This window comes from Pseudomonas sp. SH10-3B, assembly GCF_019891415.1.
Taxonomy (GTDB): Bacteria; Pseudomonadota; Gammaproteobacteria; order Pseudomonadales; family Pseudomonadaceae; genus Aquipseudomonas.
Genome location: NZ_JAFLXD010000023.1, coordinates 56,701 through 102,177, shown reverse-complemented (window position 1 = coordinate 102,177; position 45,477 = coordinate 56,701). Strand labels below are relative to the sequence as shown.

The following is a 45,477-nucleotide window of genomic DNA, read 5'->3' as shown; positions in this document are numbered from 1 at the left end:
TCGAATAAGATTTACGCATAACCAAACACCTCAGATTTGGGCGCTATCATAGCGCCCGATTGAAGTGTCCAAAATCATTAGGCCAGTTCAGACAGCTTACTTACTTCACCCCATAACGCCCGATCAGCCTGGTTGCTGATCGGGCGTTTCTATTTCCGCAAGGTGAACGCTATGACAGCAACTCCGTTGAGCAGCACCAGCAAGTCGCGCCCAGCGCTGCGCTTAATCAGTACCAAAGAACTACCGCGTGAAGATTGGTTGGCGGTGCGTAAGCAGGGTATCGGCAGCTCGGACGCTGGCGCTGCAGTGGGCCTTAATCCCTATAAATCGCAGCTAGAACTATGGTTGGAGAAAACCGGTCGCGATACTGCATTGCCCAAGGCTGATCCGCACGACGAGGAAAGCCCAATGTACTGGGGCAATATGCTGGAACCGGTCGTGGCCTGGCATTACAGCAAACGCACGAAGAACAAGGTGCGGCGCATCAACGCAGTGCTGCAGCACCCTGATCCTGAGCTGCCCTGGATGCTGGCCAACATCGACCGCGAAGTAATCGGGGCTGACGATGTGCAGATTCTCGCATGCAAGACAGCCGGCATAAACGGCGCACGTCTCTGGAAAGAAGGCGTGCCCGAGTATGTGCAGCTGCAGGTGATGCACCAGCTCGCTGTCACTGGCAAGCAGGCGGCAGATGTCGCGGTGCTGCTGGGCGGCCAGACGCTGGAGATCCACCGCATCGAACGGGACGAGCAGATGATTGCTCGCCTGATCGAGCTGGAGCGTAAGTTCTGGCACTACGTGGAGACCGGCACACCACCGCCTGCGGATGGCTCAGCCTCGGCTGAAATGGCACTGCGCGCGCTATATCCGGAAGACAACGGCCAGACAGTCGATTTCAGTGGCCGAGCGGGTTTGGCAGCGGCCTACCTGGAACTCAAGGCGGTGCGCCAATCCATCAGCGAGAAGGAAACCCGCGAGGCCCAGCTCAAGCAGATGCTGCAACAGGCCATGGGTGATGCCACCCGCGCAGAGTTCAGCCACGGCTTTATCAGCTGGAAGAAATCCAAGGACAGCAACGTGCTCGACGTGGATCGAATGCTCCAAGAAAAGCCCTACCTGCTGGTTCGCTACACCAAGCTCAAGCAAGGCAGTCGACGCTTCCTGGTTGGCTAATAGCTGCCCTTCGACCATTCCCTCCCTTTGGCCAGTCCAAGCAGTTAGCGCTGTGTGGCTGGCCTTTTTTCGTTTGCAGGAGAACCACCATGCTCAAAGGTCTAGCAATCACCCCGCCGGTTCTCGGACGGATTTCTATCGGCAAGGTCATCGAGAGAAACGGCAAACGCCTGCCGGAAAAAGATGATCAATTCACCATCACCTCACAGGTGCAAGGCAAGCACGGCTGGCTGCTGCACCCACTGAATGACGAGCTGCGTAAAGGTCAGGAAGACAAGCTGCGCAGTATCCCGGTACGCCTGTTATTCAACGAACCGGAGCTGAACTTTCGCGCCGACTACACGCTGTTCGACCGCCAATCCGGACGACCGCTATGCGCGGGCAATGGCGAGACCTGCAAGCGGGTCACTCAAGACGGGATGCAATCGTTGCCATGCCCGTCGCCGGATGCATGTCCACTGGCCAAGGGCGGTGCCTGCAAACCTTATGGTCGGCTGAATGTGCTGATCGGTGATGACGATCCGCTGGGCAGTTTTGTATTCCGCACCACCGGCTTTAACAGTATCCGAACCCTGGCCGCTCGCCTGCACTACTTCCAGGCTATTTCCGGCAATCGGCTGGCCTGCCTGCCGCTGGAGCTGCGCCTGCGTGGCAAGTCCACTCGGCAAAGCCACGGCACGCCAATCTTCTACGTCGACCTGACCGTACGCGGTGGCATGAACATGGTCGAGGCGCTGCAGGCTGCCAACAATCTCGATGAACAGCGGCTAAGCACCGGCTTCGATCAGAACGCACTGGATGATGCAGCGCGACGTGGCTTTGCCAACGGTGCATTCGAGGACAGCGAAGAAGATAGAGGCGCTTTGATTGAAGAGTTCTTTACCGCTGAAAGCACTGAACCGCCTGCGTCTACACCAAACCTAGTCACCATCAACAAAGTTAGCTTGGCTCAGAAGCTCGAAGCGCAGCATCAATCACTCAACCACTAACCCCGCCTAGCAGCCAACGGAGCTGAAGATGAGATTACACAAACTCAAAGCCAGCGAAACGGCTGGAGCGTATGAAGTTGAATCCCCTGTAACCGAAGACGACATTCTGCTGATGGCCAGGCAACTGGCCAATCTGCGTTTACGTCGTGGGCGTGCTCTGACCTCACCCCAAGAGGTATTCAGCCACCTGCAAACACTCCTCGCCGATTACGAGCATGAGGTCTTTGCCTTACTCATGCTAGACAGCAAGCACAGGGTGTTGGGCTTTCACGAACTGTTCAGAGGCACGCTGGATGGTGCCAGCGTTTACCCAAGAGAGGTGGTGAAGATCGCGCTGCAGTACAACTCCGCCGCAATGATCTTGGTTCACAACCACCCTTCCGGCGACCCAGAGCCTAGTCAGGCAGATCGTGTGCTTACCCAAAAGTTAAAGGAAGCCTTGAGCCTTGTGGGGATACGTACGCTCGACCATATCGTGGTTGGGCGTGAGGGTTGCATGTCAATGGCAGAACTTGGGGTTCTGTAAGGAGGCTCAAATGAAGCAACTACTACGAACCATGGCGGCAGTATTCGTATTTGCAGGCATCCTTGCGGGCTGCTTTGCAGTGCTGCTGCTGGTGATTCTGATAGTGCGGTTTCCGCCACTCGTTCTGGTCGTGGTTGTGGCGTGTTGGATTTACTGCAAAGTACGCATGCCGGCTCCTCTATAAACAGCAAAAAAGGGTAGCCTAAGCTACCTTTTTTTGCGTCGTTCACCTATGCCTGAAGAGCTACATTCAGTTCGTTAGATAGCTCATAGCGAGTCAAAAGCTCAGTATCTGCTTGGCGCGTGTATTTTGCGGCAAGACCTGCCAACGTAGAGTTTGCGACCACCTCCGTATGTGGCACTAATAAATAAGACCACGGCTTACCGCCGGTTTTCTTCGCATGGAACTCAGTGGCGATATGTGCCCAAAGCGCTGCGGTTTCTGCTTTGCGCAATACCACCGCATCGTTAATTTCATCCGCGCGTTTGGTTTCAATAATCAAAATTCGGTCTTGCATTTCAACCACAAAATCCGGCTGGTAAGGCAAGCCATCTGAGTCATACAGTTTGAATTGGTTGGGGCCGGGTTTCATCCACAGCTTAACGCCATTTTCCTTTTCTAAAATTTCGCTCAGTCTACGTTCCGTATCTGAATCAAACTTAGCCAGCGGATAGCAGGACTTACTGAAACCGCTAAAAATATAACGCTTGATCTCGTTTAGCTTTGGCGGTGCTTGGCGGAAGTCCAATGAATATGAGCTGCCTGCATTCTCGAAAGTTTGTGGACGCAAGTCTTGGAAGGCCGCACTCACGGTAACGCGGTAATTTGTTTTCCCGCGCCACATATTTTTCTTCATGTCCGCAAAGATGGCCTCGGCCATTTGCCGAGAGTGGCCTTGCAGCACACTACGAACCTCTTCGAGTTTATCGTATTTGGCTTGATAGTGAGCAACAACTTGGCCAGCCAGCTGGTAAAGCACCTCAGCGTGCGAGTCGTAATCAATCTCAGGAAAATCCATGAGTTTGGCAACGATGTAGTTTTCTAGGCACTCTTGCTGCTCATCATGGGCATCGCCGGTAATAGACTGCGTTTTCTCTGTGCGTAAGACCTGAATCAATAACTCGTTCGAGAGCGGTTGATGGTTCCAGTGTTTAAGATCCAGCGCGAACGATTTAAAACCAAAAGACACATTTTGGGTCGGTGTGATAGTCAATGCCGGAATGGCAATAATCCGCTCAACGAACTGACTGCAAATCGTCTTCACGATTGCTTCAATTTTCAGCGTTTCAACCGGGAAGATCTCGGCTTGTGGTGTTTGCGCGGCTTGAATGGCCTGCACAATAGCGGCTTGCACTTCCGGCTTGTTGAGATCCGCAAGGCTTGCTACTTGCTTAGCGGCCTGCTGAACCACAATCTGAAGGGTCTTCTCGGCCACTTCCACTTCTTGCGCTGTTTGCAAAATAAAAGGCGCTGGTGCCTCTGCCACACCGACAGGGTTCGAGGGTGCAGGAATTTGGTAGGCAGTATTTTTTTCACTACCTTCTGCTTTCGGCAACATGGATTGCACCAAGTGCTGCACCACATTTGGCGAAGTGACGACCTCTGGTTTCGTTGCGGCAACGTCACCGTCCTCGCCAATAAATACTTGCTTGAGCTTCTTGGTGACGCCGTTTTCGGTTTTGGCTAACTCAATAAGTGCGTTGAAGCGGTCATGGGCGATCACCGTCAGTTGATCGATCTCAGCCACGCCAGTGCGCTTGCCGTAAGGCAGACGCAGGCCACGCCCCAAGGTCTGCTCGGTCAGAATGTCTGAAGCTGAAGCCCGCAGTGGCACGATGGTGAAGAGGTTGGTTACGTCCCAGCCTTCCTTCAACTTGTTGACGTGGATGACAATGTCCGTATCGCCGCTTTTTTCGATGTTAAGCAGGCGCTGAGCATTCTCGTCGGTCTCTTCGCCCGAGGTCTTTGAGTGAATTTCAATCACCCGGCCCCGATAGCGGCCAGCAAAAAAGTCATCTGACTCGACGAACTGCTTCACCTCAGAGGCATGGGCCGTGTCTTTAGTCACCACCAACATAAAAGGCCGCACGATCGGCTTGTCGTGGTTTTTAGCGTAGGTCTCAAGGACAACCTTTACGTGCTCATGGTAGTTAATCCCGTCCTCGAGCATGATGCGCTCTAGCGTTTCGGCATCCACCGATCTGGGATCAAAATTCGCCCTGGTCCCGATAGCAGGCTCTTTGACGTAGCCATCCTCCATAGCATCCGGTAGATCATAGCGGTACACGACATTCTTAAACTGCTGGGGTTTGCTACCGGTGGTTTTCGGCGTCGCCGTCACCTCAAGGCCCATAATGGGCTGCAACTCGGCAATGGCCTTGAATCCGGCAGTACCGCGATAACGGTGCGCTTCATCCATCACCAATACCAAGTCATCAAGCTCAGACAGGTACGAAAAATAGCTGTCGCCTATGTACTCCTGCAGGCGCTTGATACGAGGAGCAGCCCCGCCTCGTACCTCGGAGTTGATCTTCGAAATATTGAAGATGTTGATGATCACACTTTCGCGGCCGAATAGATCCGCACCCCGCACGCCACGGCCTTCTTCATAGTTTTCAGCGTTAACAATCAAAGGCGGGGTATGGGCAAAGGCTTCAATACCCTTGAACACATATTTAGGGCTGCGCGGATCAAAATCGAACAGCAACTTCTCATAGATCGTCAGGTTTGGTGCCAGAATGAAGAAGTTCCGGCTCTTGCCGATCATGTGCAAATAGCTGATGAACGCGCCCATTAAGCGGGTCTTGCCGACGCCGGTGGCAACGGAGAAACAAACCGATGGAAAGGCACGTTCGAAATCTGCAAAGTCCGCATCAGCGACCTCACTGAATGCCTGACGTACCTGCTCCCGAGCGGCCTCTACATCAGTGCCCTTTTTCGGATCAATGAGCCCTACGATGGTATCGAGGCGCCGAAGCGCCTCTGCCTGAGGCTTGCGTAACGAGAGACGCTGGCTAATTTGGGCAACAACACGATCCTTGTTGAGCTCAGTCATCTCAATTTTCCTCAGTACCGTCGAACAGGTTAGCCTGTGCTACCGATGCTTTATTTTTTTTAGGTTTAGCCGCTGTGATTTCAACTGCTTCAAGCTCTTCGTCTTGCATAGGTAAGGCGTCGATTTTTAAGGAATAATCGTCTTTACCCCACTCGCAACGATCCAGCACCACACGGGGGATTTTCTTGATGGTTAGATTCGTCAAGTTATCACCAGCGGCCTCATAGGCCATGCAGCAAACCAAAAGACTGCGCTCTTCCCCTACCTCATCAGACAGGGCCTTGAGCTGATCAAAGGTCAAACTGTTGGTCGTGACATAGATAAACGCGTTTTCTGTGGCCTTGCCGTGCATCCAATAGTGTTCGGTGGATGGCGCGTAGGTGTAATTGAAATGCTTACACATGGCCTCGGCTAGCATCTCCGGTTGGTAATCTTTGTTGATTACCAGATTGCCCCATTTGTCCTTTTGCAACAGTGACGACGCAAGCTTGAAGAAACGGTAGCCACCGCCACCCTTCCAATTTACAGCCTCCGTAACGCCGCCTTCATCAGTGCCGTCGATGACCTTTTTCAAGCGAGGCACAATATGGGTTTTAGCGTGCTCGCCCAGCTCAACCATAATCCATCGACGGCCCATTTTGTGGGCTACAGCACCGGTTGTGCCTGAACCTGCGAAGGAGTCGAGCACGAGGTCACCGGGGTTAGATGCCAACAGAACCACCCGCTCAAGTAACTTTTCAGGTTTCGGAGTAGAGAATGGCTTTTCTGGGACGAGCGCGATTTGCTCTTTTCTGGCCTCTTGAGTGTGCCCTACTTCGTCCCACATCCAAACGGTAAGAGACTTAATCCCTGAATTTTTAAGGCTTGAAGCGAATCGCTTAAGAGCAGGAACCTTCCCTCGTCCGTCTTTTCCCCACCAAACACGTCCTTCCTGCTCGTTCTTGTCGTGTGCCTCTTTACCATATCCCCAAACCCTTGAACGCTTAGGCCATATTTCCTCACCGGTATTAGGATTGGTTATTGCGTAATAAAGATTAGGCCGTTCATCAGCGGACTTGGCACATGTGTAATTATCGGAACGCCAGGCTCCCCTCGGATCATTATCGGGATTTTTATACACGGATAATGATTTTTCATCACGCGGGAGGTTATTAGGACGCCAAACCTTGCTATTTTTCGCATAGATTAAGATGTGATCGTGATTGGCGCTAAGCCAAAGGGCATCATTTGCGGGCGCGTATTTCTTTTGCCAAATGGCATTTGCAATAAAATTGGAACGCCCGAATACCTCATCGCACAACACTTTCAGATAATGGCTTTCATTGTCGTCGACCGTGATCCAAATTGAACCATCCTCGCGAAGTAGTTCACGCAGATGCACCAACCGATCTCGCATCATGTTGAGCCAAAGCGAATGCTCTATTCCATCGTCATAATGTTCAAAGGCCGATCCCGTGTTATACGGCGGATCGATAAAGATACATTTCACCTTACCGCGTACATTTGGATCAGTCTCCAACGCTTTTAGCGCGAGCAAATTGTCCCCATGGATCAGCATATTGTCGAAGTGATCACCCTCACGCCGCTTTTCTGCGTGATAGGAAAACTCGGGCTCTTCAATCAGAATGCGTGGTTCAAGGCGCGGACACTCGTCTTTACCAATCCAGGTCAGTTCAAGTTTGGTTTTACCGGCCATTAGATCAGGCTCCATCGAATCGTAAACAGGTGATCCACCTGTGGCGTCAAGTTAAGTTGTACGGCAATGGCATCTAACATGGCGTCGCGTTCATTATCGATCTCACGCAGCCGGGTATAGAGTTGATGTTGCAGCTCATCCACCTGGCGCTTTAAGGCTTTTGCCTCGTGCTGCAGCTCCAGCTTGGCGGCCAAATTAGCGGTTGCACGGGCGAGCTTGTTCTTTTCGTTGGCCTGCTTAGTCAGCTCTTTGATTTGCTGGTCGTAGGCCACACGGGCGTCATTACGCCACGCATCAAGGCGGTCTTCTTCCTCGTTGAGAAACTCGCCCAAACGCTCTTGCGCATGCCCGACAAGAGCCGTTTGCCTCGCCTCAGTAACGCCCGCCAATTCAGCCTCAGGAGACTGCCCCATAGGTGCGCCAAGCTCTCGGGCAGGAATGTGCAGCAAGCGTTCGGCGGTACTCGGGTCAAGCATGCTGCCGTCATCGGTGAAGGCCGCGCAGATCAGCTCATCCCAAATACGAGCGGGGGTTTGCAGCGACAGACGCGAGAGTTGCATCCAACCTGACTGGCCACGCAAGCTGGCCACATCCCCCAGATTGCCAGCATAGGCGCTGTAGTCAAACTCAAGCGCGGCCATGGGAGTTGATCGCCCTTTGGCCTGCGTCAACAGTTGGTCGGCCATCCCTCCATCGCCCAAGCGGAAGAAGCGCCAGCCATTATCCTCTGCCTCAGGCCATTCGGTAGACCAGGTGTTGCCTTGATAATCAAAGCGCTCGGCATGATCAGCGTGAAAACGGGCCTCGGGCAATTCGGCGCGGGCAAGACTCAAAAGAGCGCGACGGAAGTCACCTAGGGTGGCATGGACACCATCCTTGCGACTCATCAAGCGCTCAATAACCTTTTCGTCCATCTCTGCCAAGATTTTGTTGCGTGCATCCTGTTTCGCCGCATCAATCTCGACACTGAACTCTTCTTGCAGACGATCAAAGGCATGATTAATTTCATCGTTCGAGCGGCATGTCTGGACGATCTCCAAAATACGCCGTTCGATATCTACACCAGACTCAATAGCACCTAATACTTCATCAGATGAACCAAAAACGCCCTCGAAGAGCTTGAATTTCTGCTCTAAGAGCTGGTGAATGCGCTCCTCAGCCTGATTCTTTCGGTTTAGGAAGTTTATGACGGTGACGTCGATCTTTTGCCCGTAGCGGTGGCAGCGGCCAATACGCTGTTCAACCCGCTGGGGATTCCAGGGCAAGTCATAGTTGACTAGCAGCGAGCAGAACTGGAGGTTGATACCCTCAGCACCGGATTCCGTAGAAATGAGGATTGAGCGATCATGTTTGAAAGCATCGACGACGGCCGCTTTCATATCGGCAGTTTTAGAGCCCGAGACAACCTCAGAGCCTTTATTTTTCGCAAGCCATGCCTTGTAGAGGGCTGCGCTGTCTTTGTCGGAGTTTGAGCCGTTCAGGATCACGGTCTGACCAGCACAGCCGTTTTGCTCCAAAAGATCACGTAAATAGGCTTGGGTGCGCACGGACTCGGTAAATACCACGGCCTTCCGCTGACCGCCTTTGGCTTCCATCTCGGCCATAACGATGGGCAAGCACTCCAAAAGCGCTCGCCCTTTGGCGTTGTCGTTAATTGAGGTGGCGATATCCCGGTAATGCGTCAGCTCGGCGATCTCGGCCAGCAGTTTTTTCGGATCAATCTCATCAAGATCATCATCCGTATGGTCTTCGACAGCATCAGCTTCGGTTGCAGCGAGAGAACCTGCATCACGCCAATCTTCTGCGTCTTCAGCAAAGCCATCGAGATCATCCAGGGTATCGTCATCAACGATTAGCTTGGCTTGCAAGCGGTTGACCATCTTGTCCAAGGTTTTGGCAATGGCAAATGAGGATGAACCCAGGATCTTGCGCAGGGACAAGGTCACCAGGTGACGGCCATTTCTACCTAGGGCAAGGGTGTCTGGGTTTTGCAGGTACGCCGATACTGACTCGTACAGATCCAGCTCAAGCTTGCTGGGGGTAAAATCAAACGTTTTCGGCAAGCGGTTGGTGTAGTTGATCAATCCGGCCTTTTGGACCTGACGGCGCAAGGTGCGTTTGCAGATGGGCTCCAAACGATGCTGCAGCAAGGTCATAGCGGCAAGATTGCCCTTGCCGCCGAACTCGGCCTTAAAGGCCTGCTCAGAACCAAAGTAAGCCTCATCAATGATCGTAACAAGGCCGTAGAGCTCCATCAGGTTGTTCTGCAACGGCGTTGCCGTCAGCAAAAGTTTCTGACAACCCTGCAAGGCATCGCGCAGGACCGCTGCTCGGGAGTTGCTAGCAGCCTTAAAGACATTACGCAGCTTGTGCGCTTCATCAAACACAACCAGATCCCAAGCAACCTTTTGCAGCTGATGGGCGATACGAGCTGCATATTCGTAAGAAACAATGATGATGCCTTCTTTACGACCAATCGGATTGGCTTGCCCGCTGGCCGCTAGATCTTTAAGGCGTTTGGCATCAAGGATGACCGAGGGCAGTGAGAACTTTTCACGGAGCTCCGTGGCCCATTGCTTGCGAAGAGAGGCCGGCACAATCAACAGCAGGTTTCGGCGCTGCTCCCACCAACGCTGGCTGAGCACTAACGCCGCCTCGATGGTTTTGCCAAGCCCTACCTCATCGGCCAGCAGCACGCCCTTGGATAAGGGCGAACGCAAGGCAAACATAGCCGCATCAACCTGATGTGGGTTCAGATCCACACGTGCCGAAGACAAGGACTGGGTCAAAGACTCGTCGGCTCCGATACCTTCACGCGTTAAGAAGTGAGCAAAATACTTGGCTTGGTACGGGCTGTAGATCATTGGAAAAATAACCCTTTTAACTTGAGGCCTTCCTGCAATAGCAGGCTAAGAGAACCTAACAACCTTACCCCTGCCATAAGAGGCAACGGAGCCAAGGGTGATTTATCACTGTTTGCGTGTAATTACTTGCTCACCCTGCACTGTAACCTGGAGCCAGCAACGCCGTTTCAACCCCATAGAGTAATAGAGGGTCTTTCAGCCAAAGGCGGTATTCCGGATCACGCAGCCGATGATCCGGCGAGCAGTCGACGCTCCATTTGCGCAGTACATAACCGGCGGTGGCGCCGCGCAGACGTAGACGCAATACCCCGCCGCTCATGCCATAGTCCATCTCGGTGATGTCCGGATGCGGTTGATCCGGGTGAGGCACCAGATCGACCTCCAGGATCCGACTCCACTGGACATCCTGCTCCGGACGCTCGTGTTCAGCGACAGGAAACTCCATCAGCAGTTTTGGTCGCCTGATGCGGGTGATCACAAAGTCCCGAAATGCACCGCGCTTGCGGTCGTAGCCACGCACATGCCAACGCAGACCCGTATCAATAAGGGCAAATGGAACAATTTCTCTCTGGGTCTTGCCGCTAGCCAGGGAGTAGTACTCTACTCGCAGAGGGCAGCGATGATAGATAGCGCGCGTCACCATACCCAGCGTGTCCATATCAAGCTGGGTAAGCCGCCCAGACGTCACGCAGGAGATCCCCGGTGCACTGTTTGCCGGCTCGCCATCCCCAAACCCCTCTGCCAACCAGGCCAGTACCCGGTCAGCAGAGAAGGTAAAGATCGGCCGAAACTCGTTGGTCGGCGTATAGATTTTGCTGCTGCGGTCATACGCCAGGTTGTTGCCTGCCAGCTCACGATAAGTAGCAAGATCGCGAGTGGCGGCAGCCGTTTGAATACCGAAACGCTCAATCAAGTCGTGCCGACCAATCTTCCCAATGAATCGCAGACGTAACTCCAGATAGGCCAAGCGGTCGCGTTGGGCTTGTGTTAGCTGCGATAGAGCTTCAGTGGTCATGATTGGGCTAGTCGTGGTGAAAGCGAGAACAGCATAAATTGCGATCACAACAGCCGCAATTAAAAATCATTAAAGCATCATTTACAGATCTTTTTGATTCGTAATAGCCTAGAGCAATCTTCGAGCAACACGCTCCTCGACTCACCACCAGGGAGGGATAGCAACATGTGGCTATTTACCAATTTCAGCTTCTTTTCGGTCGCGCGAAAAGGCTCGAGCGATGACTTGATCATTCGCAGTCGTACACGTAAGGCGAGAACACGATGAATAGCATCCCAAAGGAATACGCCCTGTGGGATGAGTTCCTAACGGTCTGGCCCGCCTCCAGACTGTCCACTATGACGCTGGACGAGTACAGCCAAGCTGGTTCGAAGGACAGCTTCACCTTCTGGATTGAATCGCGGCTCGACGAACTTGGCAGTATCTGGGGCGGTTCGTCGTTCAAATTCGGCGTGTACTCGCGCAAAGACATCGAAGACAAGAGCTCCGACGTAAAACTGTCTTACTCGACAACGCACGGCTGGTACTCATCGCTGGGCACATCGGCGGAAGCCGCCTTCGAAAAAGTCCGCGGCTTCGTAGCGCAGGTATCGGTCTGGGCCGCCAAAGGGGATCTGGACGCCATTGAGGCCTTCGAGCATTTAGGTGAGGCCTTCAAGTGGAAGATCGCTTTTCACTACCAAAATCGGCAGGCGCCTATGATCGTGGACATTTTCAAACGGGCGCCACTGGCGATGTTCGTTGGCGGCACCGCCAGCCAGAACATGGCCTCGCTGCAGGAAATGACACTAGCCAAACGTCCTGAAGGCATTGGGATCCTGGAGTTCGGGCGCCAGGTATGGGAGGCATGGAGTCAGAAGAATCTGGCAATCTGGAAGCTATCACACGGGCTAAACGACTTTTCCCCCAAAGAACGCAAGCAGTACCTGCTGGAAGAATTAGGCGTGATGCACAGTGATACCGCTAAGGGTCAGGGCGAGAGTTTCCAGGAAGCGCCAATCGGCAGCCTATTCTACTTGTGCCACGGTAATGAAAGTCTTCCTCTGGTCGGCCAGTTCATCTCTGATCCGGCCCCCTGCGCCAAGGGTGAAGGCTGGCTTCAGCGCCGCTACAGAGTATTGAAGCGGAGCATCAAGCTCGGTGGCTACCAAGGCGGCCAGAAAGGCTGGACGCCCAACTACCGCTCGACCTTCAAGCAAGTGCCTGCTCACGACCTGCCGGAGTTCGAGAGCACTTTGCTCAAGCCGTTCTTCGGCACAGATTTAGCCGAATTGGCAGCATTGGCTGGTGACCCCATCGAAGATGTTATCAGCCCCTCCGCAACTCAGTCATTGCCTCCAATTTCTCAGGTACAGCATGTGGCCAGCAAACCCGTCGCAATCTGCTCCAACCGCATTTACTACGGGCCGCCTGGCACTGGAAAAACCTACACACTGATGCAGTTGCTAAAGCGCGACTATCAGGAGCAGGTAACCTCGATCAGCACAGAGGAATGGCGCAGCCAGATTATTGCTGAAAAGATTGCTGCTCTGACCTGGTGGGAAGGTGCTGCCGCCGCACTATATGACCTGGGAGGCAAAGCCAAAGTACCCGAACTGGCTGGACATCCATTCATTCAAGCCATCGCAGATGCTAAAGGGCGCACCAGCGGCATAAAGCAGACCCTCTGGGGCACCCTTCAACACCACACCATCATTGAGTCGACAACTGTCAACACGAGGCTCCGCCTTGGATCAGCCATTTTTGAAAAGTCAGCGAGCTCGGTGTGGCAGTTTGCGGGCGATTGGCAAGAGGCGTGCTCGGATCTATTTGCACTTGTCGATAAGCTCAATCAAGGGCCAGAGGCTAGCGACTCCGTTCAGCGCTACAGCTTCATTACCTTCCACCAATCCTACGGCTATGAAGAATTTGTTGAGGGCTTGCGGCCAGTTTTGGCCGACGAAGCCAAAGAAGACGATGCCGAAGCAAGTCAGGTGGCCTACATAATCAAGGACGGAGCCTTCAAGGAGCTCTGCCGCCGGGCACGTAACACACCAGACAAGCGTTTTGCGATGGTCATTGATGAGATCAACCGAGGCAATATCAGCAAGATATTTGGTGAGCTGATCATGCTGATTGAAGCCGATAAGCGCGACCAACTTGATGGTACTCCACCTCTGGCTGAGGTCATCCTTGCATACTCCGGAAAACCATTTTCAGTTCCCGCCAACGTGGACATCATCGGCACAATGAACACAGCTGATCGCTCGCTGGCATTACTAGATACAGCTCTTCGTCGCCGATTCGACTTCGTACCACTGCTGCCCGACACCCGTGCAGAGAAAGAGCCTAGCGAACCCCACAGTGCCCCCCTGGCTGGACTTTTAGTTCCCACCGACGCCGGCGACATCGACGTGCGCTTGATGCTGGAGCGCATTAATGAACGTATTGAGGCGTTGTACGACCGAGACCACTGCATCGGCCACGCGTATTTCACTCCACTGATCGACGTAACCGACGAGGCTGCCCGATTCAATAAACTGGCCGAAATATTCAAGAACCGCATCATCCCTTTGCTGGAAGAATACTTCTTCGAGGATTGGCGCAAGATTCGGCTAGCGCTTGGCGACAACCAGAAACCTGAAGCGGCCCAATTCATTACGGAAAGCGATTCGCACGAGCAGGATCTAAGCACCCTTTTCGGCAACGATCATGGTCTTGACAGCTACGCCACCAAGCGTCGTTACCAAGCGCAGCCCTCGGCATATAGCGAGCCTGCCGCCTATCTAGGCATTTACTCAGCCTCAACCTGACAGGTAACGAAATGGCGGGCATAACGATCTTTGAGTTCGACACTCTGGCGGCTTTCCCATCCAACTCGCCCGATATACTCGGGCTGCGCAAGGTCTCTGCCGAAGTTTTTGCCTGGCTGGAGGCCCAAGCATTACGCAGCACCGAAGCAGGTGAAGCGGCCTGGCTGCGCCTTACCCAAAGGCACGGCCGAAAGGCCATTCAGGTGAAAAGCTTTGTTGGAGTCATACGCTGCCCCAACGGTTTCCAGATTGAAGTGCTGCCCAAGTTAGGCAAAGCGAATGGCGAAGACAATGCACGGCATCTACTAATCGAGATGCTGCGTTGCTTAGGCTGCTTCCGCCACATTCAGACCAGCAGCGCCCAATTGCTCGCCCGCCGCATGCCTCTGTTGGAGGTGTTTATCGGCGAGTTCCTGCGAGCAGTGGATCACACCGTAAAGCGCGGCCTACGCAGCGATTACCTTGCGCAACAAGACAACCTGTTTGCCCTACGCGGCAAGCTAAACATGGCACAACACCTGCGCCTCAACCTATGCCGCCGTGACCGGTTCTATACCGAGTTCGACGAGTTCTCCCTCAACCGACCGGAAAACCGCCTACTGCACGCAGCCCTCAGACGCGCATTGACATGGACTGCCTCACAGGCAAACCAGCAACTGGCACGGGAGCTGTGTTTCGTGTTCGCTGACGTACCTACATCTGACCAAAGCAACACGGATTTTGCGCGGGTACGGCCAGATCGCGGGATGGCGCATTACGATGCAGCATTAGCCTGGGCGCGCCTGATTCTTCAGGACGAGTCACCGCTCACTGGCACGGGACAACATCACGCACCCTCACTGATCTTCCCGATGGAGGCGGTCTTTGAAGCCTTTGTCGCCAAACATCTTGCCCGACAACTCAACTCAGGCTTCGACCTGCGCCTTCAAACACGCAGCCTAAGGCTTGTCCGGCATAAGGAGCAGGACTGGTTTCAGCTCAAGCCTGACCTACTTGTACAGGCAGCCAAAACCAACCGCTTGGTACTCGACACCAAGTGGAAGCTGATCGACGCAAAGAAAGCCAATAGCAAGGAAAAGTACGGACTAGATCAAAGCGACTTCTACCAATTGCAAGCTTACGGCCAGAGCTATCTCGACGGAGACGGCGATGTGATCCTGATCTACCCTAAGACAGAAACCTTCAGCCAGCCCTTGGCAATATTTGACCTTCCCAAGTCACCTGGCCTGCGCTTGTGGGTACTGCCATTTTGCCTAGACACCAAGCAAATGCTATTACCGCCTTGCGGCGGCCTCGCCTCGTTTTTCTCACAAGGCACCTAAATAGCCAATGCTCAGGCCACCGGGAGAGGCGCACTCAATCATCAACCGCTACCTTTTAAGCTGCTGTCTGGCCTCACGTCAGCAGCAGAGCTTAAACCATCGGTCGACCAGGGCTCCACAGGCACCATGCTAGCACCCTGCGCGCTGGCAACCCTTCGGATCACCAGCGCGAACTTGAGCCATCAACCTCAACCTACCTGATCAGTTACGCTCGCCGGGGAATGGACCGATTAGTCCTCCCGGAAACCTTCCTTACCAGCCCCTTACGCAAGCAACGAGCGCCTACTGGCTTGAGCCGCAGATGTTGATCATTCTTGACCAGGTAACGCATGGCGTAATGCACGTTACCCCGCGCGCTCAGGTCACGCCTGTGGATCAGGCCAATCCCTAGCCTGTCTTGATGTTTATCTTTTTCGAGGTTGCAGTTGTTGAAGCAGCCCTGACCACGGGTGATGCGCTGCCACAGCTCTCCGATCCGCTGTGCCCTGTAGATGTCGGCACTCACTTCAGCGCCGTTGAAGAAGAAAGCAGCATGGATGTGATACCCACGATCCTCGCCTTGTTCAACGCTGCAGATGTAGCCGGTTTCATGATCGAAAATCAGGTTACGTTCACGCTCAGCAATCAAGCGGTTCAGGTCGTCGAATACGTGCTCCACACGCAACCTAGCCTGGGCCTCAGTTCGGTAATACAGATCAACCCTGACCACGCAGGTACGGGCGTAGCGATCAAGCACGGCATCAACGTAGCGGCCGACCTCGATCTCTTGCTGAATCGCTTGGTAGCGCTGGTCGTGTTCCCTGCGTTTGAATCTCTTTTGGGTGAGGAGAGCTCGGATGCTCTTGGTCAGCTCGTTCAGCGCCTCGCTGATGCTTAGATAGCGCGTTTCACTCTCGTTCAAGCAGGTAATGCCAAAGGGACTGCGCTCAACCCCAACGGCCTGGCAGGCTTCCTGGAAAAGGCTTAATTGCCAGCTGCGCTGATACTCCGCATCACAATCGAACAGCGCGACCATCTGCACGATCCCATCGAAGTATTTTGACAGCCTAGTTTCACTGACCTGCTCATCACCATGCTTCGAGTATGTGATTCGGAAGGCTTGGCTATCTGTACGCTGAATGGAGTTTATGAGGCGCTCAATCCGGATAGCGGTATCAGATTGAGATCGAACGGTGCTGGTGTTTCGCTTGGTCATTGTTGTGTACCTGATTGGGGGTTCGCATACCAGGTACGTGTTTTGTATTTTTTAACTGGTGACCTAACCCATAGGCCGGGTAATAGATCTCGTGTTGCCATTAGAGCTAAGGCTATTGTGTTGTTATAAATTGATAGCCTAGAGCTATATAACTAGATCCCGACCCAATCCACAGCGGCCATCCCAGGCTGGCCAGGCAATGGGGAGCAACATTGCCGAGCCTGCCGAGTGATTCACCGAGTTTCCTCCTGGGAGAGTTAGCTGAGAGCGCAGGGCTTTTCAGCGGCATAAGCGCCATGACCAGCCTTAGCCGGTCATGGCGCAGATGGTCATTTTAGCTAGCCACGCTTAAGTGGTTGGTCGGGCGCAACGCACTCCCGTCAGCCAAGTCCCGCTCCTGGATCCTTGCCAGGATCCAGTCATGCACTTCGCTGTCGACCCAGCCGACGCAGCGGTCGCCCAGCGACACCGGTTTCGGGAAGGTGCCTTCCGCGATGTATTTGTAGATGGTCGACCGGGCAAGGCCTGTCGAGTCTATGACTTCTTTCAGACGGATGATCCTCATGAACGGGGCTCCTCATAATCGTTCAGAGGATTGGCAGAGCCGGTAAAAAAACACTGAAGAACTGATCCGCAGGCGCTCCTACGGTGCACCTTCAAGTTGTGTACGTACATACGTACAGCGCTCTGGTCCCGAGCGCTGACTCAGACCCTAGCCCACCTTGTGACTACCCGTCCTCACTCAGAAACCGCCCGGACTCACGCCACGCCCAGCAGAACATCCGGCTTGAGTTTGTACATCAGATCAGTTTCCCCCAGATGCACTTTCGCCCGCCTGAGCGTGGCTAGCAAAGCCATGCTTCCAGTAGCGGCGTCCCGTCCTGAGCTCTCCTATTGCACAAGGGAAAGCTAAAAAAAGACTCTGTAGCCTGCAATAACCTCAACAAACCCCAATGAAATCTGGAGATAACTAGAAAATATGATTCTAGAATCGCTGTAGAATACTTATAGAAATCAACAAGAATCCATCTAGAACAACCATAGAATCAATGTAGAATCATCTAGATTTTGCCCCCATAGCCGCCCCTTGATCCGGATGAGATGAAATGGAAATCAACAATCGCACACGCAATAAGGATGCGGACAGGCTGAGCGAGCTCCTCCAAGAGCCTCATCAAAACCATCGCCACGACATCTGGTTGTGGCTGTTCCTCTACTACTACAAAGAGGCCAGGCTTGATCTCAGAACCTGCAACGGCCTCACCATGCGTGACGAGATAGCCAGGGCCCTGAGGAGCCAGAGGTTCTTCCAGTCCCGCATCCCTAGACAGAAGGACCGATTCCTACTTCCAAACGAAAAGCTGGACTGGATCGAAGAGGATGAACGGCAGCACCGGTGGCTGATCCGCGAGATCGAACAGATGACTAACCTGCGCCTGCATCGCGACCTAATCCACCTCACTGGCAGGGATCGCCTCATCGCCATGGTCGACCTTTGGGATGTCGATATTGCTGAGAAGGCATCCCAGATCGATGACCTTCACCGGGACTGGCGTAGGCACAAGTCGAAGGACATCGAGTTCGAGTGGTTTGCCGATAAAAAGGAGAGCGAAAGGCGCTGTGTTTGCGCCTGGGAATGGCTTGAGAAGAAGCATCTGTCCCCGCTATCCAGGCAAGCGCCAATCAGCAACCACCAAGAGCTGCTGATGTTCTTCGACCAGGCTGATGTAGGCCGTTACGAACGGGCGGCGATGATTCGAGAGATCAAGAAGCGATGGAGCCGTAAGCAGTTCGACGAACGCGCCGCAGACAAGAAGCAGGTCAACGTCATGCTCTCGAAAGCAGTGATCGCTCAGCTTGATGCGCTAGCTGAGACGCGTGGCGTGAAACGCGCTCAAATCATTGAGAACCTGGTGAGGATGGAGGCTGAGTCTGGCTTATACCTCGCCGATGTTTGAATACCGCTCCACCGGCAGAGACCACGAGATCAGCCACAATGAGCGCCACGGCCCCCTGAGCTCAAATCCAGTCACTCGGTATTCCAAAATGTATTCCAATCAAATATCAAACCGAATTTTTAACTTATATTTCAATTAGATAGATAATCCTTTCAGATTACCCCGGCCCACCAATTCGCATTCCCACGAAGGCCAAAAAAAGCCGTAAATCCTAGATAAATCAAAGTTTTACGGCTTTTTCATTGCCAAAATCCACCCTCCCCCCACTATAACGCCCGCAATCGCTTGCGGCATAACACGCGCGCAACGACCAAACCAAACTCAGCGATAAACCGGAAAACGACGGCACAGCGCAACAGCCTGTTCGCGCACGTGGTGTCCGACCTTGTCGCTGTCACCGTTTTCCAAGGCGTCCAGTACGTCGCACAACCAGCCGGCCACTTGCTGGCAGGCCTCCACACCCAACCCGCGGGTGGTCACCGCTGGGGTGCCGATGCGAAGGCCGGAGGTCACAAACGGTGAGCGTGGGTCATTTGGCACCGAGTTTTTGTTGGCGGTGATGTAGGCACTGCTCAGGGCGGCGTCGGCTTCTTTGCCGGTGTAGGGCTTGTCGGACAGGTCGATCAGCATCATGTGGTTGTCGGTGCCGCCCGAGACGATTTTGTACCCGCGCTCTTGCAACACCCCGGCCATGGCCCGGGCGTTGATGACCACCTGGGCCTGGTAGAGGCTGAACTCCGGCGCGAGCGCTTCCTTGAACGCCACGGCCTTGGCCGCGATCTGGTGCATCAACGGCCCGCCCTGCACGCCCGGAAATACAGCGGAATCGAGCTTCTTGTAGAAGGCTTCATCCTGTCCCTTGGACAAAATCAAACCGCCGCGTGGCCCGCGCAGGGTTTTGTGCGTGGTGCTGGTGACCACATGGGCATGGGGAAGCGGGTCCGGGTATTGTCCCGCGGCGACCAGCCCGGCGACGTGGGCCATATCGACCCAGAAGATAGCCCCGACCTTGTCGGCAATGCTGCGCATGCGTGCCCAGTCCTTGTAGCGCGAATACGCGGAAAAACCACCGATCAACATTTTGGGGCGTGTCTGCAGGGCGATGCGCTCCATCTCGTCGTAGTCAAGAAAGCCGGTTTTGGGGTCCAGTCCGTAAGGCACGATGGTGTAGTGACGCCCCGAAAAGTTGGCCGGGTTGCCGTGGGTCAGGTGACCGCCCTGGGCCAGGTTCATGCCCATCACCGTGTCACCGGGGTTGATCAGTGCCAGGAAGACCGCCGCGTTGGCCTGTGCGCCAGCATGGGGTTGCACGTTGGCGTAGTCGCAGTCGAACAGGGCCTTGACCCGCTTGATGGCCATCCGCTCAGCCACATCGACGTATTCGCAGCCGCTGTAATAGCGCTTGCCGGGGTAGCCTTCGGCGTACTTGTTGGTGAGCACCGTGCTCTGGGTTTTCATCACCAGCGGGCTGGCATAGTTTTCCGAGGCGATCAGCTCGATATGGTCTTCCTGGCGATGCTCTTCGTTGTGAATCGATTCATACAGCTCAGGGTCGAAAGCGTTGAGGGTCAGCGTCGAGTCGTACATGGGCAAAGTGTCCTTGGTCAAGAATTCAAGCGGCGGATGACAGGGGCAAGCATCAGCGGTCGGCCTGTGGCACAGCCGTCTTTTCCCGACGCGGCCACTGCCCATTGAGCACCGAGTAGGCCGCAAGGCCGATGACCAGGCCCCAGAACGCTCCGCCGATGCCCAGCAGGGTGATATTGGCCGCGCAGGCCAGAAAGGTAATCAGCGACGCTTCCCGCGATCTCACGTCCGCCATCGCGTTGGCCACACTCATGCCGAGTGTGCCCAGCAGGGCCAGCCCGGCCAGGGTGGTGATGAAGGTCGCCGGGAAGGCCATGAACACCGCCGCCAGGGTCACGCCGAAGATCCCCACGAGGATGTAGAAGATGCCCGCGGCCACGCCTGCGATCCAGCGCTTGGACGGGTCTTCAGACGCTTCCTTGCCCGTGCAGATGGCGGCCGTGATTGCCGCGAGGTTGAAGGCATGGGAACCGAACGGCGCCATCAGCAAAGAACCCAGCCCGGTCACACTGAGGATCGGGTTGGCACTGGTGTTGAAGCCATCATTGCGCAGCACCAGCATGCCCGGCATGTACTGCCCCGTGAGGGTGATCAGAAACAGCGGCAACGCCACGCTCAACAACGCATTGACCGAGAACTCAGGGCGTGTGAACACCGGGGCCGCAAACTCCAGCGCCAGCCCCGTGAAGTCCACGCGCCCCTGCATCAGCAGAAAACCAAGCCCCAGCACCAGTATGCCGACCACCGCGTAGCGCGCACTCAAGCGCTTGAACAGGATGTAGGCGCCGATCAACACCCCGACCAATAGCGGGTCGACGCTCATGCTGGCGAACGCACCGATGCCGAACTGCAGCAGGATGCCGCCCAACAAGCCCGCAGCCACACCCGGCGGGATCAGGCGAACGGCTTTTTCAAAGTAACCGGACACCCCCAGCAGCACGAACGCTGCCGCCGAAATCATGTATGCCCCAATGGCCTCGGCGTAGGGTGTGGTCGCCAAAGCGACGATCAAAAACGCCGCCGCCGGGGTCGACCAGGCGGTGATGATCGGCTCGCGGCTCACCCAGCTGAGGAACAACCCGGTCACACCGACCCCGATCGACACAGACCACACCCACGACGCCGTCAATTCAGGGCTGAGTCCTGCGACCTTGGCGGCCTGAAACACCAGGATGAAGGTGCCGCCGTAATTGACGATCACCGAGATCAGTCCGGCAACCACCGGATGCAGCAGGTCCCGCAGCCCAACGGACGAAGGGGATCGAGTAGATGACATAGGTCTTGGCTCCTTGCGGGACGTCGCATCCGTCCATGGGTAAGCGGTCATTTATAGCCGTTGAATGGCAGGCTTTACCCCCGACGCTGCACCGTAGAAGACCAGACCACGTTGCGCGGTCGGCTCAGCGATGCTCGCGCGCAAACAAGCCTGATCAACGAGGTAAAGCCTGGGGTGGCGAGGGCCAGAGTCTACGGATAAGCTGGCCTGCCCTTACCTGCCATTTCATGGAAAGAGAGCAGACCACATGGCAAAGGCCTTCGAGCTGGAAACCCTGAAGATGCGCCTCAACGACGCGGAGTTTCAGTTGCTGGATCTGCACCAGCGGATCCAACGTGCGTTGCGTGCCCTGATTCTCGACGGCGCCCTCGGCCCCGGCCTGAAACTGCCCGCCACGCGGGTGCTGTCCAAGTCACTGGGCTGCGCCCGCGACACTGTTGAGAACGCCTATGTGCAGTTGCATCGGGACGGGTTTATCGTGCGCCGCGAAGGGGCTGGCAGTTATGTCTGCGACACGCTGGGCGTCGAATTGCGCGGTGCCGGTCGTCGACGTCTGAGGGCTCAGGAAGTCAGGAGCAGTGTCGCCGCACCGGGCGCTGCACTCAGCCAACGCGGACGGATGATCTTCGACACCGGCGGCGTGCGCGATCAGCAAGTCATCAAGGCATTCGCCACCGGCCTGCCGGAAACCCGCAGCTTCCCGATGGATGTCTGGGAGCGCTTGCAGCGCCAGGTCATGAAAGACTATCGCGCCAGCGTGCTGCTGCATGGCGACCCACAAGGGGTCGAGCCCCTGCGCAAGGCGATTGCCACCTACCTGAACCTCGAACGCGGCGCCAAATGCTCCCCCGACCAGGTACTGGTCTTGAGCAGTACGCGTCAGGCCTTGTACTTGTGCGCGCAGTTGCTGGTGGACGCCGGCAAGCCGATTCTGCTGGAAAACCCCGGCTATTACGGCGCCCGCAAGGCCTTCGAAATCGCCGAAACCAAGGTGCTGCCCATTGATGTCGATGAACGCGGCATCCGCACCGACCTGCTGTACGCCGACCGCAGCGGCGCCAATTGCGTGTATGTCACGCCCTCGCACCAATACCCCACCGGCGTGACGTTGCCGCTGGAGCGGCGTCTTGAGTTGATCAATTGGGCGGCACAGAAAGGCAAGTGGATCATCGAAGATGACTACGACAGCGAGTTCCATTACGACGGGCAACCCACGGCGTGTGTGCAAGGCCTGGACAAGTATCAGCGCACGCTCTACATCGGCACATTCAGCAAGACGCTCTACCCCGGCCTGCGCATGGGGTACATGGTGCTGCCCCCCGAACTGGTCAAGCCCTTTGCCTATGCGCGCAGCATGATGGACGGCCACACGCCGCAAACGCTGCAACTGACGCTGGCGCGTTTTATGGAGGACGGCCATTACAACGCGCATGTCCGGGCCATGCGCAAGCTCTATGCCGGACGCCGGTCGAGCATGCACGACGCGATCGGCAAGTACTTGAGCACGGTGGTCACCGCCGAACTGCCGCCGGGCGGATTGCAAATCCCCTGCTTGCTGAAGGCCGGATGGTCCGAGGAAAAAACCATCCGCCAGGCCGCCGCTGCTGGCGTACAACTGTCCGGCCTCAGCGGCTTGTACGTGGGCGACCCGAAGCAACAGGGCTGGCTGCTGGGCTACTCCTCCCTGACCGCACATGAAATCGAAGCCGCCACGTTGCGCCTGGCCAACGCCCTGAAAATCTAATCGCCCAGCGCATGGTTCGTCAGCAACTGCCGGGCCTGGGCGGCCATCCGCGCAACATATCCCCCGAAACTCTGCTGATCCAGGCCAGCGAAACCCTCGCCTCACTCAACGCCATGACCACCGATCTGGCCTTCGAGCTCGAAGGCGCCAACCGTCACAAGCTACTGGCCACCCAACACTTGATCGTGCTGGGTGAACGGTTGGTCGAGCGAGTGATGGTACTCACCCAGGGCACGCAAACGGGCTTCCAATCTTAATCATTCTCAACACTTAAAGTAGCAAGTTAGCCAACTAACGACTTTCAACCATCCACTTGAATAGCTCATCATCCGCATCGCTATCGCTTTAACGATAAACCCTGCGATTATTTTTATTTCACATATATTTTACATCCCCTTACATATGCTAGTGTCATTAAGGCATCAATGCTATTCCAACCAGAATCAAGGGGTGTGTATGGCAGGAGTAATGGCATCCGTTAACAGCCGTACGCAATTGGTCGGCCAGAACAGGCTGGAATTATTGCTATTCCGCTTCAACGATCAACAGCTATACGGGATCAACGTCTTTAAAGTGCGGGAAGTTATCCGCTGCCCCAAGTTATCCATACTACCAAAGTCTAATAACAACATTTGTGGCGTTGCCAATATACGCGGCGCTTGTATCCCTATTCTAGACCTCGCGATGGCAACAGGACTGCCCGGCATCACCGATAAAGAAAGCGCTTTTATTATACTTACGGAGTACAACAACCGCGTTCAAGGTTTCCTCGTCCATGCGGTTGAACACATCGTCAATTTGAACTGGGAAGACATTCATCCGCCCCCCAAGGGCAGCGGTGACAACAATTACCTGACGGCCGTTACCCGTGCCGATGATCGTCTGGTCGAAATCATTGATGTGGAAAAGGTACTGACGGAAATCTCGCCCTCGTCCGAAGAAATATCCATTGGCGTGGTGGACGACGCGGTCACCCAACAGGCCAGGCACCTGCGTGTGCTGACCGTGGATGACTCGATGGTGGCGCGTAAACAGGTGACCCGCTGCCTGGAGACGGTGGGCGTCGAGGTGGTCGCGTTGAACGATGGGCGCCAGGCGCTGGATTACCTTCGGGCCATGCTCGACGAGGGGCGCAATCCCGACGAGGAGTTCCTGATGATGATTTCAGACATCGAAATGCCGGAAATGGACGGCTATACCCTGACCGCCGAAATACGCAGCGACCCGCGCATGGCCAAGTTGCATATCGTGCTGCACACCTCCCTGTCGGGCGGTTTCAACCAGGCCATGGTCAAGAAGGTCGGAGCCGATGACTTCCTGGCGAAGTTTCGCCCGGATGACCTGGCAGGCCGCGTAGTCGCACGTATCAAGGCCGCAAACACTGTCTGAAAGGCAAAACGAACTTGCTCAAGCCAAGGAGGCTGATAAGAAACGCATAAAAAGAACATCAACAGAGGGCATACCATGTTGAAGTGCAATGAACTCAACCTTCAGGCGCCTCACGGCGAGGCAAAGCCATTCTGGCGGGACAGCGCACCGTCAGAGGGGCCGTGCGCCTTGGGCTGCGGCGCTCAGCCGCCCGCCCCCGCACCAACGGCTGTGCCAGCCATCCCCACATCCATGCAGGACGAGTTGCTCGCCGCACAGGAAATCTGTAGCCGCGCCAAGACCGCCGTTATCGAAATGTTCGGCCATGCCCGTATGGGCCGGGCCCTGGAGCTTGAACACATCAGTGCCCTGGTGGACGACATTTCGAGCTCGATCGCCCGCCATCCCAATGCCTTTATCAGCCTGGCACGCCTGAAAAGCGTCGACGACTACACCTACATGCATTCGGTCGCCGTGTGTGCGCTGATGATTGCCTTGGGTAATCAATTGGGCCTGTCCACCGCACTGATTCGACGCGTCGGGATGGCCGGACTGCTGCACGACATCGGCAAAATGACCATACCGGGCGCCATCCTCAACAAGCCTGGACGGTTGAGCAGTGACGAATGGCAACTGGTGCGCACCCACCCACTGGAGGGGGAAAAAACCCTGCTGGCAGCCTCGCAGATGTGCGAGATGGTGGTGGATGTGTGCCTGCATCACCACGAAAAAGTCGACGGCAGCGGATACCCCCATCAATTGGCGGGGGACCAGATCAGCCTCGCGGCCCGAATGGCTGCGGTGTGCGATGTCTACGACGCAATCACCTCGGACCGTCCCTACAACCAGGGCTGGGACCCCGCCGTCGCCATCCAGCAAATGTCCACATGGGCCGGGCATTTTGATGACGAGGTGTTCCGCGCGTTTTTAAAGTCCGTGGGTATTTACCCAGTCGGCTCTATCGTTCAATTGAAAAGTGGCAGTATCGGTGTAGTGATAGAACAACATCCCGACTCATTATTGACGCCAAAAATAAAAGTGTTTTTCCTGCCCGTTCTAAATATCTATGTAACGCCGAAAACAATTGACCTGAGTGATCCCGCACAACCCGACCGAATTGTTGCGCGAGTACCACCCCAGCGTTACGGTTTTAAAAATACCGAACGTTTATGGCTCGATGAAGATATGCCCGAAAAGCGTTAAGTAATGCCCAGTGCTGTACAGCATGCCTATGCCTAAACAGCCGACGACCAAACAATAAGCCTCGCGTGCAAAAAGACATTGGAATGCCAACATCCGTTTATGTTGGTAACTATTAGCGTGGGCAGGAAATATCATGAAATTCAACTCATTGCAGACTCGAATTTGCTTCACCGCCGGACTCTGCCTGTTTATCTCATGTGCGAGTTTGGTGTCATATGGCTTGTACTCCTCGAACGCCAACCAGGCCTATGTAGGCACTGAAGTTTCAACCCTGATTGAAAGCGCCACCATCCGCGAAGTGCAAAACCTGGCCGAGTCGCGTGCCAATGCCATCCAGGCAAAACTGCAGAACGCCTTGGACTCGGCACGCACAATGGCCAATACGCTGGGCGCGAGTAAAAGTGCCCAGAGCCCGCTGACCCTGGGCCGTGAGCAGATCAACACGATGCTGCTCAGCGTGCTCAAGGACAACCCCGACTTCAACGGCACGTATTCATGCTGGGAGCCGGATGCGCTCGACGGCCAGGATCAAGCTTTTCGTATCAATGAGGGCGGTAACAACCCGTTGACGGGCCGCTTCACCCCCTACTGGACACGCAGCTCAGATGGCCATATCGCCGTGCAACCGCTGGTTGAGTACGACTCCGATGCCCGCCACCCCAATGGCGTGCTGAAGGGCGGCTGGTACTCCGGCCCTCGGGACACCCAGAAAGAAAGCGTACTGGACCCACTTCCCTATGTGGTGCAAGGCAAAAATGTATGGCTGACCACGCTGTCGGTACCTATCACCGCCAATGGCAAGTTCTACGGCGTCGTCGGTGCTGACTTCGACATCTCGTTTATCCAGAAGCTCAGCGAACAAATGTCCGCCGACCTGTATGGCGGCAAAGGCTCCGTGGCGATCCTGAGCAATCAAGGGCTGGTGGTGGCCGACAGCAAACGCCCGGAACTCATCGGTCAGTCACTGAAAGCCTTGTTGCCCGGCACATGGGAAAAAGTGCTGGCCAATGTGCAGAAGGGCCAGGGAGACAGCCGGTTCAACCAGGACTCCCAGGAAATCGAAGTGCAGATGCCGATCAACCTGGGTCGCACCGGCAAGCCCTGGGCGATCGTGATCCATCTGCCCAAGGCCGTGGTCATGAGCCAGGCCATGGCCCTGGAGCAGGAACTGCAGTCACGTGGCGTCAGGAGCAGCATCTGGCAGGTCTCGGTCGGCGTGGGCATCTCGTTGCTGGCATTGCTGGCGTTGTGGTTTGCCACAGCGAAAATCGTCGGCCCGATTCGTGAAGCCGCCGCCCTGGCCGCCAACATCAGCCTGGGTGATTTCTCTCGTCGGCTGGTGCAAAAGTCTGAAGATGAAGTCGGCCAATTGTCCTTTGCCTTGAACGATATGTCGGAAAGCCTGCAACGCCAGGTACGCGTGGCCGAGCGCATTTCCGAAGGGGACCTGGATCTGGAAGTACGCCTGTCCTCGCCCAACGACACCCTGGGCAAGTCGTTGGAAAAAATGGTCGGCAACCTCAACACCCTGATTTCCCAGGTGCAGGCCAGCGCCACGCAAATCACCGGCAGCTCTGCGCAGGTCACCGAGTTGAGCCAGTCGCTGTCCGACGGCGCGTCGAACTCTGCATCCTCCATCACCGAAATCAGCGCGGTGATGACCCAGATGGCAGCCCAGACTACCGACAACGCCGCCAATGCGAAAAAGGCCGACGAGCAATCCCAGGCTTCGCGCGCCGACGCCGGGGAAAGTGACAAGTTGATGAGCGAATTGATCGCGGCCATGGCGGAAATCGACAACTCCGGCAAAGACATCACGGCCATTATCACCACCATCGACAATATCGCCGCTCAAACCAACCTGCTGGCGCTGAACGCGGCCATCGAGGCGGCACGTGCCGGCGAACTGGGTCGTGGTTTTGCGGTGGTCGCCGACGAAGTCAGGAGCCTCGCCGCCCGCAGCGCCGAAGCCGCTCAGCAAACCGCCGCGCTGATTGCCGATTCTTCGACCAAGACGCAACGCGGCATGATCATCGCCGGCCGTACAGCCGACTCGTTGAGAAATATCGTCACCGGCACCAGCACGGTTTCCAGCCTGGTGTCGTTGATCTACCAAGCCTCCAGTGAGCAGGCTTCCGGCCTGCAACAGGCAAGCATCGGCCTGGAGCAGATCGACGAAGTCACCCAGCAGAATCAAGCAAACTCCCAACAATGCGCGGAGGCGGCCAAGAACCTGTCGGAACGGGCCAACTCCATGCAACAGGGCCTGAGCCGCTTCAAAGTCAAAGCCTCGTAATGCCTCACGCGAAGCCAGGGGGACGTCAACCTCCTGGCCCAACGACATAACCCCACTCTCATTCATGAAATATTAAGAATCGTCTCCCTATACTCACCGATTGCGTGCCGTTCCCCCGAACGGCCTCCTGTCTCGGTAGCCAGACTCCATGACGCGTCCCGTTCCCCTGCTGCTCCTGCTTGCTGGTCTGTTGTTCTTCTTTGCCCTGGGAAACCATGAACTGCAAGGCTCCACCGAGGCCCGCGTGGCGGGGATCGCCATGGCCATGCACTTGGACAATAACTGGGTCGTGCCGCAGCTGTTTCGTGAACCCTTCCTGGAAAAACCGCCCCTGAGCCTGTGGCTGGACGCCGGAGCGATTCGCCTGTTTGGCGGCACGCCTGGGGCCGTACGCCTGGCCTCGGCATTTGCCGGTCTGTTCAGCGTGATGCTGCTCTACGCAATGCTGCGCAGGTTCGGGCGCCCGAAGACACTGGCCTTCAGCGCGGCACTGATCCTGGCGACCATGGCCAGCTACTGGAGCAATGTGCGCGGCGTGGGGGAAGACTCACTGCTCAGCCTGGGCGTGACCACTGCACTGCTGGCGTTCTACCAGGCGATGCGGCCTGAGTCCGAGCGCCAAGGCTCCACAACGTGGGCCTGGGCGTTGTTTACCGCCGGCATGGTGATCGCCACCTTGAGCAAAGGCGTGCTGGGCCTGGCGATGCCGGGCATCGTGATCTTTGTGTACCTGGCCAGCACCAGCCTGATGGACAAGCGCCTGCGCCTGGCCGACTGGCTCAAGCCGGCGCTGTTCACCCTGCTGGCATTGGTGCCGCTGATGATCTGGCTGGGCTTCCTGTTCCAGCGCGGCGGGATGCAGGCCGTGGGCGAAGTGCTGTGGACCAACAGCGTCGGGCGCTTCAGCGGCTCGTTTGTCGAGGCTGGGCATTACGAACCGTTCTACTACTACATCGCCAAACTGCCCGAGGCTTTCCTGCCGTGGAACATCCTGGTGTACCTGGGCCTGTGGCATTTCCGTAAAAGCCTGGTGCGTAACCGCTATCGCCTGTTTTTCAGCGTATGGCTGGTGGCGCAGTTCACCCTGCTGACGCTGGCCTCAAGCAAGCGCACGGTTTACTTGATGGCCCTGACCCCAGCCGCCGCCGTACTGGCCGCAGAATATGTGCGGGTGCTGCTGGAATGGCTGAAGGATCACAAGCCGGCCTTGTACACCTATCACCGCCGCGTGATTGGCGGCGTTTTCACCCTGGCAGTGGCGTGCTACCTGATCGCTGCTTTCTGGTTCGCGCCCAAAGCCGACGTGCGCCAGTCATTTGTGCCGCTGATCAGTCAGATCCAGGCACTGCAAGCCGAAGGCAGGGAAGTGGTGTTATTTCAGCCTAACGAGAGAATCGCCGGGGCCAGCGTGTTCTACACCCAGGCCTACCTGCCAATCCTGCAGACAGAAACCGAACTGCACAGCTACCTCGCGGCCAAGCCCGGCAACATTGCGCTGCTGGACCATACCAACGAGTTGACCACCAAGGTCACGGTGATCAAGGAGATGGCAATCAACCGCCAGCCCTACTACTTCATCGAGCAGTAAGGCCGGCGTGGGGCATCAGTGCTTGGTGACCTTGTCCAGGTAACCCATGGCGAACGCCGAGATCACGAAGGTCATGTGGATGATCACGTACCACATCAAGTGTTGTGGATCGACGTTCTTGGCGTCCATGAAGATGCGCAGCAAGTGGATGGAGGAAATCGCCACGATGGAGGCCGCCACTTTCATCTTCAACGACGAAGAGTCCATGGTGCCCAGCCAGTTGAGCTTTTCCTTGCTTTCATCGATATCCAGCTGCGAGACGAAGTTCTCGTAGCCGGAAATCATCACCATCACCAGCAAGCCGCCGACCAGGGCCATGTCGATCAACGACAGCAGCACCAGGATCAGTTCCGACTCGGCCATCGAGAACACGCTCGGCAGCAGGTGAATCACTTCCTGGAAGAATTTCAGCGCCAGCGCCAGCAACCCGAGGGACAAGCCGAAATAGATCGGCGCCAGCAGCCAGCGCGAGGCGTACATAGCATTTTCGATAAAGCGTTCCATTGGATCTCACACAGCATGGCTAGAAATGGCGGCGAGTATACCAGCCGCTATAAGACACCTGTAACCACGAGAAAACTGACCCAGGCGGCTTCTGTAAGAGAATTTTTCTGCTAGTGTCGAGCCCATCAACTCGGCTCAATGACGTCGGACAGGAAGAAACTCAGATGATGGATGTGCGATCCCCTTTGGCCAGCCTCGGCCTGTGCGCGGCATTGCTGCTGGCCGGCGGCTGTTCCCCAAGCGATGAGCAGAAACACACCACCCTCGAAGAGAAAACCGCAACGTTCGAACAATCCCTCGACAGCATCCAGGACCCCAAGCTGCGGGATGCGGTGGCCGACCTCGGCGGTTCGCTGCTGTTGCTGGAACGGGCGCGGGTCAAGCTCGCCACCAAGCCCGTCGAAGCCGAATACGGCGAAGATACCCTCGCCCTGCTCAAGCATTACCCTACACCCCAGGGGCTGGTGGACACCTACATCAATGGCTTATTCGTACTGCGCAAAAACTCACACTCCGACTACCTGACGGACTTGCAGCCGGTATTCCCGTTCAACTTCAACATCCCGGACCAATTCCCCTTCCCCCATGGCCTGGAGTGGCAGTCCGTCACCTTGAGCAACAACAAGGTCGTGCCGTTCCAGCCGGAATGGTCGGAAACCGATCCCGGCATCCAGTTGAGCCCCAGCAGCTCCAACCTGACCAACCCGGATGACCTGACGGTGACTTACCCGTTCATCGATGGCATCGAGACGGAAAACAAAAGCCAACCGCAGCCCATCAGCCTCAAAGGCACAGTGGAAGTGATCGCGCCGGGCAAAGTGCTGACCTTCGATCTGTCGAAAAAGGACGTGGGCCATAAGCGCACCGACGGCAACATCACCGTCAACCTGCTGCTTCTGGAAAAGAACTACGCCGAAATCGAGCTGACCAACAGCCAGCCGCTGGCACCTGAAGTCGGTGACGAATCGCCTAACCCCTTGCTGGTGCAGGCGCGGGACAGCACCGGGCAATTCCTCACGCGTTCGGGCTCGATCAACGAAAGTGCTGCGCAAGTCGAGTTCTACGAGAAGCAACTGGCGGAGATGCAAAAACAGAAAGCCTGGTCAGATGCCTTTGAAAAGCAGTTGACCGATGAGCAGAAAGCCTTCGAACACAAGCAGAGCAGCCATTACGCCAAGGTCTATTTCAATGGCGTGATCGACACCCTGCAGATCAACGTGCTGGATTTTTCCACGGCCACGGTCACCCGCAAGGATCTCGACCTGCCGGTGCTGCGCTTCGACAAGAACAGCCTGGAAAAGACCGTACAAGCCTTGCCCATGCCGGTCACCGTGTATGACGACGGCGCCGCCAGCTGGCTCAAGGACGCGACGATGACTGAGGAGCAACTGAAGAACAGCGTCACCATCAGCCAGTCCGTCGAAGACGCCAGCGCCGCCCATATCGTGTTCGACCACCCGTTCACCTTCAATGACGACCTGGTGGGCAGCGAGCGCAACAGCAGCGAATCGCCGGTGACGTTCTTCACCGCCGACGAAAAAGGTGAACGTGGCGAGCCCATCGAGTTGCCCACCGAGGCGTATGAATTGAACCCGGCGCGCGGCACCCTCACCTACGACCTCAACCTGTTCCCGGAAAACCCGGCATTTGTGGTGGGTTCGATCCCGCTGTTCCTGGCGACTATCGAGAAAGGCGACATCGATGCGGCCAAGCTGCCCAAGGGTTTGTCACTCAAGGACAACGCGCTGATCGTCGACCAAAAGGAATTCCCCGCCGACAGCTGGCGCTTCTACGCCAAGGACGCCAGCGGCAACTACCTCAAGGAAATCCTCGGCGTCAGCCACCGCGCCGAGGAATACGGCACGGCATTGTTTGACGTGCATTATTTCTACGGCCGGCCAACGGCGTTTGAAAGCTACCAGCGCACCGACCTGAGCACCGTGCAGTACGGTTTCGAGGTCAAGCTGGACAAGCCTGAGAACAAATGACCGGTCGTCACAGGGCGAGCCGTTCATGTCCACCATTGAGCTGCCGCAGATGGGCCTGCATATGCAGGCACCAGATCTGCGGGTCAGCCGCCACCTCATAGCCGTACAAAGTCAGGCTATCGACGATCGACTGCAGAATGGTTTCTGCCACAAAAGGCCCATGAAACGGGCCTTGGGACTTAATGGTGGAAGGCTGCTCGCCAGTCATTCCGGCGGCAAACAACAAGGTCCACATTCCGTTATCCCCCGCGAGCGGGCGAATGGAACATTCAATACGGGTGACCAGGCCGAAGCACTGGCGGGTGAGGCAGAGGTTGCGCGGCATGGCGGCGACCCTCGGTAGATCGGCGTTCAACCTCAGCCTGAAGCGAGGCTGTTTCTATCCAGCGACTCCTGTGGATATCCCTACGCTCAGAATAGAAGAAAAACACGACAAACCAAGGCTGTAGGGACCAACGGACATTAGTCCCTCAGAAAGAAGTCAATTTAGTGACGCAACCAGATCCAAATGTGGGAGGGCGCTCGCTCCCGATGCAGTGTGTCAGTCGACATCTACATGACTGACCTATCGCAATCGGGAGCAAGCCCCCTCCCACAGGTTTGATCGGGCCTGGCCTCAGAACTCAGGTGGGCTTGGCTTCGGCCAGCGCCTGCTGTGCCAACTCCTTCTCGGCTTCCTTCAGGTCTTCCTCGCTGATCATCTCGGCAATCGCGCGCAAGCGCTCGACCACCCGGGCATTGACGGTGCCTTCCGGGAACTGCCCCTCGGCGTCCGGCTCACCGGCATCCTCGCCCACCAGCAGGCTCAACGCCTCATCCGCCTGGCGCACCGCATAGATGTGGAATTGCCCAGCACGCACGGCCTGCAACACCTTCTCATCCAGCATCAGAGTGGCGACGTTGGCCTGGGGAATGATCGCCCCTTGCTCACCGGTCAAACCACGGGCTTCACACAGGCGGAAGAAACCTTCGATCTTCTCGTTGACCCCGCCCACGGCCTGCACTTCACCAAACTGGTTGATCGAACCGGTGATGGCAAAACACTGTTTGAGCGGCGTCTTCGACAAGGCCGAAATCAAGGTGCACGCCTCGCCCAAGGACGCGCTGTCACCGTCCACGTAACCGTAGGACTGTTCCAACGCGATGCTCGCCGAGATCGCCAGCGGGAATTCCTGTGCATAGCGGCTGCCCAGGTAACCGGTGAGGATCATCACGCCCTTGGAGTGAATCGGCTGACCGAGGTTAACTTCGCGCTCGATGTCGACAATGCCGCTGCCGCCCGGATACACCGTGGCGGAAATCCGTGCCGGCACACCGAACGCCGAATCACCGACCTCCAGCACCGTCAGCCCGTTGCACTTGCCGACCGCCGCGCCAGCGGTGTCGATCAGGATGACTCCGGCGAGCATGTCGTCGAGAATCCGCGCCGACACACGCCCGGTACGCGTAGCCTTGGCCTTCAGTGCACGCTCGATATGGCCAGCATCGGTCATCTCGTCGCCCGCCAAGTGGCGAATGAAATCCGCCTCGCTGACCAACTGGAACAAATCGCCAATACGCGCCGACAAACGCCCTTGGTGTTCGGCCAGGCGTGCGCTGTAAGTGGCCAGCCGCGCGACCGCGTCCGAGGTCAGCGGCGCCATGCCTTCTTCCGAGGTCCGGGTTTTGAGCAACTGGGCGAACTGCTCCAGGCTCTCATCCACCATCGGGATGTCTTCGTCGAAGTCCACCAGCACCCGGAACATCTCCTGGAAGTCCGGATCGGCGTCCTGCAACGCGTAATACAACTGGCGCGAACCGATGATGATGACCTTGACCTGCAACGGGATCATCTGCGGGTTGAGAGTCACAGTGGCCAGGCGGCCCAGTTCGCCCAGGGGCGATTCCATCTTCAGCTTGCGCGACTGCAAGGAACGCTTGAGGGCGTCCCACACAAACGGCTCGCTGAGCATCTTCTCGGCTTCAAGAATCAGGAACCCGCCGTTGGCACGGTGCAAAGCGCCCGGTCGCAACTGGCGATAGGTGGTATACAGCGCGCCCTGGTCGGTGCTGTATTCGATACGGCCGAACAGGTTGTCGTAGGTCGGGTGCGGTTCAAACACCACCGGCGCGCCACCGTTGACCGGATGGCCCACCACCAGGCTCGGGCAGTATTGCTCTTCGAGCAGCTTGCGGGCCTGGGCGTCGGTCTTGGCGTCGTCCACCAATTGTTCCACCACGGTTTTCAGCAGGTACACCTGCATGGCCTGCAGGTAACCGCAGACGCCGGCGTTCTCGGCGTATTTTTCCGACAGCGGCGCTAGCAATGGTTGCAGGGCCAGGGTGATGGTTTCTTCGTTGAACTGACGCAGTTGGTTGTTGGACTCGCGCTTCCACTGAGGGAGGCTGGCCAACTCCTCGTTGAGGCGTTCTTCCAGCTCGGAAATATCCGTATGGAAACGCTCGCGATCCACTTCCGGCAGCTGCGAGAACTCGGCTTCATCCAGCGCCTTACCGTCGAGCATCGGCGTGAAGGCGATGTTGGAGCTGTCGCGGTACAGCGCCACGTCCTTTTCCAGGGCCAGACGTTCGATCACGTCCAGCGCCTTGTCGTAACGCTGGTTGAAGGCGCGGTCGATGGCACTTTTACGCTGTTGATAAGTCGGGTGCTCGAACACCGCCGGGAAGGTCGCGACGAGGTTGTCGACCAGGCCATTGATGTCAGCAATGAACGCCGCTGCCGCACCGCCGGGCAATTCCAAGGCGCGGGGTTCGCGAGGCTCGTCAAAGTTATTCACATAGACCCAGTCCGCCGGGGTCTGCAGGCGCTTGCCTTCAGCCTTCAGGTAACGTTTGACGAACGAAAAGCGGCCGGTACCCGGCTCGCCCATGACAAACACGTTGTAACCGGGGCGTGGCATGGCCACACCGAACTGCAACGCTTCAACCGCGCGTTCCTGGCCAAGCACACCGCGAAAGGGCTCCAGATCATTGGTGGTCGAGAAGCTGAACTGTTCAGCGGAGAAAGGGCGAGTCAGCGCTTCGGGCGCTAGACGCAAGCTGGCAGCAACAGGATCAGGCATCGGGCTTCCTTACATCAGGCGGGGCAGATGACGGCATTCTGGCTCTCCGTTGCGCGCTCTGGCAAGGCGAGCCGTAGGGAAAGCATAGACACGGAACATACCCTACAAAAAAAACGCGACATTGCTGATTGTTTTATAAAAACACACGGAACCCTTGGAACATGCCTAAACTCCAAACTGCGCGGGTTGGACTAATAACCGATCCCAGGGGCGCTATGAAGTGCCTGAACCCTTGTCCATTGGTTTGCACACAAAGAGAACAAAGCTATGAAACGGATCCTTCTCGGTACTCTCTTCACCGTCGTCTCCCTCAATGCAATGGCTGAAGCACCAGGCGGCCCTAACTGCGGTTGGGGCAACATGTTGTTCGAAGGCCAGCGCGGTACTCCGGCTCACTTCCTGGCTTCCACCACCAACGGTACTTCGGGTAACGCCACCTTCGGCATGACCTCGGGCACCAACGGTTGCAGCACCAACAGCGCGCTGACCTACGGCGGCAAGTCCTGGATTGCCATGAATGGCATGATGAACGAGCTGTCCGAAGACATGGCCAAGGGTAATGGTGAAGCACTGACCACCTATGCCGTGGTACTGGGCGTTGCGCCGGAAGATCGCGAGCACTTCGCTGCCGTGGCTCACGAACACTTCCAGCAAATCTTCAGCAAGGCCGATGTAACCGCTGAAGACGTGCACAACAACACCCTGGCTGTACTGAAAGGCGATGCCCGTCTGGCGAAATACGCTACCCAGGCTTAAGCTCGACCTGCCCGCGCCTCCCCAGGCGCGGGTTTTATTTTTGGACCCGCCTCCCTTTGGGTCTCTCTAATTTCCGACTTAAGTTGCCCCTATGCTCAAACGCTTTGCCTGGATGGCACTCCTCGCCTGCGCCCCGCTGTACGCGGCACCGCACCTTGATGATCAACGTTTGCAGCAATTGGCCAATGATCCGTTCTGGCTTTCTTTAGGCCATTACGAAGCCGGCAAAATCAGTGGCTGGCGCAGTTATGTCAGTGAAAAGAAATTTTTCCTCGCAGCCGATGGCGCACACCACCCGGATGCAGAACTCAAGGCCACCGTCGATGCGCTTTACGCTCCGGCCAGCCTGGGTGAAAAACACGCCCAATGCGTTTACCCCGCACGTACCCGCTGGCTCAAGGATCAGTTGCACCTCACTGACCTGCCTGCCGTGGACTGCAAAGAATTCAAGCAATGGTTCAAGGACGTCGCGCCCCATAGCGCGGTGATGATCTTCCCGGCGGCCTACCTCAACAGCCCGTCGTCGATGTTCGGCCACACCCTGCTGCGTATCGACCAGGCCGACGTGCAGAGCAACAAGACTGCGCTGCTCAGCTACGCGATCAACTTCGGCGCCTACATCGAAGGCTCGGACAACAGCATCCTTTATGCCTGGAAAGGTCTGATGGGCGGCTACCCCGGCCTGTTCGCCCTGGTGCCCTACCAGGAAAAACTCTCCGAGTACCGCAGCCTCGAAAACCGTGACCTGTGGGAATACCGCCTCAACCTCACTCAGGTCGAGACCGAGCGCATGGTCGAGCACGTGTGGGAACTCAAGCAGATCCAGTTCGACTACTTCTTCTTCGATGAAAACTGCTCCTACCGCCTGCTGGAACTGCTGCAAGTGGCCCGTCCCGGCCTGCGCCTGACCGAGCAATTCCCGCTCACCGCCATCCCCACCGACACCGTCAAGGCGGTGAAGGATGCAGGTTTGGTAGAGAAAATCGACTACCGCCCCTCCCGCGAGCGCGAGTTGCTGGAGCGCGCCAAGCCGCTGAACAGCGACGAACAACAATGGGTGCTGAAGGTCAGCGACGACCAGCAGCAATTGCAGGCGCCGGCCTTCAAAGCGTTGCCTCGCGACCGCCAGGCCCTGATCATCGACGCGGCTTACCGCCTCGGTCGTTATCGCGCCAATGGCCTGGAACGCGACACCGCACGCTCCCAACGCAGCTTCGAGCTGCTGCGCGCGATCAACCAGAACCCAGCGCCCGACCTGAAGATCACGCCCCCCGGCCTGCCCGAAAACGGCCATGAATCGCGCACCTGGCAAGCCGGTATCGGCACCCGTGGTGACAAGGCCTTCGGCGAATATGGCCTGCGCATGGCCTACCACGACCTCAACGACAACGCCGAAGGCTTCCCCCTCGGCGCGCAGATCGAAATCCTGCAGATGAAGCTGCGCCAGTACGAAGGTAACCACTGGCAACTGCAGCAACTGGACTTAGCCACCATCCGCTCCCTGACCCCGCGCAACGCCTTGCTGCAGCCGTGGTCCTGGCAAGTCACCGGCGGCCTGGAGCGGGTGCCCGGTAAACACGACGACGAAACCCTGGTCGCTCACGTCAACGGCGGCGCCGGTGGCACCTGGCAACTGAACGACGACATGCTCGGCTTCGCCCTCGGCACCGTGCGCGTGGAACACAACAACGACTTCAACGAAGCCATCTCCCCCGCTGCCGGTTTCAATACCGGCGTGCTGTGGAAAAACCCCCTGGGCAACTTGAGCCTGGAGGCTAAAGGAGACTTCTTCACCAATGGCGAAGTACGGCGCAGCCTCAGCCTGAACCAACAGTGGGAACTGTCCCGCAACCTCGGCCTACGCCTGAGTGCACAGCGCGAGTACAGCCACTTCTCGACGCCGGTGAATGAAGTGATGCTTGAGGTGAAGTGGTATCACTACTGACTAACATCTTTTGTCAGCATTGCCCGCACCATCAGGAGTTCACTCGACATGGCCGTTACCTGCACCACCCTTGAAGAAGTCCGAAACAACATCGACCGCCTCGACCAGCAAATCGTCACCCTGCTGGCCGAACGCGGCCGCTACGTCTCCCAGGCGGCACGCTTCAAAAAAGACAGCGATGGCGTCAAGGCCCCACAGCGGGTTGAGCAGGTGATCACCAAGGTGCGGGATCTGGCGCAGACCGTGGGCGCCAACCCCGAGGTGACCGAGCAGGTCTATCGCGCCATGATTGCGGCGTTTATCCAGCAGGAATTGGCGGAACATGCGGCTCTGGCGAGAGCTGAAAAGCCACAAACCTAATCCATCAAACTGATCCACTCAGAATTTTCAGACTTTTGCATGCAAGTACAAATTACTACTCGGCTTCCAACCTATTGATAAATAGGCAAGAAATTTCCGACAAATTTTTAGCTTTTTTCAGTCAAAACAAACTCCCTCTCACTCCATTCTCTTTGTGAAGATTTGTGTCTAGTATCGAATGGCAGTCAATTTGCCATCACGTCTATACACGGATTCGAATAGGGTAAGAGGCTTATATGGAATTTTTTGAAAAGCTCACCAGTCTGGCAGCAAAAGTTCGTTTGCAAGGCCCTGCCATCCAAACAGAAGAAGCAACAAAGAACGCTTTTGTAATGCCTTTTATCAACACGGTTTTGGGTTACGACGTGTTTGATCCACAGGAGGTAACGCCTGAGTTTGTCTGCGATATAGGGACAAAAAAAGGCGAAAAAATCGACTACGCAATTATGAAAAACGGTGAGGTTCAAATACTCATCGAATGCAAAAAAATCGGCGAGTCATTGAGCATTAATCACGCATCGCAGTTGTTTCGATACTTTCACGTCACAAGCGCAAGAATCTCAATTCTCACGAACGGCCAGGTCTACAGGTTTTTCACTGACCTGGATGCACCTAATAAAATGGACGAAAAGCCATTTTTAGAATTGGATCTACTGGACATCGATGAGTACTCCGTACCTGAGCTGATAAAGCTTACAAAGTCGGCCTTCGACGTCGACTCGATCATCAACGCTGCCGGAGAGTTGAAATACGTCAGCCAGCTAAAGAAGCTTATTGGCGCCCAAGTCAGCAAACCAGAAGACGACTTCGTGAAATTCTTCGCTTCCCGCGTTTACGAGGGCGCAATCACGCAGAAAGTCCGTGAGCAATTTTTCGAACTGACACGGAAAGCGTTAGCTCAGTTTCTGAATGACCAAATCAATGATCGGCTCAAGTCGGCTATGAGCGGCGCTATTCAGCCGACGATAGCGTCACTGACTGTCGCGAACAGCAGGAATACTGAGACTCAGGATCGAGACGAGTCAGAAGATAAAATCCTGACAACGCTTGAAGAGCTTGAGGGCTATCACATCGTCCGGGCTGTCGTCCGCTCCGTTGTCGATGCCAAAAGAATCGTTCAGCGAGATACCCAAAGTTATTTTGGCATCTTGCTGGACGACAACAATCGTAAACCGATTTGTCGCCTTCACTTCAACAGAAGTCAGAAATACCTCGGAATATTCGACGAGGAGAAAAATGAGACTCGGCACGCTATCTCATCCATTGATGAGATTTACGAGTACGCCGATCAGTTGAAAAGGACCGTGGGCTATTACGCCTGAAGGCCAGATTGCATCAGGCAACACTTATTCAAGATGAGTGAAATCTGTTGCTAGGGAGGTGCCACTACCTCTTCGATGTAGCGCTGTCGCTCAGCAAACGGGGACCTCTGTGGCGAGCGGGCTTGTCCCGCGTTGGGGTGCGAAGCGCCCCTGATGAAGACCAATGTGGTGTATCAGACGCTCCTCTGCGCCTGGTTTTGGGGCTGCCGCGCAGCCCAACGCGGGACAAGCCCGCTCGCCACAAGAATGCAGTCGCCTGAAATTATTTATGCAAAACTCAAAACTTTTTTAACCCTTTAAAATCAGCGAGTTATTTTAATTTTGATAAGAGTTTGCTTCCGCTGGGCTGCGCAGCAGCCACCGAACCGGGCGAAGCGTTCCTACCGAGAAAATATCCACCGTCAGCATTGGGCTGCTTTGCAGCCTTACGGAAGCCAGCGCCCTCGCCACAGATTCAGTGCTCACCGCTCGATCTCATCGCGCTCCACACCTTTCTCACACCCCTTTCACACCTCCCCGACAAATCCCTATCTAGACTTCCCCTATCAGCCGTGAAACGGCCAGGGAGCAAGCAATGTGGCGGTATGCAGTAATGCTGTGTGCGGTGGTGTGGCTGGCGGGTTGCCAATCAACTCACCAGGACTTGTTGGCCAAGGGCTATCCACCGGCCTTTGCCGATGGCTTTGATGATGGCTGCAGCAGCGGTCGCCAGGCCGCTGGCGTGATCACTGGGGAGTTTCGCAAGAATGTGCCGCGCTACCTGAAAGACCGGGAATACGCCGCTGGCTGGGAGGATGGTTTTCGCCAGTGCAAGGCCATGCGCGAGAACGAGGAACTGCGCGACTACAAGAACGACCACTGGGACGACCGTGAGCGCGCCTGGCAACAGGAGAAGAACCGCGACGCGGCGCGGGCCTATCGCTCGCAATAGGTCGCTTTCAGACATCCATCGAAACTAAAGCGCGGCGAACATGGCCCAAGCTCCATAGAGGGAGAACGTCATGAGCCGAGCTTTTGTAAATGAGGACAACGCCGCCGCCCAGGCTGATCAGCCGGTGGAGCGTCAGGTCAGTGAGCAGCCCAATCGCCTGACTGCGCAAGGGTTGGCGCAATTGCAGGCCAAGGTTGCGCAGCTACAGGCCGAACACAGCGCCGAATCCGCCAAGGGCGAACAGGCCGATAAGCAGCGCCAGGCCGACCTTGAGCGGGATTTGCGCTACTTCAACCAGCGCGTGCAGAGCGCCCAGGTGGTGGCGCCCGCTACGTCCACCGACAAGGTGCAGATCGGCAGTTGGGTCACCTTCGCCAATGAGCATGACGAACAGCAGCGCATTCAATTGGTCGGCGAAGACCAAGCCAATGCCGCCGCCGGCCTGATCAACTGGGGCTCGCCCCTGGGCCGTGCCTTGCTGGGCACCCAAGTGGGTGACGAGGTGCTGTGGAAACGCCCCGTCGGCGATCAGTTGATCGAAGTGCTGCGCATCGAAGCCGAGGCTTAGACGATGCCCTGAGCCAACATCGCGTCGGCGACCTTGACGAAGCCGGCAATGTTCGCGCCCTTCACGTAGTTGATCCGACCGTTCTCTTCGCCGTAGTGCACGCAGGCATGGTGGATCGACTGCATGATGTTGTGCAGCTTGCTGTCCACTTCACCGGCAGTCCACAGCAGGCGCATGGCGTTCTGCGACATCTCCAGGCCGCTCACTGCAACGCCGCCGGCATTGGATGCCTTGCCCGGCGCGAACAGAATGCCCGCCTCGATAAAGATATCCACCGCCTCAAGCGTGGTCGGCATATTGGCGCCTTCGGCCACACAGATGCAGCCATTGCGCAGCAGCGTGCGGGCGGCTTCGGCGTCGAGTTCGTTCTGGGTAGCGCATGGCAGGGCAATATCGCAGACCAGTTCCCAAGGGGTTTTACCGGCGCGAAACTCCAGGCCGTAACGGGCAGCCAGTTCGCTGATGCGCCCACGCTGCACGTTTTTCAGCTCGAGCAGCGCCGACCATTGTTCCTCGGTCAAGCCGCTTTCGGCGTACAGCGTGCCTTCGGAGTCGGACAGGGAAATCACCTTGCCGCCCAGGTCCATGACCTTGCGCGCCGCGTATTGGGCAACGTTGCCGGAGCCGGAAACCGCCACGCGCTTGCCCTCCACCCGCTGACCGTCGCGCTTGAGCATTTCTTCGGCGAAGTACACACACCCGAATCCGGTGGCTTCCGGGCGGATCAGGCTGCCGCCGTAGGTCATGCCCTTGCCGGTCAGCACTGAGGTGAACTGGTTGCTCAGGCGCTTGTACTGGCCAAACAGGAAGCCAATTTCACGGGCGCCCACGCCGATATCGCCAGCCGGCACGTCCACATCTGCGCCGATATGCCGGTACAGCTCGCTCATGAACGCCTGGCAGAAGCGCATGACTTCGGCGTCACTCTTACCTTTTGGATCAAAGTCCGAGCCGCCTTTGCCACCGCCCATGGGCAGCGACGTCAGGGAGTTCTTGAAGGTTTGCTCGAAGGCGAGGAATTTCAGGACGCCCAGGTTTACTGACGGGTGGAAACGCAAACCGCCCTTGTAAGGGCCGATGGCGCTGTTCATCTGGATACGGAAACCGCGATTGACCTGGACCTTGCCATGATCATCGACCCACGACACCCGAAAGGTAATCGCGCGTTCCGGCTCGCAGATGCGCTCCAGGATGCCCGAGGTCAGGTAGTGGGGATTGGCTTCAAGAAACGGCCACAGGCTGCGTAGGACTTCTTCTACCGCCTGGTGGAATTCCGGCTGGTCGGGGTCACGTTTTTTGAGGCGGGCGAGGAAGGATTCGACGGATTCGATCATGAAAAGTCTCGGCAAATTGATTGTTTTTAACGGAGATTGAGCCGGACTTTATCAATTCATGTCGCACCGCGACAGGGCAAAATGTCGCTTTTGTGAATTTAAATGGTGCATTAGATATAAATAAACCCAGGAAACAGGGATTTATCGCACCTAAAAGGGGATTGCTAAGGCAGGTTATGCACCAGCAGGGAAATAGCTATCGGGGCAAGCCCCCTCCCACATTTTGAATGTATTCACAAATCAAATGTGGGAGGGGGCTTGCTCCCGATAGGGCCATCAAAAACACTGCAAAACCCCAGCGCAAAAAAAAGCGGAGCCCGAGGGCCCCGCTTTTTTTGACCAGCCGGATCAGGCCAGTTTTTTGTGCCGTACACGGTGCGGCTGGGCAGCAGCTTCGCCCAGGCGCTTTTTACGGTCCGCTTCGTACTCGGTGTAGTTGCCTTCGAAGAACACGGCTTGCGAGTCGTCTTCGTACGCCAGGATGTGGGTCGCGACGCGGTCAAGGAACCACCGATCGTGAGAGATCACAATGGCGGCGCCCGGGAAGTCCAGCAGGGCTTCTTCCAGGGAACGCAGGGTTTCAACGTCGAGGTCGTTGGACGGTTCGTCGAGCAGCAGGACGTTGCCGCCCTCTTTCAGGGTCAGGGCCAGGTGCAAGCGACCGCGCTCACCACCGGACAGGTCCTTGACGAACTTCTGCTGGTCGCCGCCCTTGAAGTTGAAACGGCCGACGTAGGTGCGCGACGGGATTTCATAGTTGCCGATGCGGATCTGGTCGGAACCGTCGGAGATTTGCTGGAATACGGTCTTGCTGCCATCCAGGTCTTCGCGGCTCTGGTCCACACAGGCCAGTTGCACGGTTTCGCCGACTTCGATGGTGCCCGAATCCGGTGTTTCCTTACCCATCAGCATGCGGAACAGGGTGGACTTACCCGCACCGTTACCACCAATTACGCCGACGATCGCGCCTTTTGGCATGGAGAACGACAGGTTGTCGATCAGCACGCGGTCGCCATAGCCTTTGGTCACGTTCTTGAACTCGATGACCTTGTCACCCAGGCGCGGACCGGCCGGGATGTAGATCTCGTTGGTTTCGCTGCGCTTCTGGAATTCCTGCGACTGCATTTCTTCGAAGCGTTGCAGACGGGCCTTGGATTTGGACTGGCGGGCCTTGGCGCCTTTGCGCACCCACTCCAGCTCTTCCTTCATGGCTTTTTCATGGGCCGATTGCTGCTTGGATTCGGCGGCCAGACGGTCGGACTTGGCTTCGAGCCAACCGGAGTAGTTGCCCTCGTAAGGGATACCGGCGCCACGGTCGAGTTCGAGGATCCAGCCGGCAACGTTGTCGAGGAAGTACCGGTCGTGCGTAATCGCAACCACGGTGCCCGGGAAGTCGTGCAGGAAGTGCTCCAGCCAGGCGACGGAGTCGGCGTCCAAGTGGTTGGTCGGTTCGTCGAGCAGCAGCATGTCGGGAGCCGACAGCAGCAGGCGGCACAGGGCCACGCGACGTTTTTCACCACCGGACAGGAACTCGACCTTGGCGTCCCAGGCCGGCAGACGCAGTGCATCGGCGGCGACTTCCAGCTGGCGCTCCAGGTTGTGACCGTCGCCGGCCTGCAGGATGGCTTCGAGCTTGGCCTGTTCGGCGGCCAGCTTGTCGAAGTCGGCATCCGGTTCGGCGTAGGCGGCGTAGACCTCGTCCAGGCGGGCCTGGGCGTCCTTGATCACGCTGACGGCTTCCTCAACCACTTCACGCACGGTCTTGGTCGGGTCCAGGATCGGTTCCTGTGGCAGGTAGCCGATGTTCAGTTCCGGCATCGGGCGGGCTTCGCCTTCGAACTCGGTGTCGACGCCGGCCATGATTTTCAGCAGCGTGGACTTACCCGAACCGTTGAGGCCGAGCACGCCGATCTTGGCGCCAGGGAAGAAGGACAGCGAAATGTTTTTCAGGATTTCCCGCTTCGGCGGAACAACTTTTCCCAGCCGATGCATGGTGAAGACGTATTGAGCCATGGTGAACCTAGCGTCTGTGACTGATGAATAAAGCGGGCGAAGCCCGTGCCAGGCCATGCGCCGCGCTGGCCGTTGACTATCATCAAGGCCAGCGAGCGGAAAAACCTGAAGATCTGGGGCTGGAACGCCACCGCGTAACCGGCAAAGCTACCTGAATGCGCTTGGTCAGTCCAGCCAAGCAGGGCTGGCACTTTGCCACAAGTCAAGGCATGCTAGCCGCCCTTCGGGCGTCCGGCTTATAGTGCACGTCGCGCGCCAGTCCAGCCAAACCGCAGGATCACAGCTTGTCCAAAGTCACGCCGCCAACTCCCTTGCGCGCCGCTCATATAGCGCCGGGAGCGCCCCTGCACGGTACCCTCAAAGGCGCATTGGCGACGCTCGTCCTCATGCTGCTCGCATTATTGTTCTGGCAGTTGCTGGACCAACTGCAGCAAAACCAGAAAAACCAACAGCAATACACCATCGACTACAGCGCCGACCTGGCTGAACAGATCAGCCTGAACATGGCCCTGAGCGCCAAAATTGCCCTGAACCTGCTGCCGATGGTCGAGCCGCCGCGCGACGTCGAACAGCAACAGGCCTTGACGCGCACGCTGCAGCGCTCGCTGCCGGAACTGCGCAGTATCGCCCTGCTCGCGCCCAGCGGCGCGCTGATCAGCGACAGCGCCACTGACAGCCAGGACAGCAGTTGGCTGGAAGAGTTGGTGCAGCGCAGCCATGGCCAACCCTACTACCTGAGCAATAACGACGACGGCACCATCATCTATCTGCTGCTGCACCAGCCCAGCGGCGGCTCAAGGATGTACTGGGCACTGCGCCTGGCACCCGACTACCTGGTCAACCTGACCCGCCAGGACAGCCAGGGCCAGCGCCCCACGTGGGCCATCGAGAACCGCCTGAACCACCGCGTGGTCAGCCGTGACAGCGGCATGCCGGCACAATGGGCCGGCGCCCTGACCCCGGATGACTTGAACAAAAGCGTACTGGTCACCCCCCTGAGCAAAAGCGACTGGCAGTTGCGCGGGATGTTCGACCGCTCAGCCGTG

At 56.7% G+C, this 45,477-nt stretch carries 34 protein-coding genes (1 of these 34 only partly in view); 21 read left to right on the top strand and 13 right to left on the bottom strand.

Annotation, left to right across the window (positions count from 1 at the left end; genetic code table 11):
* Positions 1-171 precede the first annotated feature (171 nt).
* The 4 genes from J1G35_RS18190 to J1G35_RS18175 all read left to right on the top strand — a co-directional run bounded on the left by J1G35_RS18190 (position 172) and on the right by J1G35_RS18175 (position 2,872).
* A complete protein-coding gene (locus J1G35_RS18190) occupies positions 172-1,173 on the top strand; it encodes a lambda-exonuclease family protein (protein WP_223015635.1) in 1,002 nt (333 codons plus the stop codon).
* A gap of 89 nt (positions 1,174-1,262) precedes the next feature.
* Entirely contained in the window at positions 1,263-2,162 is a 900-nt protein-coding gene (locus tag J1G35_RS18185) for a hydrolase or metal-binding protein (RefSeq protein ID WP_223015634.1), read from the top strand.
* A 28-nt stretch (positions 2,163-2,190) separates the two neighbouring features.
* Complete coding sequence (gene radC / locus J1G35_RS18180) at positions 2,191-2,688, top strand: DNA repair protein RadC (RefSeq protein WP_223015633.1); 498 nt, start codon at positions 2,191-2,193, stop codon at positions 2,686-2,688.
* Positions 2,689-2,698: 10 nt separating this feature from the next.
* A complete protein-coding gene (locus tag J1G35_RS18175) occupies positions 2,699-2,872 on the top strand; it encodes a hypothetical protein (protein WP_223015632.1) in 174 nt (57 codons plus the stop codon).
* A 46-nt stretch (positions 2,873-2,918) separates the two neighbouring features.
* Here the strand turns inward: J1G35_RS18175 and J1G35_RS18170 are convergent, their stop codons facing one another.
* From J1G35_RS18170 to J1G35_RS18155, 4 genes are all read right to left on the bottom strand, one after another.
* Positions 2,919-5,744, bottom strand: a complete 2,826-nt coding sequence (locus J1G35_RS18170; protein WP_223015631.1) for a DEAD/DEAH box helicase family protein — start codon at positions 5,742-5,744, stop codon at positions 2,919-2,921.
* Between the two features lies 1 nt (position 5,745).
* Complete coding sequence (locus tag J1G35_RS18165) at positions 5,746-7,440, bottom strand: site-specific DNA-methyltransferase (RefSeq protein ID WP_223015630.1); 1,695 nt, start codon at positions 7,438-7,440, stop codon at positions 5,746-5,748.
* Complete coding sequence (locus J1G35_RS18160) at positions 7,440-10,304, bottom strand: SNF2-related protein (RefSeq protein ID WP_223015629.1); 2,865 nt, start codon at positions 10,302-10,304, stop codon at positions 7,440-7,442. Before J1G35_RS18160 ends, J1G35_RS18165 begins: the two co-directional genes overlap by 1 nt.
* 130 nt (positions 10,305-10,434) lie before the next feature.
* Entirely contained in the window at positions 10,435-11,319 is an 885-nt protein-coding gene (locus J1G35_RS18155) for a WYL domain-containing protein (RefSeq protein WP_223015628.1), read from the bottom strand.
* A gap of 263 nt (positions 11,320-11,582) precedes the next feature.
* Between J1G35_RS18155 and J1G35_RS18150 the strand changes: the two genes are divergently transcribed.
* A complete protein-coding gene (locus J1G35_RS18150) occupies positions 11,583-14,111 on the top strand; it encodes an AAA family ATPase (protein ID WP_223015627.1) in 2,529 nt (842 codons plus the stop codon).
* 11 nt (positions 14,112-14,122) lie between these two features.
* Positions 14,123-15,433, top strand: coding sequence for an McrC family protein (locus tag J1G35_RS18145; protein WP_223015626.1), 1,311 nt, complete (start codon positions 14,123-14,125; stop codon positions 15,431-15,433).
* A gap of 205 nt (positions 15,434-15,638) precedes the next feature.
* Here J1G35_RS18145 and J1G35_RS18140 read toward each other — a convergent pair whose 3' ends face one another.
* Both J1G35_RS18140 and J1G35_RS18135 read right to left on the bottom strand, forming a co-directional pair.
* Positions 15,639-16,628, bottom strand: coding sequence for an inovirus-type Gp2 protein (locus J1G35_RS18140; protein ID WP_223015625.1), 990 nt, complete (start codon positions 16,626-16,628; stop codon positions 15,639-15,641).
* A gap of 334 nt (positions 16,629-16,962) precedes the next feature.
* A complete protein-coding gene (locus J1G35_RS18135) occupies positions 16,963-17,193 on the bottom strand; it encodes an AlpA family transcriptional regulator (protein WP_223015624.1) in 231 nt (76 codons plus the stop codon).
* A gap of 541 nt (positions 17,194-17,734) precedes the next feature.
* On the opposite strand from J1G35_RS18135, the gene J1G35_RS18130 reads away from it, so the two are divergent.
* Complete coding sequence (locus J1G35_RS18130; RefSeq protein ID WP_223015623.1) at positions 17,735-18,586, top strand: hypothetical protein; 852 nt, start codon at positions 17,735-17,737, stop codon at positions 18,584-18,586.
* A 321-nt stretch (positions 18,587-18,907) separates the two neighbouring features.
* Here J1G35_RS18130 and glyA read toward each other — a convergent pair whose 3' ends face one another.
* Together glyA and J1G35_RS18120 are read right to left on the bottom strand one after the other, a co-directional pair.
* Positions 18,908-20,173, bottom strand: coding sequence for a serine hydroxymethyltransferase (glyA, locus tag J1G35_RS18125; protein ID WP_223015622.1), 1,266 nt, complete (start codon positions 20,171-20,173; stop codon positions 18,908-18,910).
* Positions 20,174-20,225: 52 nt separating this feature from the next.
* Complete coding sequence (locus J1G35_RS18120) at positions 20,226-21,449, bottom strand: benzoate/H(+) symporter BenE family transporter (protein ID WP_223015621.1); 1,224 nt, start codon at positions 21,447-21,449, stop codon at positions 20,226-20,228.
* Between the two features lie 247 nt (positions 21,450-21,696).
* Between J1G35_RS18120 and J1G35_RS18115 the strand changes: the two genes are divergently transcribed.
* From J1G35_RS18115 to J1G35_RS18090, 6 genes are all read left to right on the top strand, one after another.
* Entirely contained in the window at positions 21,697-23,193 is a 1,497-nt protein-coding gene (locus J1G35_RS18115; protein WP_223015620.1) for a PLP-dependent aminotransferase family protein, read from the top strand.
* Positions 23,194-23,204: 11 nt separating this feature from the next.
* Positions 23,205-23,450 (top strand): DUF6124 family protein, encoded by a 246-nt coding sequence (locus tag J1G35_RS18110; protein WP_223015619.1) that lies wholly within the window; start codon positions 23,205-23,207, stop codon positions 23,448-23,450.
* Positions 23,451-23,649: 199 nt separating this feature from the next.
* Positions 23,650-24,582: a chemotaxis protein CheV gene (locus J1G35_RS18105; protein WP_223015618.1), complete on the top strand. Its 933-nt coding sequence runs from the start codon at positions 23,650-23,652 to the stop codon at positions 24,580-24,582.
* A gap of 75 nt (positions 24,583-24,657) precedes the next feature.
* On the top strand, positions 24,658-25,764 hold the full coding sequence (locus J1G35_RS18100; RefSeq protein ID WP_082341033.1) for an HD-GYP domain-containing protein: 1,107 nt from the start codon (positions 24,658-24,660) through the stop codon (positions 25,762-25,764).
* Between the two features lie 133 nt (positions 25,765-25,897).
* Positions 25,898-28,060 carry a methyl-accepting chemotaxis protein gene (locus J1G35_RS18095; RefSeq protein ID WP_223015617.1) on the top strand — a complete coding sequence of 721 codons (2,163 nt, stop codon included), beginning with the start codon at positions 25,898-25,900 and terminating at the stop codon, positions 28,058-28,060.
* 148 nt (positions 28,061-28,208) lie between these two features.
* Positions 28,209-29,648, top strand: a complete 1,440-nt coding sequence (locus J1G35_RS18090; RefSeq protein WP_223015616.1) for a phospholipid carrier-dependent glycosyltransferase — start codon at positions 28,209-28,211, stop codon at positions 29,646-29,648.
* Between the two features lie 15 nt (positions 29,649-29,663).
* On the opposite strand, the gene J1G35_RS18085 is transcribed toward J1G35_RS18090, so the two are convergent.
* A complete protein-coding gene (locus J1G35_RS18085) occupies positions 29,664-30,152 on the bottom strand; it encodes a TIGR00645 family protein (RefSeq protein WP_016976786.1) in 489 nt (162 codons plus the stop codon).
* Positions 30,153-30,316: 164 nt separating this feature from the next.
* On the opposite strand from J1G35_RS18085, the gene J1G35_RS18080 reads away from it, so the two are divergent.
* Entirely contained in the window at positions 30,317-32,140 is a 1,824-nt protein-coding gene (locus J1G35_RS18080) for a hypothetical protein (RefSeq protein WP_223015615.1), read from the top strand.
* 7 nt (positions 32,141-32,147) lie between these two features.
* On the opposite strand, the gene J1G35_RS18075 is transcribed toward J1G35_RS18080, so the two are convergent.
* Positions 32,148-32,465, bottom strand: coding sequence for a hypothetical protein (locus tag J1G35_RS18075; RefSeq protein WP_053137877.1), 318 nt, complete (start codon positions 32,463-32,465; stop codon positions 32,148-32,150).
* A 298-nt stretch (positions 32,466-32,763) separates the two neighbouring features.
* Positions 32,764-35,202, bottom strand: coding sequence for an ATP-binding protein (locus tag J1G35_RS18070; RefSeq protein WP_053137880.1), 2,439 nt, complete (start codon positions 35,200-35,202; stop codon positions 32,764-32,766).
* 267 nt (positions 35,203-35,469) lie between these two features.
* Between J1G35_RS18070 and J1G35_RS18065 the strand changes: the two genes are divergently transcribed.
* From J1G35_RS18065 to J1G35_RS18040, 6 genes are all read left to right on the top strand, one after another.
* Complete coding sequence (locus tag J1G35_RS18065; protein WP_027605327.1) at positions 35,470-35,958, top strand: DUF3015 domain-containing protein; 489 nt, start codon at positions 35,470-35,472, stop codon at positions 35,956-35,958.
* 91 nt (positions 35,959-36,049) lie between these two features.
* Entirely contained in the window at positions 36,050-37,903 is a 1,854-nt protein-coding gene (locus J1G35_RS18060) for a DUF4105 domain-containing protein (protein ID WP_223015614.1), read from the top strand.
* Positions 37,904-37,951: 48 nt separating this feature from the next.
* The gene (locus tag J1G35_RS18055) at positions 37,952-38,263 is read left to right on the top strand and encodes a chorismate mutase (protein WP_223015613.1); all 312 of its coding nucleotides are present in this window, start codon (positions 37,952-37,954) and stop codon (positions 38,261-38,263) included.
* Between the two features lie 236 nt (positions 38,264-38,499).
* Positions 38,500-39,585 carry a type I restriction endonuclease gene (locus J1G35_RS18050; protein ID WP_223015612.1) on the top strand — a complete coding sequence of 362 codons (1,086 nt, stop codon included), beginning with the start codon at positions 38,500-38,502 and terminating at the stop codon, positions 39,583-39,585.
* Between the two features lie 574 nt (positions 39,586-40,159).
* On the top strand, positions 40,160-40,516 hold the full coding sequence (locus J1G35_RS18045) for a hypothetical protein (RefSeq protein ID WP_053137891.1): 357 nt from the start codon (positions 40,160-40,162) through the stop codon (positions 40,514-40,516).
* A gap of 70 nt (positions 40,517-40,586) precedes the next feature.
* A complete protein-coding gene (locus J1G35_RS18040; protein WP_053137894.1) occupies positions 40,587-41,084 on the top strand; it encodes a GreA/GreB family elongation factor in 498 nt (165 codons plus the stop codon).
* On the opposite strand, the gene gdhA is transcribed toward J1G35_RS18040, so the two are convergent.
* Both gdhA and ettA read right to left on the bottom strand, forming a co-directional pair.
* Positions 41,081-42,418 (bottom strand): NADP-specific glutamate dehydrogenase, encoded by a 1,338-nt coding sequence (gdhA, locus tag J1G35_RS18035; protein WP_223015611.1) that lies wholly within the window; start codon positions 42,416-42,418, stop codon positions 41,081-41,083. The genes J1G35_RS18040 and gdhA overlap by 4 nt on opposite strands.
* A gap of 348 nt (positions 42,419-42,766) precedes the next feature.
* Positions 42,767-44,431, bottom strand: coding sequence for an energy-dependent translational throttle protein EttA (gene ettA, locus J1G35_RS18030; RefSeq protein ID WP_053137900.1), 1,665 nt, complete (start codon positions 44,429-44,431; stop codon positions 42,767-42,769).
* 284 nt (positions 44,432-44,715) lie between these two features.
* On the opposite strand from ettA, the gene J1G35_RS18025 reads away from it, so the two are divergent.
* A protein-coding gene (locus J1G35_RS18025; RefSeq protein ID WP_223015610.1) for a bifunctional diguanylate cyclase/phosphodiesterase crosses the window boundary here: on the top strand, positions 44,716-45,477 show its start. 3,090 nt of this gene lie beyond the right edge of the window; 762 of the gene's 3,852 nt are visible here — the first part of the coding sequence; its start codon is at positions 44,716-44,718; its stop codon lies off the right edge, out of view.

Excerpts from the sequence above, each read along its gene's own strand:
- J1G35_RS18120 (WP_223015621.1), bottom strand. The coding sequence starts at position 21,449 with ATGTCATCTACTCGATCCCCTTCGTCCGTTGGGCTGCGGGACCTGCTG.
- J1G35_RS18190 (WP_223015635.1), top strand. The coding sequence starts at position 172 with ATGACAGCAACTCCGTTGAGCAGCACCAGCAAGTCGCGCCCAGCGCTG.
- radC (WP_223015633.1), top strand. The coding sequence starts at position 2,191 with ATGAGATTACACAAACTCAAAGCCAGCGAAACGGCTGGAGCGTATGAA.
- J1G35_RS18050 (WP_223015612.1), top strand. The coding sequence starts at position 38,500 with ATGGAATTTTTTGAAAAGCTCACCAGTCTGGCAGCAAAAGTTCGTTTG.
- J1G35_RS18090 (WP_223015616.1), top strand. The coding sequence starts at position 28,209 with ATGACGCGTCCCGTTCCCCTGCTGCTCCTGCTTGCTGGTCTGTTGTTC.
- J1G35_RS18175 (WP_223015632.1), top strand. The coding sequence starts at position 2,699 with ATGAAGCAACTACTACGAACCATGGCGGCAGTATTCGTATTTGCAGGC.
- J1G35_RS18160 (WP_223015629.1), bottom strand. The coding sequence starts at position 10,304 with ATGATCTACAGCCCGTACCAAGCCAAGTATTTTGCTCACTTCTTAACG.
- J1G35_RS18055 (WP_223015613.1), top strand. The coding sequence starts at position 37,952 with ATGGCCGTTACCTGCACCACCCTTGAAGAAGTCCGAAACAACATCGAC.
- J1G35_RS18075 (WP_053137877.1), bottom strand. The coding sequence starts at position 32,465 with ATGCCGCGCAACCTCTGCCTCACCCGCCAGTGCTTCGGCCTGGTCACC.
- J1G35_RS18115 (WP_223015620.1), top strand. The coding sequence starts at position 21,697 with ATGGCAAAGGCCTTCGAGCTGGAAACCCTGAAGATGCGCCTCAACGAC.
- J1G35_RS18140 (WP_223015625.1), bottom strand. The coding sequence starts at position 16,628 with ATGACCAAGCGAAACACCAGCACCGTTCGATCTCAATCTGATACCGCT.
- J1G35_RS18060 (WP_223015614.1), top strand. The coding sequence starts at position 36,050 with ATGCTCAAACGCTTTGCCTGGATGGCACTCCTCGCCTGCGCCCCGCTG.
- J1G35_RS18110 (WP_223015619.1), top strand. The coding sequence starts at position 23,205 with ATGGTTCGTCAGCAACTGCCGGGCCTGGGCGGCCATCCGCGCAACATA.
- J1G35_RS18135 (WP_223015624.1), bottom strand. The coding sequence starts at position 17,193 with ATGAGGATCATCCGTCTGAAAGAAGTCATAGACTCGACAGGCCTTGCC.
- J1G35_RS18080 (WP_223015615.1), top strand. The coding sequence starts at position 30,317 with ATGATGGATGTGCGATCCCCTTTGGCCAGCCTCGGCCTGTGCGCGGCA.
- J1G35_RS18105 (WP_223015618.1), top strand. The coding sequence starts at position 23,650 with ATGGCAGGAGTAATGGCATCCGTTAACAGCCGTACGCAATTGGTCGGC.
- ettA (WP_053137900.1), bottom strand. The coding sequence starts at position 44,431 with ATGGCTCAATACGTCTTCACCATGCATCGGCTGGGAAAAGTTGTTCCG.
- J1G35_RS18145 (WP_223015626.1), top strand. The coding sequence starts at position 14,123 with ATGGCGGGCATAACGATCTTTGAGTTCGACACTCTGGCGGCTTTCCCA.
- J1G35_RS18170 (WP_223015631.1), bottom strand. The coding sequence starts at position 5,744 with ATGACTGAGCTCAACAAGGATCGTGTTGTTGCCCAAATTAGCCAGCGT.
- J1G35_RS18165 (WP_223015630.1), bottom strand. The coding sequence starts at position 7,440 with ATGGCCGGTAAAACCAAACTTGAACTGACCTGGATTGGTAAAGACGAG.
- J1G35_RS18150 (WP_223015627.1), top strand. The coding sequence starts at position 11,583 with ATGAATAGCATCCCAAAGGAATACGCCCTGTGGGATGAGTTCCTAACG.
- J1G35_RS18065 (WP_027605327.1), top strand. The coding sequence starts at position 35,470 with ATGAAACGGATCCTTCTCGGTACTCTCTTCACCGTCGTCTCCCTCAAT.
- J1G35_RS18095 (WP_223015617.1), top strand. The coding sequence starts at position 25,898 with ATGAAATTCAACTCATTGCAGACTCGAATTTGCTTCACCGCCGGACTC.
- J1G35_RS18085 (WP_016976786.1), bottom strand. The coding sequence starts at position 30,152 with ATGGAACGCTTTATCGAAAATGCTATGTACGCCTCGCGCTGGCTGCTG.
- J1G35_RS18100 (WP_082341033.1), top strand. The coding sequence starts at position 24,658 with ATGTTGAAGTGCAATGAACTCAACCTTCAGGCGCCTCACGGCGAGGCA.
- gdhA (WP_223015611.1), bottom strand. The coding sequence starts at position 42,418 with ATGATCGAATCCGTCGAATCCTTCCTCGCCCGCCTCAAAAAACGTGAC.
- glyA (WP_223015622.1), bottom strand. The coding sequence starts at position 20,173 with ATGTACGACTCGACGCTGACCCTCAACGCTTTCGACCCTGAGCTGTAT.
- J1G35_RS18155 (WP_223015628.1), bottom strand. The coding sequence starts at position 11,319 with ATGACCACTGAAGCTCTATCGCAGCTAACACAAGCCCAACGCGACCGC.
- J1G35_RS18185 (WP_223015634.1), top strand. The coding sequence starts at position 1,263 with ATGCTCAAAGGTCTAGCAATCACCCCGCCGGTTCTCGGACGGATTTCT.
- J1G35_RS18045 (WP_053137891.1), top strand. The coding sequence starts at position 40,160 with ATGTGGCGGTATGCAGTAATGCTGTGTGCGGTGGTGTGGCTGGCGGGT.
- J1G35_RS18130 (WP_223015623.1), top strand. The coding sequence starts at position 17,735 with ATGGAAATCAACAATCGCACACGCAATAAGGATGCGGACAGGCTGAGC.
- J1G35_RS18070 (WP_053137880.1), bottom strand. The coding sequence starts at position 35,202 with ATGCCTGATCCTGTTGCTGCCAGCTTGCGTCTAGCGCCCGAAGCGCTG.
- J1G35_RS18040 (WP_053137894.1), top strand. The coding sequence starts at position 40,587 with ATGAGCCGAGCTTTTGTAAATGAGGACAACGCCGCCGCCCAGGCTGAT.